Here is a 49206-nt window from a genome sequence, read left to right on the forward strand (position 1 = left end):
AAAAAAGTATTTAATTGTCACTTGTATATCTAAAATGATTAGAAGTATTTGCATTTTCAATTCATCCCCCGTCTAAAGACCCAAGTGTATGGGGGCTTTCTTGAAAAATTATCGTAACCGCCAGCTAATTTTTTTATAGGTGTTGCATTGCTTTTTATTGTGTTGTTACTATTCACAATAGTACAAAAAAAAACCTACAAATAAATTGTAGGCTTTGATGAAAAATAATGTAACTTATTTGAATTAATTAAGAGTTCAATATTTTTTCCTGGTGACCAATACTTTCCTGGTGGATGTTTTTGAATAATTTAACTATAAATTCTTCTGTCAATCCTTTTTTTCCACCTTCCAAAATCATTTTCTCCTGGATTTCGTTCCAACGGTTGTTTTGCAGTACTGCAACGTTAGCGTCCTTTTTTACTTGACCAATCTCGTCAGCAACTTTCATACGTTTCCCTAACAATTCTAATAAGTTAGCATCCAAAACATCGATATTTGCTCTCAATTTTGTCATCTTATTTGTAAATTCATCCGTATCACCGCTTACTTTTCTCACTTTCAAATCTTTGAAAATTTGTTTCAGTGCGTCTGGTGTAACTTGTTGAGCTGCATCACTCCAAGCATTATCCGGGTCATTGTGTGTTTCGATGATCATACCGTCATAATTCAAATCCAATGCTTCCTGAGTTACTTCAAGAATCATATCACGGTTTCCTGTAATATGAGATGGATCAATAATTAAAGGTAAATCAGGAAATTTATTTTGCAACTCAATAGCAATTTGCCATTCTGGAATATTTCTGTATTTCGTTTTCTCATAAGTAGAAAAACCTCTGTGAATAACTCCTAAATTCTTAATTCCAGCAGCATGCAAACGCTCAACTCCTCCAAGCCATAAAGCCATATCCGGATTTACTGGGTTTTTAACCAATACGATTTTATCTGTTCCTTTTAATGTATCTGCAATCTCCTGAACCGCAAATGGATTTGCAGTTGTACGAGCACCTACCCATAACACATCAATATCATGCTCTAAAGCCAATTTACAGTGCGCTGCAGTTGCAACTTCAGTTCCCATTAGCAAACCTGTTTCTGCTTTTGCTTTTTGCAACCATTTCAATCCTATTTCTCCAACACCTTCAAATCCTCCCGGACGGGTTCTTGGTTTCCAAATTCCTGCTCTAAAAACACTTACATCTGAATCTTTCAATTCATGTGCAATTTTCAATACTTGTTCTTCTGTTTCAGCACTACAAGGTCCTGCGATCACAAATGGATGAGTCAAATTGAATTCGTTCAGCCAATTTCTCATTTCTTTCTTGTTTTCCATTTTTTCTAATTATTAATTTTTTATTATTTTATTCTGTGTTGTTCTTTTTAACTGTAAACTGCTATTCCAGCTGATTTACTTTTTTACATTTATTCCGTTTAATATCTCCTTTATTTTATTCACACTCTGCATTTCATTATAAATTGCATCATAATCTTCCTTTTCTAATAACTCCTTAAACTTTGATAAATTAGAAATATATTCATCCAGTGTCTTTACTACCTGCTTCCTGTTTTGTTTAAAAATAGGCGTCCACATTGCAGGGGAACTTTTGGCCAAACGAACTGTACTTTCAAAACCGGAACCTGCCATGTCAAAAATATCCTGCTCGTCTTTCTCTTTATTAATCACCGTTTTCCCAAGCATAAATGCGCTGATATGAGACAAATGCGAGACATAAGCGATGTGTTTGTCATGTGATTTCGGATCCATATAACGAATTCTCATTCCCATAGCAGTAAAAAGTTGCAACGCTTTTTCCTGTAATTTGAAAGTCGTTTTCTCCACCTCACAAATAATATTTGTCTTCCCTTTAAACAATCCTTTTATCGCTGCAGAAGGCCCAGAAAACTCTGTTCCTGCTATAGGATGCGTTGCTATAAAATTCCTTCTTTTAGGATGATTGGCAACCGCTTCACAAATAGGTGTTTTTGTTGAACCAACTTCAAAGACAATCGTATTATCACCAATAACGTCCAATACCTTTGGCAAAACAGTCAACGCAACATCTACCGGAACAGAAACGATTACGAAATCGGAGTCTGCTAAATCTTCAAAAGTAGCACCCCCATCAACAACTCCTAAAGCAATTGCTTCCTGCAAATGACTTTCATTGGTGTCAATTCCATAAATTTTGGCTTCCGGATGCAGTGTTTTAATGTCCAATACCATCGAACCACCTATCAATCCTATTCCTATTACGTGTATATTCATTTCTTGTTTTTTTGTAGCTACTCCTGCTATTGGTTTCAATCTTTTATAAAGTTCTCCAATGCTATCAGCGCTAGGGCATCTCGTTTTTCTTAAACTCTTCAGTTTCCTTTAAACGTATATTTTTTTCTTAAGCGTTAGTGCGAAGCTCTAAATCATCGCCCTGCGTTACGCAAATCTATCAATTGCTTCCTGCACGATTTCCTCTTTTACACAGAGGGCAAATCGTATATACCCTTCTCCATTACTACCAAAAATTGTACCTGGCGTAATGAAAATCGATTTGTCATATAAAATTTCATCAATAAATTTCTCCGCCGATGCAATTCCCTCAGGCAATTTTGCCCAAACAAATAACCCAACACCTTCTTTATAAACTTTACATCCTAATTTCTCTGCCAGTTGTTCGGTAAGAATCCTGCGTTTTCTATAAATCGCATTCATCGATTCAAACCACGTCTTGTCACTTTTCAATGCTTCAATCGCTCCTTTTTGAATCCCGTAAAACATGCCGCTGTCCATGTTGCTTTTCACTTTCAAAACTGCATCAATACAAGCTGCATTTCCTAAAACCATTCCAACTCTCCAGCCTGCCATGTTGAAAGTCTTACTCAAAGAATTCAATTCTAAAGCCACCTCTTTAGCTCCTTCCACCTGCAACAAACTCATTGGATTGTCATTCAAGACAAAACTATACGGATTGTCATTCACTATTAATATCTTATGCTTTTTAGCAAAAGCCACCAACTTTTCAAATAACTCCAAACTTCCTCTGGCTCCCGTTGGCATATGAGGATAACCAATCCACATAAGTTTCACTTTAGACAAATCTAATTTTTCCAATGCTTCAAAATCCGGTTCCCAGTTATTCACTTCTTTTAAGTCGTAGTAAACTGGAACTGCTCCCACTAAATTAGTTACCGAAGTATACGTTGGATAACCTGGATTTGGAATCAAAACATGATCACCTTCATTCAGGAAAGCCAGTGAAATATGCATAATCCCTTCTTTAGAACCCATCAGAGGCAAAATCTCAGTAATCGGATCCACCACAACATTGAAGTTGTTTTTATAAAAATCGGCCATGCCTTTTCGCAATTCCGGCACGCCTTGATAACTTTGATATTGATGTGCATTTTCCTCCTGCATTGCCAGAACTACTGCATCAATCACCGCTTGCGAAGGTTGCAAATCCGGGCTCCCAATACCCATATTGATAATTGGTTTCCCTTCAGAAGCCAGTTGCCTTACTTCTCTCAATTTCGAGGAGAAATAGTATTCTTCAATTATATCCAGTCGTTTTGCTGTCGTAATCATGGTTTTGTGTTTTTATATTCTCCTAAAACTTTAAAGTATTCTGCCATAATGGTCAGTAATGCTTTTGCCTTAGCATAATCTTCGTACTTTTCGAACGTAACATCCACAAAAAAAGAATATTTCCAGGGAGTCTCTATTTTCGGTAACGATTGTATTTTGGTTAAATTCAATTTACAATCACTCATTACATTCAGAACTGCAGCTAAACTTCCGCGTTTGTGATCCAATTCAAATTTGATCGAAGCTCTGTTTATTTCATTCTCTTCTACAAATGAATTCTCCTTTTTAATAATAACAAATCGCGTCATGTTATTATTTATGGTCTGAATTTCCGGAGCCAAAATTTCTAATTCATACATTTCTGAAGCCGTTTTACTCGCAATTGCCGCAATTCCCTTCAACTGATTTTGATGAATTCTTCTGGCTGTTTCAGCAGTATCTTTATCTTCAACTAATTTGATGTTTGGATATTTTTTCAAAAACTCCATACATTGCAATAATGCCATTGGATGCGAATGCACCTCTAGAATATCATCCATTACCTGACCTTTCAAAGCCATTAAATTTTGATGGATATCCAGATAATGTTCTCCAATAATGTGCAGGTTATTTTTATCAATCAAGGCATAATTCGGAATAATTGGACCTGCAATAGAATTCTCTATAGCCATAACTGCCTGGTCTGATTTCCCGGACAATAGACTATCTACCAATTCTTCAAAGGACAGACACTCATCTACCTCAACATTTTGATAGTAATAATCTTGTGCCACCTGATGATGGAAAGAGCCTTTTATACCTTGTATTGCAATCTTAGTTCTCATTATGAGTTATTGTTTATTATATTGAAAATGAAACCACTTTACTTGTTTTTATAGCTCGGGTCGCATACATATTGATTCGTCACCTATCCTTTTTTTGTTATGCTTATTTCACATATACTCAAAAAAAAATCCTGATTTTCATCAGGATTGTATATTAGTTTTATTTGTTTTTTGTTTTTCAAATAACCATAGCACAATCCCTTACTTCCTAAAGAAGAAATAATAAGTGTTGCTAAAGTAAAAACGGTTATTAGACATTGTATTCTCTGTTTTTTAATAATTTCTATGCAAATGTATAACTTATTTCAAGTCAAGCAAAAAAAATATTTAGTTTTATGTAACAAAAAAAGAATTCTTTGTTAAAAGTACTTTATATTGCAAAATACGTAAAAAAAGCACTCCTAAACTGCTGGTAATTACCAATTTCAGAACTCATTTTTAGACTGTTCCAGTATAAAAATGGAATTTATGCCGCCAAATTGGCCGAAAGCCATTTTTTCCCCTCCGCAATTCGGGTCACTACCATCGCCGAAACCAGGTCGCCATTAGCGTTCAACAGCGTCGCCATAGGGTCTACAAGGGTCCCCACAATCATCGCAGCGGGTAAAGCCTGCTCCATAGGAAATCCATAAACCGTTATCGCCAGAATTTCACCGATATAACCCCCATTTGGTATTCCGCCTTCGACAACCGAAACGATTACCGTTATTCCGATCGCAGTAAGCAATGTATATGGATCCGTAAAATCTTTTCCGAACATTGCGAAAATAACCGCAATCTTTATGATGGATGACATACTCGAACCGTCTTTATGCAGCGGCGCGCCCAAAGGAATAACTACATTCCTGATATGACTCGGAATATTCATTTGTTCTGCTCCTTCCAAATTGGCAGGAATCGTCGCAATACTGCTGCAAGTTCCCAAGGCAGTTAACGAGGGGGTAATATTATTTTTCCAGAACACATTCACTCCCTTTCTTCCTCCGGCAATAAAAGCGTATAAACTAAAAAATACGACAAAGTAAAAAGCACAAACGGCATAGTAAAGCCCCAAAGGTTTTGCATAAGCACCAAATAATTGCGGTCCAAAAATCCCAACCTGATAGGCAAAATAAGCACCCAAACCAATTGGAGCCGTTTTCATAATCAGGTGCAGCAATTGCTTCATCACTTCATTTCCTGAATTCAGAAACCGAGTAAAATCTTTCCCTTTTTCACCCGAATGCAAACTGGCAAATCCTATCAAAAAGGAAAATATAATGAGGGCTAACATGTTTTTACGAGACAACAATTCAAAGAAGTCACCTGCAGTAAGCAATTGTGTGATTTGAGAACCTGCGGAACTTTCGGAAACCGATTCTAAAGGAATTTTTGAAATGATAATATCCTGCTGAATTGGAAATAACAATACGCCAACAATCATCAAAACTGCTGAAATCAATACGGTGCTTAAGAATACGCCCATAACGATGCCAAACAACTTTCCAAGTTTTTCTGTCTTTTCCAAACTGGCAATCGAAGAGGAAATGGTAAAAAATATCAAAGGAATGATCGCCGTAAATAATAAATTCAGAAATATATCCCCCAATGGCTTAATGATCTCAACTCCTTTCCCAAAAACCAAACCCAATATACTTCCTGCAAGAATTCCACCTAGCAGTAATAAAATACTTTTATAGTTTTTCAAGAAACTGCCCGACTGCGTGTTTTTTAAATCCATATACATAAAGTTTATGGTAAATATATAAATCTAAAAGAGAATATCGTACCGCTTTGAAAAACTTTGACTAAGACCTTTTCACGTAATGAACTGTAAAAAACAATAAAGCAATGATTATTCTGTTTACTTTTGCAACAAATAAAATTCCATGTCAATAGAAGTTACTAACATATCCAAAAGCTACGGTGCCCAAAAAGCGCTGGACAACGTTTCATTTTCCATTAACAAAGGAGAAATTGTTGGTTTCTTAGGTCCAAATGGTGCCGGGAAATCGACTTTAATGAAAATATTGACAACATACATTAATGCCGATGAAGGTACTGCAATCGTAAATGGACATAATGTAAACACCCAACAAAAAGCGGTACAACTTTCTATTGGCTATTTACCGGAACACAATCCATTGTATTTGGATTTGTATGTACGAGAATATTTGGCTTTTAATGCTGCTGTCTATAAAGTAGCCAAATCACGCATTGAAGAAGTAATTCAATTAACTGGCTTAAGTTCTGAAAGCCATAAAAAAATAGCACAACTATCCAAAGGATACCGTCAACGAGTTGGTCTTGCCAATGCATTGTTACACAATCCAGATGTTTTAATTCTCGATGAACCGACAACAGGTTTGGACCCTAATCAATTAATCGAGATTCGTAATGTTATTAAAAACGCAGGAAAAGACAAAACCGTTTTTCTATCTACGCACATTATGCAGGAAGTTGAAGCCATTTGCGATCGTGTAATCATCATCAATAATGGTAAAATTGTTGCCGATAAAAAACTGGACACCTTAATTTCTGAAGATAAAGAACAAGTCATTGAAGTAGAATTTGACTATAAAATAGAAGAACAATTAATTGCCAAACTCGAAAATCTTACTTCCTACATAAATACTCACGACATGATTTGGCTATTGACTTTCAAAGCAGACAAAGACATGCGACCAGCAGTTTTTGATTTTGCAAATGCAAATGGACTGAAAACCTTACAACTGAATCAGAAGAACAAGAATCTGGAAGCGGTCTTTAGAGAGATCACCAAGTAAATTTCAGATTGCAAAAAATAGCGATCCACGACGCTATAGCTATAAAAAAAGCTTCCGGACTTTTGAAAGTCCGGAAGCTTTTTTTTGTATCGTAATTTTTCTAGAAAACCTTACTGGCGATCTGTCTGATGTTTTCTGATTTCCCCATAGAATAATAGTGCAAAACAGGAACTCCGGCAGCTTTCAATTCTAATGATTGTTGAATTGCCCATTCGATTCCTACTTGTCTGATTTCCGCATTATTCTTGCATAGCGCAACGGCATGAATCAAATCTTCCGGCAAATCGATTCGGAAAATTTGTGGCAATACCTGTAAATGTCTTTGCACTGCAATGGGTTTAATCCCCGGGATAATAGGAACCATAATCCCCATTTCTCTTGCTTTAGCAACAAACTCGAAATACTTTGCATTGTCAAAAAACATTTGAGTTACCACATAATCTGCACCTGCCTCTACTTTCTCTTTCAGCCTTTTCAAATCGGAGATTAAAGAAGGAGATTCCAAATGCTTCTCTGGATAACCTGCAACTCCAATGCAAAAATTAGCTTTGTTGTCAATATCCATTACATCATGCAAGTACTTTCCGCAATTTAACTGGTTAATTTGTTTCACTAAATCAACCGCAAAATCATTCCCGCCTTCTTTTGGTACGAAAGACTGTTCGTCTTTCATTGCATCACCACGCAATGCCATTACATTATCAATTCCTAAATAGTGACAATCCACTAATAAATACTCCGTTTCTTCTTTGGTAAAACCTCCGCAAAGAACGTGAGGCACCGTATCTACGTTGTACTTGTGTTTTATAGAAGCACAAATTCCGAGAGTTCCCGGACGCATTCTGGTTAGTTTTTTTTCTAATAAACCATTGCCTTTATTAACATAAATATATTCCTCGCGAGAAGTGGTTACGTCTATAAAAGGAGGTTTGAACTCCATCAACGGATCAATATTATCGTATAATTCCTGAATGCTTTTCCCTTTTTGAGGCGGAATAATTTCGAAAGAGAATAATGTTTCTCCTTTTGAATCTTCAATATGTTGTGTTACTTTCATTATAAAATTATATATTATTAATTCTGAGTCATGAATTGAAAATCTAAAATACCTTGCCTGTTGGCTATCGCCCGGGCTCAGAATTTATAATCAACAATCATAAATCAATTAATCCGCTATATTCGGATTCAACCATTTCATAGCCACTTCGGTCGGGATGCTTCTACGTTTAGCATAGTCAATTACCTGGTCTTCTTTTATTTTTCCAAGTCCAAAATACTTGCTTTCCGGGTTTCCAAAATAATATCCAGAAACGGAAGAAGCAGGCCACATTGCCATACTTTCGGTTAAAGTCACTCCAATTTCCTCTGCTACATTTAGCAATTTCCAAATTGTTGGTTTTTCTAAATGGTCTGGACAGGCCGGATAACCGGGTGCCGGACGAATTCCTTTGTAATCCTCAGCAATCATTGCCTCAGTACTCAAAGCCTCGTCGGATGAATAACCCCAAATCTCTTTACGGATTTTTTCGTGTAAATATTCTGCAAAAGCCTCTGCAAAACGATCTGCCAGTGCTTTGACCATTATCGAATTGTAATCGTCTAAATCTTTTTCGAATTCGGCTGCCCATTCATCTACACCAAAACCGGTAGTTACACAAAAAGCCCCCATATAATCCGTTTTACCACTGTCTTTCGGAGCAATAAAATCGGACAAAGCGATGTTTGGAGCGCCTTTAGTTTTTTGCGATTGCTGACGTAAAGTCAAGAATTTATCTAAAACTTTTCCACTTTCATCACGCAATTCGATGTCATCATCGTTTACCTGATTCGCTGGAAAAATCCCGTAAATTCCTTTAGCGGTCAATTTCTTTTCTTTCAAAATAACTTCCAACATTTCTTTGGCATCTGCAAAAACAGATGTCGCTTGTTCGCCTACGACAGTGTCAGTAAGAATCGCCGGATATTTTCCGAACAATTCCCATGTTCTAAAAAATGGTGTCCAGTCAATATAAGGCACCAAAACATCCAAATCCACTTCGATGGTTTTAGTTCCAATAAAATTAGGCTTTATCGGGTTGTAATTTTCCCAATCCAGTTTCAGCTTATTGACACGAGCTTGCTCAATTGTCAAGAAATTTTTGTCTCGTGAACGATTCAGAAATGTCTCTCTAAAAGCATCATATTCTGCTCTAATGTCACTTGCATATATTTTTTTCTCACTATTCAACAAATTCCCCGCAACCGTTACGGCTCTTGAAGCATCATTTACGTGAATAACAGTTTCCCTATATTGTGGCGCAATTTTCACGGCAGTGTGCGCACGTGAGGTCGTTGCTCCACCAATCATCACAGGAATTTTTATGTTTCTTTTGTCCAATTCTTTAGCCAAATACACCATTTCATCAAGTGAAGGTGTTATTAATCCGCTTAGCCCAATGATATCAACGTTGTGCTCTATAGCTGCAGCGATGATTTTCTCCGGAGCAACCATAACGCCCAAATCAATGATTTCATAATTGTTACAAGCCAAAACAACCGAAACAATATTTTTCCCAATATCGTGTACGTCACCTTTTACAGTTGCCATTAATATACGCCCTGCAAAACTCGAAACGCCGTCCTTCTCCGCCTCAATAAATGGCAATAAATAAGCTACTGCTTTCTTCATTACACGGGCTGACTTTACCACTTGTGGCAAAAACATCTTACCCGAACCAAATAAATCCCCAACGACATTCATTCCGGCCATTAAGTTGATTTCGATTACTTCGATAGGTTTTGTTGCTGCCTGTCGCGCTTCCTCTACATCAATTTCTATAAATTCATCAACTCCTTTTACTAACGAATGTGTTAATCGTTCCTGAATAGTTCCTGAACGCCATTCCTGAACTGTTTTCTCCGTACTCTTGGCATCCCCTTTTACATTTTCAGCAAAATCCAATAATCTTTCCGTTGCATCATCACGCCTGTTCAGAATTACATCTTCAACATGTTCCAGTAGGTCTTTTGGAATTTCGTCGTAGATTGAAAGCATTTCCGGATTCACGATTCCCATGGTCATACCATTTTGAATCGCATGGTATAAAAATACCGAGTGCATGGCTTCACGAACGGTATCATTTCCTCTAAACGAAAAGGAAACATTACTCACCCCACCGCTAATATGCGCATGAGGAAGATTTTCTCTAACCCATTTCGTTCCTCTAAAGAAATCCAGTGCGTTCAGGCGATGCTCTTCCATTCCTGTTGCTACCGGAAATATATTCAGGTCAAAAATGATGTCTTGCGCAGGAAAACCAACTTTGTTTACCAAAATGTCATACGAACGCTGGCAGATTTCTACTCGACGCTCAAAATTATCAGCTTGTCCGGTTTCATCAAAGGCCATAATAATTGCCGCAGCTCCGTACCGCTTGATTAATTTGGCGTGATGAATAAATTGTTCTTCCCCCTCTTTTAACGAAATCGAGTTCACAACACTTTTTCCTTGTACTACTTTCAGACCTGCTTCGATAATATCCCATTTTGAGCTGTCAATCATAATTGGAACTCTGGAAATATCAGGTTCAGCAGCAATTAAATTTAGGAACTTTGTCATAGCATATTCGCCATCCAGCATCCCCTCATCCATATTAATATCGATGATTTGCGCGCCACCTTCTACTTGCTCTTTTGCAATACTTAGTGCTTCTTCGTATTTTTCTTCCTTAATTAATCGAAGGAATTTTCTAGATCCTGTAACATTGGTTCTTTCACCAATATTCACAAAAACGCTGTCCGGCGTAATGATTAAAGGCTCTAATCCCGATAATACAAGGTTTTTTCTAGTTTCTTGTGCCATTTTTTATTTTTTTTTGCCGCAATTAATTATAATAAACTGACGGCTATAATTCAGACGCAATAAATCGCGCCTCGCTTTTACATTGTTGCTGTTGATACTCTAGGTTTATACTCCTTTGCGATATCAGCAATCAACTTGATGTGTTCTGGCGTTGTTCCACAACAACCGCCTATGATATTTACTAAATTATCGTCTAAATATTCTTTGATGAATGCTTGTGTCTGTTCTGGTGTTTCATCATACTCTCCGAATGCATTTGGCAATCCCGCGTTAGGATGCGCCGATATATTGAAAGAAGTATTGTGCGACAAAGTTTGCAGATACGGTTTGAGCAAATCGGCTCCTAAAGCACAATTAAAACCAACACTCAACAATGGAATGTGCGAAACCGAAACCAAAAAAGCTTCAACGGTCTGACCCGAAAGTGTTCTTCCTGATGCATCGGTAATTGTTCCTGAAACCATGATTGGAATATCGATATTGCGCTCGTCTTTGACTTCTTCGATAGCAAAAAGTGCCGCTTTGGCATTTAAAGTATCGAAAATGGTTTCTACTAAAAGCACATCACTTCCTCCATCAATCAAAGCTTCCACCTGTTGTTTGTAGGCAATGCGTAAATCATCAAAAGTAACGGCTCTGTATCCTGGATCGTTTACATCGGGTGACATGCTTGCCGTTCTGTTTGTTGGTCCTATCGAACCAGCTACAAAACGAGGTTTGTCTGGATTTTTTGCTGTGAATTCATCCGCCACTTCACGGGCAATTCTGGCCGATTCGTAGTTGAGTTCGTACACTATGTCTTCGAGATGGTAATCCGCCATTCCGATGGTCGTTCCGGAAAAAGTATTGGTTTCAACAATATCTGCTCCCGCTTCAAAATAGGCTGCGTGAACTGCACGAATGGCTTGCGGTTGCGTTAGTGATAATAAATCGTTGTTCCCTTTTAACGAATGTGGAAAGTCTTTGAAACGTTCTCCACGAAAATCTTCTTCCGAAAAATTGTAGCGTTGTAACATGGTTCCCATAGCTCCATCGAGTACGAGTATGTTTTTTTTAATGGCTTCTTGAATACTTGACATTTTATTTTTTTATTATTGTGCTTTAATGGTTAAAACAAAACCATAAAAACACTATTTTTTATACTTTAGCCCCTGACTACACTGAAAATTATTTTACTTTTTTCTTTAAAAAAATAAAATACAGTAGCAGAAATCGGGAATAATGACGGCAAAAATTGCGCCAATCATTTGCTCTAAAAAATATCGTTATGTTGTCAAGAAAAGGTTTGAGAAATACTATGGAAGTATTCTTATGTTATCTATCTTAGACACTGAATAGCTCAGTATAAAGTAGAATGTAGCACCTTCTTTAAAGATAAAGGGTTGCTAAGGTTTCATCGGGTCTTTCCCTCCGCCTTTCGTGATAACTTTCAATAAATATAGGAACACTGCAAAGTAAAGACATAGCGTTAATAATTGCAAGTATTAACGCTATATTTTTTTATTAGTTTTATACTATGGCTTTTACCACAGCTTTTGGAGCCTCTTTACGGGTTCCGTCAAATCCGTCAACACCAGAAACTGTAGTATATTTCAATACATATTTTTTACCTGGATTGATAATTTGGTACGCTGCCTGACACATTAAAGTCGCTTCATGGAATCCACAAAGAATCAATTTTAATTTTCCTGGGTAGGTATTTACATCACCAATGGCAAAAATCCCCGGAATGTTAGTTTGGTAATCCAATGCGTTATTTACCTTGATTGCATTTTTTTCAATATCTAATCCCCAGTCTCCAATAGGTCCCAATTTTGGAGTTAATCCAAAAAGCGGAATGAAATAATCCGTAGGAATGGTTCTGTGCGCTCCATTTTCCTCAATATCAATTGATTCTAAATGCTCGGCACCATTCAATCCAATTACTTCTGCTGGCGTAATCATTCTTATTTTTCCTAAATCTTTCAATTCCTGTACTTTTTCTACAGAATCTAAAGCTCCTCTAAATTCATTTCTTCTGTGAATCAAAGTCACCTCAGAAGCTACATTAGATAAGAAAATACTCCAGTCTAAAGCAGAATCACCACCACCGGCAATAACAACTCTTTTGTCTCTGAATTTTTCTGGATTCTTGATAAAATATTTTATCCCTTTATCTTCGTAAAATTCGATGTCTTCGATAAGTGGTTTTCTTGGCTCAAAACTTCCTAATCCACCAGCAATAGCGACAACCGAAGCATGAAATTTCTTTCCTTTATTTGAGGTTACAATAAAACTTCCGTCTTCTTGTTTTGCTATTGTTTCTGCGCGTTCGCCAAGGGTAAAACCCGGCTCAAATTGTTTGATTTGCTCCATCAAATTATCAACTAAATCACCCGCTAATACTTCGGGAAAACCCGGAATATCATAAATAGGTTTTTTGGGATACAATTCTGAAAGTTGTCCGCCCGCTTGTGGCAGTGCATCTAAAATATGACATTTTAGCTTTAACAATCCTGCTTCAAAAACTGCAAATAAACCTGTTGGTCCGGCTCCTATAATTAATATGTCTGTTTTAACCATTTTTCTATTCTTTATATGTGTAATTATGCTAAACTATTTTACTGTAAAGTAACGTCTGATTTTTACTGTTTTAAATGATAAATATCATTTGTTACTGAGTGGCTCTTTTATTCTTTGTTTTTTAACGCTTCGGTAATTTCATTCATCTTTTGAACTTTTTCTTCGAAATTTCCTTTTAGCGTTTTACGATATTCATTTAGGTTTTCGACCATTTTATTGATATCATCCGGGATAATTTCTTCGAAAAATTCTCGTAATCTTTTGGCCGTTGTAGGTGATTTACCATTGGTTGAAATCGCAATTTTCACATTTCCTTTCGTTACAATTCCTCCCAAATAATAATCACATAATGGTGGTGTATCGGCAATATTGCAAATCAAATATCTTTTTCGGGATAAATCAAATACCCTTTTATTTACTTTCGGATCATCGGTACAGGCAATAACCATATGCCGTTTCTTCAACATTTTTTTCTTGAACTTCGCTTGGGTCAGTTGCACCGAAGGATGCTTTTCAACCAGCGCTTCCAGTTCCGGCAAAAACGTTGGCGCAACCACCTCAACAGTTGCATTTGGACTCGATTTTAGCATAAACGATAACTTTTCCAAACCCACATTTCCTCCGCCCACAATAAGCACATTGAGGTTGTGTAATTTTAAAAATATTGGATATAATTCGTTCCTTTCCATTTTTATCGTATTTCAGATGCTATAAACTCTTCGTAAAACCCTTTTAACTTACTGCTTTCTTTTACCACTTCTCCAATAACAATTATCGCCGGTGAACTTAATTTGTGCTGCGTCACAACTTCCTGGATAGTGTTAATCGTTCCAACACCAACTTTTTCCTGCGCAGTAGTTCCATTTTGAATAATCGCAACGGGAGTTTCTCCTTTGGATTCTTTTTGGAATAAAGCAACAATTTGTGCTAATTTACTCATCCCCATCAAAATCACAACAGTGGCAGATGATTGTGCTGCAAGTGCTACATCAGTGGACAAATTTCTGTCCGAAGTTGTACCTGTAATTACCCAAAAACTTTCCGAAACACCTCTTTTTGTCAAAGAAATTCCCTGATAAGCGGGAACCGCAATTGCCGATGAAATTCCAGGAACTACAAATGTAGGGATTCCAAAACTTTCTGCATATTCTATTTCTTCGCTTCCACGACCAAAAATAAATGGATCTCCACCTTTCAAACGCACCACCTTTCCATAGGTCAGGGCATTGTCTACAATCAACTGATTGATTTGGTCTTGCGAATATTCGTGTGCTCCAATTCTTTTACCCACAAATATTTTTATGGCATTTTTCGGAGCGTGATTCATTATTTCTTCATTGGCCAGCGCATCATACAAAACCACGTTCGCTTCAGCAAGTGCTTTTACTCCTTTGAGAGTAAGCAGATCCGGATCACCAGGACCAGCACCTACTAAAGTTACTTTAGGTTGTATTGTATTATGCATTAGCGATATCTTTTGCTCTGTAGTTTTCAATATTTTCAAAAAACGAAACTGCTTCCTGAATGTATTTTTGTGCAAATTCCGCAGAAGGCTCATTGTCCTTGATTTGATATACTAAACCTTTGAAAGACGAATTCAAATTAATTTTACTGGTTTCGATAAAAACAGTATCAAACAAATCGATAATTCCTGCATGGTGATTCGTTTTTTGGTTTTCAGCGAGCAATAACGCTTTAGCACCATTTACAAAACCAGCATACGCTAAATAAATAGCATCCGCCCATTTTTCATCTTCGAAAGCTTCCTGTGCGAAAGTCAATTTGTCTTTGGCTTCCAATATTAATGTAGCCACTAAATCAATTACTACACCTGCACATTCTCCTACTCCAACTGCTTTTACATAGTTATCGGCATTTCCCCAATCTATAAAATCAGCTTCGGTAAGATTAGTCAAATCAGCCAATGGTTTCAAAAATTCGTAGAAATATTTCTCTCCCTTAGCATCATAATACTCCAGGAATGATTGTCCGTTTGCATTGGCATCAAAATCATTTAAGATAAAACGCAACGCATCTGGTCCTCTTCTACTTGGAATTTTGATTACTTTATCAGAAAATCTTCCTGCTCCATTTCCTAAGTTTCCTCCACCCAATAGCACTTGAAGTGCTGGTGCTACTAATTTTCCAGAATTGATAGACATTCCCTGAAAACCAATTTGCGCCATATTGTGTTGTCCACAAGCATTCATACAACCACTAATTTTAATCGTGATTTCCTGATTATTGCGGTATTGCGGATATTCTTTCTCTAAAACTCTTTCTAGTTCTACTGCAATTCCGGTACTGCTTGCAATTCCTAAATTACAAGTATCTGTTCCCGGACAAGCCGTTATATCTGCAGTGCCATCGTATCCCAATGCTACAAAATCAAGCTTCGCTAATTCCTGGTAGAAAAAGGCTAAATCTTCTTCTTTTACGTGACGAATAACAATGTTTTGTCTCAAAGAAAAACGCAATTCATTCGCTGCATAATTTTTAATCAAATCCGCTAATAATCTCGCTTTATCAGTATAAAAATCTCCCAAAAGTACTTTAATCCCAATAGCTACATACCCTGCTTGTTTCTGTGGAATCACATTCGATTTTTTCCAAGCTTCAAAAGCAGCAGTATCTTCGATAACCACTTTTGGCGCTACCAATAAAGGAGCTGGAATTCCACCGTCAAAAGCGGTAGTATCTATTTCAACAGTTTGGTAGGATAATGCTTTTTTCTCTTCTTCAACCAATCGTAAAAACTCGTCTCTTCCTAAATCTTTTATTAAGAATTTCATACGTGCTTTCAAACGTTTAGCTCTTTCTCCATAACGGTCAAATATTCTTAAAACCCCTTCAGTTGTTGGAATAATCTGATTTACCGGAATAAATTCCGATAACAATTCAGCATGACTTGGCTGAGAACCTAATCCCCCGCCCAACATTACTTTAAATCCTCTTTCTCCATTTACAATTTTTGGAATAAATCCTAAATCATGCAAATAACTCAAAGCAGTATCCTTATCCGAAGATGAAAATGACATTTTGAATTTACGTCCCATTTCCTGACAAACTGGATTTCTCAATAAAAATTGAAACATCGCATAAGCATAAGGCGAAACATCAAAAGGTTCATCCGCATCGATTCCGGCTGTTTCACTAGCGGTAATATTTCTTACGGTGTTCCCACAAGCTTCCCGAAGTGTAACATCATCTTTTTCCAGTTCTGCCCAAAGTTGTGGCGTTTTGTCCAGACTTACATAGTGAATCTGGATATCCTGACGCGTTGTAATGTGCAAACGTCCTGTTGAATATTCATCAGAAACTTTAGTTATACGCAACAATTGTTCGCTGGTCACTTTACCAAAAGGCAATTTGATACGAATCATTTGTACGCCTTCCTGACGTTGGCCGTAAACTCCTCTAGCCAAACGCAGGCTACGGAAACGCTCGTCATCAATTTTCCCATCACGGAATAAAGCAATTTTTCTCTCTAAATCGATAATGTCTTTTTGGACAATCGGATCTTCTATTTCGGTTCTAAAACTTTGCATCTGTAGTTATGTTTTTTAGCAAAAGCCTGGTTTAGTTAATAAAACCAACTCCTGCAGTTGTATTGGTTGCGGCATCAATTAAAATAAAAGCTCCATTTGATTTGTTGTCGTTATAGGCATCAAAATACAAAGCTTTACTCAACTTAATATTTACTTCACCTATTTCATTAATTGCCAACTGAGTTGCCGGAGTCGAACCCGAATAATCTGTTGCAATCACATTTTTCACACTTTCAATTTTCGCCAAAACCCTATTGGTATTGTGCTGTATAAAATATTTTGTTCCCGGAACTAACTTTTTGCTGTCCATCCAACAAACGGTAGTATTGATATCTTTTTCGATCTTAGGAAGCTCATTTGATTTTACAATCATATCTCCTCTTGTCACATTAATATCATTTTCCAATTCAATTGTAATAGAGGAACCGGCAGTAGCTTCGTCATATTGTTTGTCAAAAAAATGAATAGTACTCACTTTAGATTCTGTCAAAGAAGGAAGAACCGTTACCGCATCTCCAACTTTAATACTATCTCCGTATAATTTCCCTGCGTATCCTCTAAAATCATGGTACTCTTCCGTTTTTGGCCTGATTACCGTTTGAACCGGGAAACGGGCCTGTCCTTTTTCGTAAACGTCTTTTGGCTCTAAAGCTTCCAAATGTTCCAATACCGTTTGTCCGGTATACCAAGGCATGTTTTCTGATTTATCAACCACGTTCCCGCCGTTGATAGCACTTAACGGAATATAACTAACGGTTTGTTCCTTGAAAGTGCTTTTTGCATTCAATGCTTGAAAATCAGCTTTGATTTTGTTGTACACTTCTTCCGAATAATCAACCAAATCCATTTTATTTACAGCAACAATAACTTCTTTTACTCTCAATAAATTATTGATAAAAAAGTGTCTGTACGTTTGCTCAATAACGCCTTTACGAGCATCTATCAAAATAATTGAAACTTGTGAAGTTGAAGCTCCGGTAACCATGTTTCTTGTATATTCTACGTGACCCGGAGTATCGGCAATGATGTAACTTTTTTTCGCAGTAGAAAAATAAATGTGAGCCACATCAATAGTGATTCCCTGTTCTCTTTCAGCAACCAAACCATCGGTAGCCAATGAAAAATCCAGGTAATCGTATCCTTTTTGCTTGCTGCTTTTTTCTATTGCTTCAATCTTATCTGTAGTCAACGATTTTGTATCGTATAATAATCTTCCGATTAATGTACTTTTTCCGTCATCTACACTTCCTGCTGTTGCTATTTTTAAAACTTCCATCAGTTTTTTTTATTTTAAATGTTTTGAAATAATTATTTTAAATCTTGACCGATCCTAAAAGACAAACCGACAAGCAATTACAAATTTTAAGTTTAGAAAAAAATTAAAACTTACAATTTAAAATAATTCTAAAAGTAACCTTGTTGTTTTCTTTTTTCCATCGCAGCTTCAGAACGCTTGTCATCAATTCTGGCTCCTCTTTCAGAGATAGTAGAAGATCTGATTTCACCAACTACTTCCTGAATAGTTGCTGCATAAGAATCTACAGCAGCAGTACAACTCATATCTCCAACAGTTCTAAAACGAACAATCCTTTCTTCGATCGCTTCATCTTCTTCTTGAAATACAAACGGAGAATGTGACCAAATCATACCATCTCTCAAGAATACTTTACGTTTATGAGAAAAGTAAATAGATGGAATTTCAATTTGCTCTTCTTCAATATAACTCCAAACATCAAGTTCTGTCCAGTTTGAAATTGGAAAAACACGAACGTTCTGACCATTTTCAATTTTTCCGTTCAAAATATCAAACAATTCAGGGCGTTGATTCTTCTCATCCCATTGACCGAAATCATCACGAACAGAAAAAATACGCTCTTTGGCTCTTGCTTTTTCTTCATCTCTTCGCGCACCACCGATACAAGCATCAAACTTGAATTCTTCAATAGCATCCAAAAGTGTTATCGTCTGCAAACTGTTTCTGCTGGAATATTTCCCGGTTTCTTCTACTACTTTCCCCTGGTCAATAGCATCCTGAACATTACGAACGATTAGTTCCAATCCTAATTCAGCAACTAATCTGTCTCTAAATTCAATCGTTTCCGGAAAATTATGTCCTGTATCCACGTGTAATAATGGGAAAGGAATTTTTGCAGGAAAAAAAGCTTTTTGTGCCAGACGCACCAATGTTATTGAATCTTTTCCACCAGAGAAAAGCAAAACTGGCTTGTCAAATTGAGAAATAACTTCTCTGAAAATGTATATCGCTTCGCTTTCTAAAGCGTTTGTTTTTAATACTGAACTCATTATTCTTTGTTTATTTGATTGTTGATTATTCGGTTACTCGTTAAAACGATTAACCAAATAAACAGTTAAACTATTATTTTTGGTGCAAACCACATTCTTTATGACTCGATTCCCATGACCATCTTCCCGCTCTTATATCTTCGCCAGGAGCAATTGCTCGCGTACAAGGAGCACAACCTATACTTACAAATCCTTTTTTGTGCAATGTGTTTTGAGGCACATTATTATCGTCAATATATTGCTGAACTTCTTCTAACGTCCATTTCAATAATGGATTGAATTTTATCAGCTTAAAATTAGCATCGTATTCAAAAGCTGCCAGATCATTTCTGTTTTCTGACTGCTCGGCACGCAAACCGGTAATCCAAATTTCATTTCCTTCTAAAGCCTTAGTCAACGGAGCCACTTTTCGAATAAAACAACATTCTTTTCTATTCTCAACCGATTCGTAAAAACTGTTTGGACCTTTTTTATTTAGTAATTCCTCTACAGCAGTTGCTTCTGGAAAATACGTTTTAATGTCGATTTTATACCTTTTCAATGTCTTATGAAAAACATCATACGTTTCTTGAAATAATCTTCCGGTATCCAATGTAAAAATGGTAATCGGTAAATCATTTTTTGCAATTAAAGCTGTTATCACTTGGTCTTCCTGTCCAAAAGAAGTAGAAAAAACAACTTTACCTTTGTATTCATTAGCCAAAAAAGCTAATGTTTGCTCAATGGAAAAATCCTTTGTTTTATCCAATAATGCCTGTACTATTTCTTTGCTCATAATTCCGTTTCTCTTTTATAATAATTTTGACAAGGTTCTTAAACTCAAAATGATAATTAAAATACCTACCAAAATCATCATAGGTTGTCTTTTAATTTTATTGACTAAAATAGCTGCAATTGGAGCAGCAATCACACCGCCTAAAATTAAACCGATAATCACCTGCCATCCTTGTATTCCTCCAAAAAGCATAAATGTAACACCACTGGCAAAAGCAACCGCAAACTCAGCTGCATTTACAGAACCAATAGTATATCGAGGGTGTCTGCCGTTTCCAAGTAAAGTTGAAGTCACAATCGGCCCCCATCCACCACCACCTACAGCATCCATAAAACCTCCAAAAGAAGCCAAAATACCTAATTTTTTAGTTTTCTTTTTAATGATATTCTTTTTTAATGCCTTTCTAATAATGATACATGCCAAAACAATCATATAAACAGCAATAAAAGGCTTAATCATATCTCCATCAATCACATCTGCCAACAAATAAGCCCCGGCTATCGAACCCAAAACCCCTGGAATAAGCAAGTGTCGCACTAATTTTTTATTGATATTTCCAAATTTATGATGAGAAATAGCAGATACTCCGGTAGTAAACATTTCAGCAACGTGAACTCCTGTACTACTAACTGCCGGCGGAATCCCATAGGCTAATAAAAAAGAAGTAGATGTTGCTCCATAACCCATTCCTAAAGTTCCATCCACTAATTGAGCAAAAATTCCAATTAAGAAAAAGATTAAAAATTCCTGATTAAATCCACCTATAAAACCATCCCAGGAAAATTCGGAATAATGATTATAGATCAATGTTGATAACAATCCCACTAACAAAACAACAGGAATTATAACCCACAAACGCTGGGCGAAAGTTGTCTCCGGTTTTATTGCAACATTGTTTTCTTTCAATTCTTTGTCCATGTTTTTCTAATTCAGCTATTTTGTGTATTTTTAAATCTACTACCCTATCGGGATACTAGATTAAAGTGCAAAAATAAGACTTTTTGCTTAATTACAAAACTTATTTAAAAAAAATATTTGTTAAAATGCAATATCAGCTAATGAATTGTTTTCCAATATCATAAGTGTGTTGTCGCGAAGTTCCATCATTAGCTTACGAACCGCACAGGTGGCCTCATCCGTACAGTCATCACAGCGCTCATAAAAATTATGACTCGCACAGGGCAGTAACGCAATCGGACCTTCCAGAATGCGATAAACATGGGCCATATTTATCTCTTTTGGGTCTTTTATCAAATAATACCCGCCACCTTTTCCTTTTTTAGCACCTAAAAAACCAGAATGACGCAATAACAATAATATGCTTTCTAAAAATTTTATCGAAATATTTTCACTCTTTGCTATTTCAGCAATTTGCACCGGCGTTTGATCTTTCTGGCGTGCCAGAAAAGTTAAAGCCTTTATTCCGTATTTTGTTTTCTTTGAAAGCATTTTTAAAAAATATAAGATTGGATAGTACCGATTTTTGATTTCAGATTTCAAAGCAATCTGAAATCTACATGTCTTTTATTGTAACAACAAAAATATACTTTTTGATTTAAGAATAGTGAATGAAGATTAACGATTTTTGATCCGTGTTAAATCCGCTGTCAAAAATCGCTAATCTGGCACTCAAAAATCTATCTTAGGGCTTGCTCTAAATCAGCAATTACATCTTTCACTGTTTCTAAACCAACAGAAACACGTACCAGACCATCCGTAATGCTAACCGCTAAACGCTCTTCAACAGATAATTTACTGTGTGTTGTAGAGGCTGGATGTGTTACAATTGTTCTGGTATCACCCAAATTTGCCGAAAGCGAACACAATTGAATTTTATCTAAAAATGCTCTTCCGGCTTCAATCCCGCCTTTGATTTCAAAAGCAACGATATTCCCACCTAATAGCATTTGTTTTTTGGCAATCTCATACTGCGGATGTGATTTCAAGAACGGATATTTCACGCTATTTACATTGGGATTATTTTCCAAAAACTCAGCTACTTTCATAGCATTTTCGCAGTGTTTTTCCACACGAACTGCCAATGTCTCTAAACTTTTAGATAAAACCCAAGCATTAAACGGTGACATTGCTGGCCCTGTATTTCTGGAGAATAAATAAATCTGACGAATCAAATCTTCGCTTCCTACAGTAACTCCGCCTAAAACACGTCCTTGCCCGTCAATTAACTTTGTTGCCGAATGTACCACTAAATGCGCTCCAAATTTAATTGGGTTTTGAATATAAGGTGTTGCAAAGCAGTTATCGATAATCAATATCAGATTGTGCTCTTTTGCAATATCCCCCAGTAGCTGCAAATCAATAATATCTACCGCAGGATTCGTAGGGGATTCTGCGTAAAGGATTTTAGTATTTGGTTTAATAAAGTCGGCAATTGTTTCCGGCTTATTAATATCAAAATACGAAGTTTCAATATTCCACTTTGGAAAATAGGTCGTAAACAAGGCGTGAGTAGAACCAAAAACGCTCCCTGCAGATACAATATGATCTCCTGAATTAAGTAAAGCTGCAAATGTAGAATATACCGCTGCCATTCCTGTAGCAAAAGCATAACCGGCTTCGGCGCCTTCCATCTTGCAAATTTTTTCTACAAACTCCGTTGTGTTTGGATTGCTGAAACGGCTATAAATATTTCTGTCTTTTTCTTCTGTAAAAGAAGCACGCATGTCTTCGGCATCTTCAAATACAAAACTGGATGATAAATACAAAGGCACAGAATGCTCTAAATATTGTGACCTTTCTATTTGTGTACGTATCGCCTGGGTTTCGAAACCAAATTCTTGTTCGTTCATTTTCAATTTTTGTTTAAAGCGTAAAGTTCCTGGCCTATTCTTCCGATCCCTTTATACTAACTATAATGATTTATTATTTAAAACTACTTTATATTTTATTGTAGCGGTTGGCTCAACCGTTTTGGCAACCGAGCAATATTTTTCAAATGAAAGTTGCGCAGCTCTTGCTGCTTTTTCTTCATTAATAGGCCCTTCTAAAAAGAAAATAACATCAATTTCTTTAAATGGTTTCGCCTCTCCCACCGGCACACGAAGCCCTTCAACCTCAGCTTTAAAAGAAGTAATTTCCTGACGCTGTTTCTTTAGAATGGAAATCATATCGATTGCACTGCAACCAGCAACACCCATCAATACCAATTCCATTGGGCTTGCACCCATATTATCTCCCCCAAACTCCGGTCGACTGTCTACATTAACAACATGCCCACGCTCGTTTTTTAATTCGAAGTGGTAATTATCGTTTATTCTTTCTAATTGTATTTTCATTTTAATTTTATTTAATTTTTCAATCGTATTATCTAAGCTTCGAGTGGACTGCACTCTTACCTCTTACCCTTTATCTGATAATCTCAAAATATCGCCAAAAACCCCTCTTGCAGTAACTGCCGAACCTGCGCCTGCGCCTTGAATTACAATTGGTCTGTCACCATAGGATTCTGTGTAAATTTCGAAAAAAGAGTCCGACCCTTTCAATCCGCCCAAAGCCGTATCCGAAGGGACAGAAACTAACTTCACCTCCAGATTTCCTTTGTCATTTTGCAAATCTCCTGACAATTCACCTATATATCGTAAAACATGATTTGGTTTTTGCTCCTTTTTAATTTTAGTATAAATAGGATCAAATTCCTTTAATTTATTCAGAAAATCTGATACATCGCCCTCACGCAAATGTTCTGGAATTAAATTTTGAATGCTAATTTCTTCAAATTCATTCTGCAGATCCAGTTCTCTTGCTAAAATCAATAATTTTCTGCCGACGTCATTCCCACATAAATCTTCTCTTGGATCCGGCTCGGTATAACCATTATCAATAGCTTCCTTTAATATTTCACTAAATGGTGCGTCTTTTGCAGAAAAATTATTGAACAAATAACTCAATGTTCCTGAAAAAACACCTTTGATCTTTGTAATATTTTCTCCTGAAAGGTGCAATAGTTTTATCGTATCTATCAGTGGCAATCCCGCTCCTACATTGGTTTCATACAAATAACTCTTTTGATTATCGGCCAATACTTTACGCAATTTTTTATAAAAACTATAACTTAATGTATTCGCAACTTTATTGGAAGAAATCAGATCGAAACCATTCTCTATCAAAGGAATATAATTCTCTACAAATGCAGCACTTGCCGTGTTATCAATAGCAATTAAATTCTCTAAGTGATGCTCATTAGCGTAAGCGATAACATCATCAATTGTATAGGAAAACCCATTATTCTGGATTTCATTTTTCCAATTTGGAGTGACGCTGTTTTTATTTAAAAGCACATTCTTAGAATTTGCAATTGCAAAAACATTTAGTTTTATATCTTTCCTTTTCTCAATAGCGGCAGCTGATTCCAGTATTTGATTAATCAACGTTCCTCCTACTAATCCATGTCCAAAAATGGCAATATTAATTTTCTTGGAAACTCCAAAAATCTCTCCGTGTATAACATTTAACGCCTTGTGAAGTTGCGATTTTTTCACAACCAAACTCACGTTTTTACCCGTAACGGTATTATTGAAAAGTATTGGAACAATTTTATTTTTTATCAATGCCGTGTAAGGCTTATGGAACGTACTCAAATCCTGACCAATGATAGAAATCACCGAAACATTATCCGTTACCGTGATTTTATTCACATCTTTTGAATAGAAGTCGTTCTCGAATTCTTTCTCTAATTCAATCATTGCTTTAGTAGCTTTATCAGCAGCAACAACCAATCCGATTCCTCTTTCTGAGGAACCTTGAGAGATGATACTAACACTAATATCATTATCACCCATCACTCTAAAAATACGAGCATCAACACCTGTTTTTCCGAGCAATCCCCTTCCTTCAAGATTCACCAGTGAAACATTTTCAAGAACTGAAAGCGTTTTGATTCCTGCCGCATTCGAATTAGAAGTGATTAATGTTCCTTTATTTTCATGGTTGAATGTATTTAAAATACGAAGCGGAATATTTTTTTCCAATAAAGGAATAATAGTTTTGGCATGAAGAATCGTTGCTCCGAAATTTGCCAGCTCATTCGCCTCGTTAAAAGTCAGATGGTCTATTTTTTTCGCATCAGGAACTAAATCAGGATTGGCGGTATAAATTCCGTCAACATGCGTATAATTCTGAAGTTCTTCCGCATCAATATAATTAGCAATCAGTGAAGCGGTGTAATTACTACCGTTTCTTCCTAGAGTTGTGGTATCATTTTTAGTGTTTGAACCTATAAAACCAGTAACAATATTTACTGTTGTTCCGTTATTTTGTTTGAAATAGTTGATTACATTTTTCTTCGAAATTTGCTCCAAAGGTTGCGCATCACCAAATTTAGAATCCGTTTTAATTAATTCTCTTGCATCCGTAAAACGAGCATTTACTCCATTTTTAATCAAAATAGCGGTCAGCAATTTTGCAGAAAGCAACTCTCCTTTTGAAAGGACCTGATCCTTAATTTTATTACTGTAATCCCCGATTAAACTTACTCCTTCAAAAAGTTTTTCCAAAACATTAAATTCTTCCGACAGGTTTACGTCTTGACAATCGTCTTGTTGGTATTTTTTGAAATCTTCAAATAACGGTTTATAATCACCATTCTTTGAGGCTACTCCTAAAATTTCTTCCAACTCGTCTGTAGCATTTCCTCTTGCCGAAACTACTATAGCAATTTTTTCTCCCTGTCTTACTTTATCGGTAATAATAGCGACTACTTTGTTTAACCCTTCGCCATTCGATAAAGATTTACCTCCAAATTTCAATATTTTCATTGTGTATGTTTTTATAGTGTATTGCCACCAAAAATGGTTGCAAGCAAATTGTCTAGTTGTTTGTATTCTATCAAAAATGCATCGTGTCCATGAATGGAAACAATTTCTTGATACGTGACATTATTTTTATATTTTTTTAATTCCTGATACGTCGCTCTATTTTCACTAACTGTAAAAAACAAATCTGAATCGATTCCAATGATATGAATATCAGCTTCAATTTTAGATGCAATTTCTTCAAATGAGCCTCTATTTCTGGTTATATCAATGGTTTTAAGCAATTGATTCATCATTTTATACGATGAAAGCTGAAAGCGTTTCTGGAGTTTTTCACCATGATGACACAACCAGCTCTCTATATTAAAAATAGCTAATTCTTCATTAGTGGTTCTCTGAAATTTTGCCGTAAAAGATTCCGGAGTTCTATAGCAAAGCATCGCATGAATCCTGGCATCTTCAATAGGTTTTGAAGAATTATTCAAAATTTGCTCCTGTAAAAAGCAATTGGCTATCAACCAGTCGGTAGATTTCCAATCGGTTGCAATAGGAATTAAATGCTGCGTGATTTTTGGTTCCAAAGCCGCTATTTCCCATGCAATTCCACCACCTACTGATCCGCCAATAATAGCAAATAGTTTTTTGATTTGAAGGAAGTGAACGCCTTGAATAAAAATTTTGGCAATATCTCTGGCATTAAAATCCAGATAATTTTCAGTGACGGTGTCATCGAAACCATTTCCAGGAACATTAAAAGCCAGTATGGTATATTGAGTTGTATCTATAGTTTTATTTTCACCGATTAAATCATTCCACCAACCATTCTCTCCCACAACTTGGGAATTTCCAGTCAATGCATGATTTACCAAAACTATTGGAGCCGTATGTAAAGCCGGACCAAAAACTTGAAAACTTAAGTTTAAGGCAGCATAAAAAGCCCCACTTTCGGTGGTGAAATTATATAATGTAATAGGTGTTGGTTTATTTTCCAATTTCAAATCTTTTATGATTTTTGATTTGTGCTGGAAATATTAAAAAGAAAGCTAGAAGTAAACTAGAAGAATTTCTTTGTGTTATCTTTCCTTTAGATTCTGAAACAAATTCAGAACAAAGGTAGAATGCAGCACCTTCTTCGATTTACCGAAGGGTTGCTAAGGCTTCATCGGGTCTAATCCCTCTGCCTTTCTTTATAACATTTCAATACGTTTTTGAACTTAAAGGCACAAATTAACTACTATTTTTTTTAACAACCAAATTTTTATGTGAATTGATTCCAATTGTTTCGCAGAAAAACACTTCGGAGAAATGAATCTGCAATTGTCTTTTCGACGAAGAAAGAACCCCATTAAGTGGATTCTATTCTTCGCCGAAACAACAACTTAGAGCACAATATCAAGGCATCAAGACGGATATTGGAATTCGGTTTTTTAAATAAAAAGTTCCTCATTTTCTTTTGAATACATTAGAAAAAGCAAAGAATTAGGCACTAATTTTTGCGCCAGAGGATCGTTTTTCGCTATTTCAAATCGCGGATGAATCAATTCGTTTTTTGAATCCTCACTGTTTTCTATTCTGTTCCTGAAACTAAATTTTTTTAGCAACCGAAAGGTCCTTGGGAAATATTTTATTGTTCTCATAATTTTTAGGTATTAGATATTATTTTTCTTTTTGATTGATGCTACTTCCGAAACAAATTCAGAATAAATGAAAAAACCCTTTTAGATACGTATCCAAAAGGGTTTTAAGTTGTGTGATAAACTTATACTTTTGGAATCAACAGACATCAAGACACATAAAGGCATTGGCACAAATCATGTTTTTGACCTTTGAATTATTTGCTTTCTGTTGTTTTATCGTTTTCATTTTATTCTTGTTTTTTAGGTTTAAAAAATTACAATCGATGCATTTCAAAAAAAAAGCCTCCCGTTATCCGGGAGGCTTTTTGCTATATAAATTTTAATTTAAATTTAAGCAATAAACGACCCGCAGGATTCTTCCTGAATGGCTTTTGACATATTGCACACATTAAATCTCATCTTTGTTTTTTTTTCTTGTAGCAAATATGCTAATTGTTTTTGACTTTTCCAAATAAAATTTTTAAAAATCACAAAACAATTGCACCAGTGCTCCTAATGCAATTGTTCCTAAGGACTTAACGAACCAAAAAGCAATAAATCTATACTAATTGCGATTTTTTTATGCTTTCGAAAACAGCGTTCAAATCCGCTTTCAAATCTTCAATATCTTCTAAACCAACAGAAAGTCGGATTAAATCTTTGGAAACTCCGGTTGCAATCTGTTCCTGCTCAGACAATTGTTGATGTGTGGTACTTGCGGGATGGATAATCAACGATTTTGTATCACCAATATTCGCCAGAAGGGAGAACAATTTAGTTTCGTCGGCTACTTTTTTAGCAGCTTCAAATCCTCCTTTTAACCCAAAAGTAACCACACCACTTTGCCCTTTTGGCAAATATTGCTGTCCTAATCGATAGTATTTACTCGATTTCAATCCTGGATAATTTACCCATGCCACCTCTTGCTGACTTTCTAACCATTGGGCTAAAGCCAACGCGTTCTCGCTGTGTCTCTGAATACGGATAGGCAACGTTTCTAATCCTTGAATAATCTGGAAGGCATTGAATGGACTCAAAGCAGCGCCATAATCCCGCAAACCTTCGATACGAACTTTAGCAATGAAAGCTGCATTTCCCAGTGCTTCGTGATAGACTAATCCGTGATAACCTGCAGAAGGCTCTGTAAATTCAGGGAATTTCCCATTTGTCCAGTCAAAATTTCCTGCATCAATAATAACACCTCCAAGAGAAGTGCCGTTACCTGTTATGTACTTTGTCAAAGAATGAATAACAATATCGGCTCCATATTGAATTGGATTCAGTAAATACGGAGATGCAACCGTATTATCAACAATAAAAGGCACTTTGAATGCCTTTGCTTCAGCCGAAATAGCTTCCAGATCCAGTACATCTAACTTTGGATTCCCCAAAGATTCCACAAAAAATGCTCTGGTATTTTCTTTAACCGCACTTTTAAAATTAACCGGATCGGATGGATCTACAAATGTGGTTGTGATACCTAATCTTGGTAAGGTAACTTTTAATAGATTATAGGTTCCCCCATACAAACTGTTCGAAGCTACAATGTGATCTCCAGCTTTGAGCAATACCAATAATGTTGTGGCAATTGCAGCTGTTCCAGATGCGGTAACTACTGCTCCGATCCCTCCTTCTAAAGTTGCCAATCGCTGTTCCAGAATGTCATTTGTCGGATTGTTTAATCTGGTATAGATGAATCCGGGTTCCGCAAGACCAAAAAGATTAGCGGCGTGTTCTGAGTTATTGAAAACGTAAGAACTGGTTTGATAAATAGGAACTGCTCTGGTTCCTGCGTTTTTTGTTACGTCGTGTCCTGCGTGTAATGCATTTGTTGCAAATTTTTGTGTGCTCATAATTTTTAGATTTTACGATTAGTATTATTTATTTGGTTATTAATTTTAGCGTGCGATACCTGTTGCTTATTTTACTTTATTTCGTGTTTTCGTATTGTTCCCTTAAAAAAAAAGTCCTTTTGGATGGCTTACCAAAAGGACTTATAGTTCAACTATAACAAAGATTAAATCTTTCACTTTTGGCAATAGCAAATTGGGATGCACCTAAGCATCATACCACACATCATCCTATTATTTGCTACTGTTCTACGCATCCTATTTACTGACTTACTTCAGCTTTTTTTTTAATTATATAAAATCGAATTTATTTTCTATTTATTTTTCATCTGTCAAAAATGGAACTGGGATAAAACAAAAAACCTCCGCGGTTAGCAGAGGTCTTAATTGTTATATTTTTAAAATTTAAAACTATACAATAGCGAACCCTGCGGAAGTCTCCGGCATCATGCAACACATATTGATAGTAACTGATTTCATTTTTTCTTTATTTGATAACGCAAAGTTGCAAAGTATTTTTGAATCCACCAAATAAAAGTCAACATTTTTAATATACCCCATGGGACTTGTAGGATATGTTAAATTCTCTCTAATTAAATTAAAAAAAACCAAAGATTAATTTGCAATTCAAAATGGTTTCATACATTTGCACCCAAATACAAGAGGAAAAATTTGAACTGATTGCAACCTCTTCATAATGAAACGAATTCATTATGGATACTGAGAATTTTTCAGTAGAAAAAATGCTAAAGCAGAAACTCTTCTTTAGTACTTTTCAGCAATTATTTTTTTCTCGCTTAATTTTTAAACTAATAATTATTATGGCCTATTTATTTACGTCAGAATCTGTAAGCGAAGGACATCCAGACAAAATTGCAGATCAAATTTCAGATGCATTAATTGATAATTTTTTAGCATTTGATGCTGACTCAAAAGTAGCTTGCGAAACTTTAGTAACTACTGGTCAGGTAATTTTGGCTGGTGAAGTAAAATCAAACACCTATTTAGACGTACAACAAATCGCTCGTGACGTAATCAAGAAAATTGGTTATACAAAAAGCGAATACATGTTTGAAGCCAATTCTTGTGGAATTCTTTCTGCTATTCATGAACAATCCGCTGATATCAATCAAGGGGTTGACAGAGCAAATCCTGAAGATCAAGGAGCCGGTGATCAAGGAATGATGTTTGGTTATGCTACTAATGAAACGGAAAATTACATGCCGTTGGCACTTGATTTATCACATAAATTATTGCAGGAATTAGCTATTTTAAGACGTGAAAATAACGAAATTACTTATTTGCGTCCTGATGCAAAATCACAAGTAACTTTAGAATACAGCGATGACAATAAGCCAACTCGTATCGAAGCTATTGTAATTTCAACACAACATGATGATTTTGATGAGGAAGCAACAATGCTTGCAAAAATCAAGAAAGACATTATTGAAATATTGATCCCAAGGATTATTGCAAAAAATCCAACACATGCTCACCTATTCAACGATACAATCCAATACCATATCAATCCAACCGGAAAATTCGTAATTGGAGGACCTCACGGAGATACCGGACTTACCGGAAGAAAAATCATTGTGGATACTTATGGTGGAAAAGGGGCTCACGGTGGTGGTGCATTCTCTGGAAAAGACCCAAGTAAAGTAGACCGAAGTGCAGCCTATGCTACACGTCATATCGCTAAAAACTTAGTTGCAGCAGGTCTTGCAGATGAAATTTTAGTACAGGTTTCTTATGCAATTGGTGTTGCAAAACCAATGGGTATTTTTATCGACACCTATGGAACATCAAAAGTAAACTTAACCAATGGTGAAATTGCTAAAAAAGTAGAAGCTATTTTTGATATGCGTCCTTACTTTATTGAACAACGTTTGAAATTAAGAAATCCTATTTATAGCGAAACCGCTGCTTACGGACACATGGGACGTACGCCAGAAACCGTAACTAAAACTTTTTCTGCTCCAGGCGGAAACGAAAAAACGGTTACTGTTGAATTGTTTACTTGGGAAAAATTAGATTTTGTGGACCAAGTGAAGACGGCTTTCGGACTGTAATTATCCGGAATTATTCTATATACAAAACCATTCGACAAGTGCGAATGGTTTTTTTTATGCTTTTAGACATTTGCAAAGAACTAAACCTAATTCTTTTTTGTAATTTGCCTGCATTATGAAAAACCTTATTACAGTATTTTTTTTCACCTTATCCTGGATTGCAACCGGACAAAATCAAAAACTACTTGCCACAAAGATTAATTACGTAACTATTGCTGCGGATCAATTTTTAGGATACGATCAATTTGGTTTTTATTACACCATCAAAAACAATGTCTTTTCTAAAACGAAAGACAGCGAAGCTATAGAGTATAAAAACATTTCTCTGGGCAAAATCACGAAAGTAGATTTGCAAAACCCTTTGAAAATTATTTTATTCTATGAAAACTTCAATACCGTTATCCTACTTGACAATCAACTAAGCGAAATTCAAAATATTAACTTTTCACAACACACAATCCCAATTGTTGCGAACGCCATCGGAATAGCTTCTCAAAATCAATTGTGGGTTTACAATAGTTTGAATCAGCAAATTGGACTATACGATTATTTAAAAAATAACTACAAAGCCATTTCTACCTCATTCCCGGAAAGCATTAAATACTATCAGTCTGATTTTAATACTTTTTACTGGATCGACGAAAAAAACAATTGGTTCTCCTGTGACATTTTTGGAAAAATAACAAGGAAGACAAAAACACCCGATTTTGATGCGATAGAAATCATTAATAACAATCAATTCCTTATTTCAAAGAACGCAATTCTTACTATTGAAGACCTCGAAAAGAACCAAAAATTTGAAATTGAAATTTTAGAAAAAACGTTTAAAAAATTCTGCTACAAAGACCAAATTTTATCTATTTTTACATCAGAAGGAATTACAAATTATAAAATCACAATACCGTAATGCACATAGCAGTAGCAGGAAACATCGGATCAGGAAAAACAACTTTGACACAATTACTGGCCAAACACTTTAAATGGGAACCCCATTATGAGGATGTTGTCGATAACCCATATCTGGATGATTTCTATCATCAAATGGAGCGTTGGTCTTTTAATTTACAAATTTATTTCTTGAACAGTCGTTTTCGTCAAGTAATGCAAATTCGTGAAAGCGGAAAAAAAATTATTCAAGACAGAACGATTTATGAAGATGCCCACATTTTCGCACCCAACCTTTATTCAATGGGTCTAATGACCAATCGTGATTTTCAGAATTATTCTACTCTTTTTGAATTAATGGAATCATTGGTAAAACCACCCGATTTGCTAATTTACCTGAGAAGTTCCATCCCAAATCTAGTGGGACAAATTCACAAACGCGGTCGCGAATACGAAAACTCCATTTCTATTGACTATTTAAGTCGTCTGAATGAGCGTTATGAAGCATGGGTTCATACGTACAACAAAGGAAAACTATTAATAATAGACGTAGACAATATTAATTTTGTTGACAATCCGGAGGATTTAGGAACTATTTTAAATAGGATTAATGCAGAACTGAATGGACTATTTTAGAACACTGCAAAAAGTATAAAATTAAAAATGCCTCACAACAACCGTGAGGCATTTTTAATTTTTATACCTTTGCAAATCAATACATTGCTTTACAAAGAAAGCGCAAATGCATTTTATTTTGATTCCCCTTAATTTATCATACATAAAGCACTAATCAATTGGTTTTTCTGATTATTAATTAAAATCTAAAAATCATGAAACTCAAAAATTTTAAAACTAAAACTGTTTGTTTTTTACTGGTCATTGCTCTTGTACTGCAAAGCTGCAGCGTTTATAAAAAAACGCCTGTAACTTTAGAACAGGCTGCAACTGCAAATCGAAAAGTTTTAGTCATTAAGTCTGACAATACAAAACTCAAATTTACCAGGATTGAACAAATTGAGGGCATTTATTATGGCCGCATAAAAACCAGAGCCGGAATTGAAAAAATACCGCTCACTGAAAGTGATTTAAAAACAATACGTGTTCTGGATAAAACAGCAACAACAGTCGGAAATGTTGCCATTGTTGTCGGTTCCTTAGGGATTGTTCTTTTAGTTGTTGCAGCTGTCGAACTTTCTACCTTGGGTGATGGTTGGGGAGAATGGGATTATTGAATATTCAGGAAATACGACACAAAGAATATAAAATAGTAAATGCCCGGCAAATTGCCGGGCATTTACTATTTTACCAACAAAATCAATTATTTTGACGCATCGATTTTTGCCTGAACTTCTGCATCGGTTCCTTCAAAATTCTGAATATCAACTTTCCCGTTTACGGTTGTTTTAATCGTTGCTTTAACTTTTCCGTCAACCGAAGTTTTTTCAATGGAAACTTCTTTAGAAACTGCGCCAGTTGATGCTACAGCAGCATTCATATGCACGCACGTTTTACTAGTACATCCTTTTGCTATACACTCTTCTTTTGACATTGAAGCACACATTTCACTGTTGGCGCAACAAGACGCCATATTGGAAATCGTATGACTGCCACTGCCTAAAATAGGTGCAATTACAAGACCAATCAAACACGTTAATTTAATCAAAATGTTCATTGATGGCCCAGAGGTATCTTTGAACGGATCACCAACGGTATCTCCGGTAACAGCTGCTTTGTGCGCATCGGAACCTTTATAGGTCATTTCGCCATTTATCAGAACTCCTGCTTCAAAAGATTTTTTGGCATTGTCCCAGGCACCTCCCGCATTGTTTTGAAAAACTGCCCAAAGCACACCAGAAACGGTAACTCCAGCCATATAACCTCCCAGCATTTCTGCAATTAATTGATTATTGTCGCCATAAACTACTTTTCCAAGCAGCACTATGGCAATTGGAAAACCGATAGTCAAAATTCCCGGTAGCATCATTTCGCGTAAAGCCGCTTTAGTTGAAATATCAACACATTTAGCATATTCTGGTTTTCCGGTTCCTTCCATAATTCCGGGAATTTCCCTGAACTGGCGACGTACCTCGTACACCATATCCATCGCTGCTTTTCCAACAGAATTCATGGCTAAGGCAGAGAAAACCACAGGTATCATTCCTCCTACAAATAGCATAGCTAAAACAGGTGCCTTGAAAATATTGATTCCATCAATTCCTGTAAAAGTAACATACGCCGCAAACAAAGCTAATGATGTCAATGCAGCAGACGCGATTGCAAAACCTTTTCCTGTTGCAGCAGTTGTGTTTCCGACAGAATCTAAAATATCAGTTCTGGTACGCACTTCTTTTGGGAGTTCACTCATTTCTGCAATTCCACCTGCGTTATCAGATATAGGTCCGAAAGCATCGATTGCCAGTTGCATTGCAGTTGTTGCCATCATCGCCGAGGCAGCCAAAGCCACACCATAAAATCCTGCAAAAGCATACGAAGTCCAAATTGCAGCAGCAAATAATAAAACAGTTGGGAACGTAGAAATCATTCCTGTCGCCAATCCTGCAATAACGTTTGTTCCTGCTCCAGTACTGGATTTTTGCACGATTGCCATAACTGGTTTTGTACCCAAACCGGTATAATACTCTGTTACCGAAGAAATAACGGCTCCCACTACCAACCCGACAATAGTTGCATAGAACACTCTCATGGATGAAATATCTTTAGTTCCTTCGCCAAAGAAATCCATTTTCATGGTCTCTGGCAACATGTATTGCACCAAGAAGAAACATGCTATAGCCGTTAAGACAATAGAAACCCAATTACCTATATTTAACGCTTTCTGAACCTGAGCTTCTTTGGCATTATCATCTGTGATTTTTACCAACATTGTTCCGATTATAGAAAATAAAATTCCAAAACCGGCAATCGCCATTGGCAATAATATTGGTCCGATTCCGCCAAAAGCATCTTGAATATTTCCTCCCATGTCTTTGATAACATAGTTCCCCAAAACCATCGCAGCCAAAACGGTCGCTACATAAGAACCAAATAAATCAGCTCCCATTCCTGCAACGTCTCCCACATTATCTCCCACGTTATCGGCAATAGTTGCCGGATTACGAGGATCATCCTCTGGGATTCCTGCCTCTACTTTACCCACTAAATCTGCTCCAACATCGGCAGCTTTTGTATAAATTCCACCACCAACTCTTGCAAAAAGTGCAATAGATTCCGCTCCAAGAGAAAACCCTGCTAATGTCTCCAAAACAATGGTCATGTCTTCTGTTGAAGTCCAGGTTCCATTCATGAAAAAGTGGAAAAAGAAAATAAAGAATGTAGTTAAACCTAAAACCGCTAAACCCGCAACACCTAATCCCATTACCGTTCCACCACCAAAAGAAACTTTTAATGCCTGCGGTAAACTGGTACGTGCGGCCTGCGTTGTTCTAACATTTGTTTTTGTTGCTATTTTCATTCCCATATTCCCCGCTAATGCAGAGAAAAAAGCTCCGAAAACAAAAGCAACTACTATTAATATATGTGTTGTAGGAACCACAAATGAAACCGCTGCTAAAACGATACTTGCGCCAACAACGAAGAAGGCTAATAATCTATACTCTGCCTTGAGGAAGGCTAATGCGCCTTCGTAGATATAATCTGAAATCTCTTTCATTTTACCATCTCCCGCATCTTGTTTTAACACCCAAGCTCTTTTAACCCACATGAACAGAAGTCCTACAATTGCCATAACTATCGGCAAGTAAATCATTATTGTATTCATAAATTTCTTTTGGTTTTTGGTTAGTATTGTTAATGTAACAAAACGAATTTAAACAAAAAAGCAATACTCCTAACGGAATATTGCTTTTTTTGTAAAAATTATGGGCTAAAATTATTTAATACTAAATAATCCCTCTGGTTTGTTTTCTATTTGATTAAAACGATCGGTACATTCTTTAATGATTGCAAACGCTTCATTTACATCTCCCCAACCTTCAACATCAACTATTTTATTTTCAAGGTCTTTATACACTTGAAAGAAGTGTTCAATTTCTTTTAATAGGTGTGGATTAATATCCGATAAGTTTTCTAATGAATTCCAGATTGGATCTGAAACCGGTACACAGATAACTTTTTCATCTGGACCCTTATCATCCGCCATGTGAAAAACACCGATAGGTTTTACTTCCATTACACATCCAGGAAAAGTTGGTTCATTTACTAAAACCAAAACGTCTAAAGGATCCCCGTCTAATGCTAATGTTTCAGGAATAAATCCGTAATCAGCCGGGTACATCATTGACGAGAATAACATTCTGTCAAAACGCATTCTTTTTATTTCGAAATCATATTCGTATTTATTTCTACTTCCTCTTGGTATTTCGATTAAGACATCGAAAGTTGTTAATTTGTCTGCAGTCATTTTAGTTTTTCGTTTCTATATTTATGGTTGCAAAAATAAGTAAAGAATCCCTTTCAACAATGAAAAATTTAGGTTATCTGTTGATTAAATTTTAACAAACAGCACTTTAGTAAACCACCGTTCTATTTCTTTTGTTCAAATAATGATGCCATAAAAGGTAGGTGGCAACGGAACGATAGGGACTCCATTTTATAGTATGGACTTCCATTTCTTCTTTATTGTGAATATCCAGCAATTCTTTTATGGTGTTTACTACAGCAATATCACCCAGGGGAAGTAAATCTGGTTCCTGAAGGCAAAACATCAGGTAGATATCGATTGTCCAATTTCCTATCCCTTTGATCTTGATCAGTTCTTCTCGAACTTGCTGCGCCGGTTTGGCTGGCAAACTTTCCAAATCAATATCTTTATTGAGTATTGCCGTTGACAATGCTTTAATATAAGACGTTTTTTGACGGCTTACGCCAAGATTCCTGAATTCGTCGTCTGCTAAATCAAGAAGTGCAGCAGGTTCAAATGCCTTTTCTTTGGATTTTAATTTTAAAAAAGTGGCTTTGGCCGAATCTATAGATACCTGTTGTTCTAAAATCAACAATACTAAAGTCTCAAATCCCTGAGGCCTTTTAGGAATAGTTGGCATTCCGTATTTTTCAATAATCACTTTGAAAATGGCATCCTTCTCTAAAAGATAGTCTATGGCATGTTGCATAATCTGATGTTTTTTAACCCAGATGGAAACGGCCTCTTTTTATTGCTTTTTTCAAAACCAAAAAGATATCGTAAACAGCTGGACACACGGAAACGAACTCACAAAGAACAAAGCTCCTGATTCCTGTTATCGCCACAATGACAATTTAGGCGTTCCCTTTTATTAAAAATTAAATCCAAATGACCCTTTTACTGAAAAACGATGTGTATCAGGCGTATTGAGATAACTACCTCGCCAGGCGAAATCGATGCGGAATACTTTGAAAATATTCCCAATTCCAGCACTGTATTCCCAATACCCTTTTTCGGGTGCGTTGTAAGCCAAACCAGAAGCATTTATGGCTCTGTTCTCCTCTGAAATAGTACCGTAGACACCTTTTACCGATACGATTTCTCTCCAGTTGAGTTTTCGCATAAATGGGATTCTGGAGAAAAATCGGCCATTGAAATTGTGATTCCACTGCAAAGTAGCATACTGATCGGATAAAAACTCATAAAAATTAAGATTGCTAAAAGTATTCTCAAGGGTAAAAAAGGTTTGATTTCCCGGAATAACACTCATCAGTCCCAAAGGAACGGTTCCAAAGGTTTTCCCCACTTCCATAATTATATTCGTACGCCCCAATGGCCCAATAATTATCGGTTGTTTGTAATACAATTGTATTTTATCGTATTTGAAATCACTATTCAGCAATCCTTTAAAACCATGACTGTAATTTACAAAAAAGCGGCTGTATGGACTGTCAACATTTTCTCTTTCTACGGCAAATCCAATCGTTTTTCTCTTTGGTGTGTATTCAACCTGGAAGTTAACTTCGGATTGTTTAACGTCACTTTTTGTCGTACCACTGGCTATATCTGTATAATAATCCAGACTAAATGTTGGAGAAGCCGACTCCAGGGTGCGATACGAAATCCCGGTTTGAAATATTAAATTTTTAACAGGCTCTATTTCCACCGCAATATTACTCAGGTTGATATTGGTCAATTTCCCATTACTTCCTGATGAAAACACAGAGGACGAAGCAAAGCTTCTGCCCAGAATATCATAGGTCGTCGTTAAACTGGCACCAATCTGCTCAATGTCACGCCTGTTACCTCCAGACAAAATAATTCTCTTTTTCTTATCGACCATCCACTTACCGGAAAATCCATACTTGAATTTTTCGTCCTTAAAACCATACGCCGTATAGCCTTGCAAACGCCAGGTATCGTTCGTTCCAAAATACGTCCTTCCTCCTGCACGCAATCGCGCACCCTCGACCTCATTGTATCCAAATGTGGAGAAAAGAGGACCGTAATCAAAATTTCCAAATTGCAAAAATCCGCTAGCCAGAACTTGAACAGTACTGTATATTTGCTTGAATTTTCGAACCGTTTGAAGCGTATCCAGCATTTTATAAACACCCAGTTCATCCTTAGTTAAGTTCTCGAATCGATTCTCATTCCAATACTCATCGGATCTGTTGTAAACCTCAGCGTCCATATAATTAACCTCTTCTTTATAGAAAGCAAGTGGTTTCTCTTTATTGAATTGATGATTCCTGTAGAAAGTGGTTCGCTTACCGTAAACCCCTTTTGACTTTTCTTTTTTGTTTAAAGCAAAATCAGACATCAAATAATCTCGGGTTAATAAGAAAACAGAATCGTTGACCACTTCAAATTCCTGCTCCAAATAAATATCTTTTACCCAGTTGATATTGGCGCTTTTGGTAACTGCCATATTAATTTTCTTAATGGCAAATGTTGAATCATTGACCCAAAAATCACCTTTGAAAGTTAATTCGTTTTTGCGTCGCGGGTAAAATACAATATTAAAGCACCATTTTTTATCAATGAAAGCACTGTCTTTCAATACATAATTATACACATCAATACCCGTTCTGGACAAAGGGCTCGTGAAACTTTTATCAAAAAAAGTTAAGTAATTATTATAGATATCATAATTGGAATACAAATCCTTTACAAACGTCAAAATCTGTTGGTTCCCATTAAAACCAGAAGTCTTATTGGCTTTTATTTTCTCTTTTACTTTCTTTAATTTGTTATCCCCGTAAACATCATTAAGCGATTCATTTACAAAAATGGGCAAGTACGTTTTACCGGTAATTTTTGAGGTATCCATTTGGTTGAAAATAAACTCCATCCCCTTAAAAAGTTTACTTTTCATAAAAGCACTATCGATAGAATTCATGTCAAATTCTATTTTCTCATACTTTTCCATTTGATATTGGTCAAATAAATACAACCCATTTTGACGTTTCCTTTCCCAAATTTTCCTCAGAATATCAAGTGCAGGATTGTTTTTTTTTGAAGTTTTACCTGTAAAAACAACTACTTCACTAAGGCTCTCGGCTTCGTTGAGCTGAATTTTAAAATTATAATTCACCGATTTATCTAAGGTAATTTCCTTTTCAGAAAACCCTACCGAGGATATTACTAAAGTAGTATAGTTTTTTTCGGATTCAAGGTAAAACCGACCGTCTTCATTGGTAACAATGCCTTCACTCGAGTTCTTGAAAACCACATTAGCAAAGGGAATCGGCTGATTTGATTTGTCTATCACAACACCACTTACTTTTGTTTGTGCAAAAACAACATTCACCGAAACAAATAAAAAACATAAGAGAAACAAAAAATTCTTTTTCATAGTCATTCAAAAAAAAAACTTCATCAAATAATAATTGATGAAGTTTCAAATATAGTTAATTAGACCGCTAGATTATTCGATAATTAAAGGGCTGGTTGTTAAATTTAACCTAAAATCGAATACCCTGTACAACCTATTTTTTATACAGTACTTTTTTAACCGCTTTTACTACATCTCCCGCATTAGGCAACCATTCTTTAAGCAATACCGGAGAATAAGGCGCAGGAGTGTCAGCCGTTGTGATACGTTGGATTGGCGCATCAAGGAAATCAAAAGCACGCTCTTGAACTAAATACGTTATCTCAGAAGAAACACTTGCAAAAGGCCAGGCCTCTTCAAGAATAACTAATCTGTTTGTTTTTCGTACCGAAGTCAATATTGTTTCAAAATCCAAAGGACGAACGGTTCTTAAATCGATAATTTCACATGAAATTCCTTCTTTTGCTAATTCATCTGCAGCAATAAAAGCTTCTTTGATGATTTTTCCAAAAGATACAATCGTTACATCAGTCCCTTCACGCTTAATATCAGCAACACCAATTGGAATCGTATATTCTCCTTCAGGAACTTCTCCTTTATCACCATACATTTGTTCTGACTCCATGAAAATCACAGGATCATTATCACGAATAGCTGATTTCAATAATCCTTTTGCATCATAAACCGTAGATGGAACTATTACTTTAAGACCCGGAGTATTCGCAAACCAGTTTTCAAGTGCTTGCGAGTGCGTTGCTCCCAATTGCCCAGCAGAAGCTGTTGGACCACGAAAAACGATAGGTACATTAAATTGTCCACCTGTCATCTGACGCATTTTGGCAGCATTATTTATAATTTGGTCAATCCCTACTAAACAGAAATTGAACGTCATATATTCAACAATTGGTCTACATCCATTCATTGCTGAACCTACTGCAATACCTGTAAAACCAAGTTCCGCAATCGGAGTGTCAATAACTCTTTTTTCGCCAAATTCAGCTAGCATTCCTTTAGATGCTTTGTAGGCACCATTATATTCTGCAACTTCCTCACCCATTAAGTATATGGACTCATCGCGACGCATTTCTTCACTCATTGCTTCGCAAATGGCCTCTCTAAATTGTATAGTTCTCATAGTTGTATGTTGTATATGTGTAATTTTCGAAAAGCAAAAATAAATATTTAAAACCACTTAAAGGCATAAATAACTTTAAAATAATCAGGAGCTGTCTTTGGCTAGAGGCTTTATCTTCCTGTAATTAAAGGAACCACGGCCAGGACACCGCTGCTATCGCACCTACGAAATCGATATAGTGTCGAGAATTTACACATCTCAGCCAGCTTCTCCTCTCCTTACCCCTCTTAAACCAGAATTCGAAAGCAACAATTTGGTTTCTTTTTGTTGGATTTTTTTCACTGATACAGCCCATAAAATACACAATTCACCTCTTTTCAAAAATTCATATTCTTCTATTAAGAAAGCACAAAAGCATAAAGCATCGCCATATAACGCGAAAAAATACCTATTAATAGGTAGATAAAAACTTATAAAAAAAATTAGATTTGTTAATTCGAAGTCATTTTGATAGCGGTTAACTTCCTTTAAGCAATACTGTTTCCATTAGTTTAAAGCTCCAATTAATTGAAAACAAAATTATTCTTGAAGAAATTTTGATATTTAAAGAAAAAATCACGAAGAATAAATCTTTATAAATAAATTTGAATTCAAAAGACCTGCAGAGTAATGATTTAGCGATAAAACAGCAAAATACGATACCATGAAAAACCCTCTTACCATTCTTGTCCTTGAAGATGAAATGATTGTCGCCGAGAATATCGCCGCAATTATAGAAAACATCGGAGATTTTTCAGTGCAGATAACAAACAACCTAGAGGAGGCTATCCAAATTGTTTCAGAGAAAAACGTCAGCCTTATTGTTAGTGATATAAACCTGACAGACAATCTCAACGGTATTGAAATAGTGAAATGTCTGCAACAAAAATATTGGATTCCTGTGATATATCTAACCGCATATTCCAACGAAGATTATATAGACTCCGCTTTGGAGACAGAGCCGATCTCCTATCTAATTAAACCATTCACCACAAGACAATTAGAAGTCGCTGTCAATATAGCGATGAAAGTTATTGACGTCAGATCTACTTCGCCAAATTATACAAAACCCTCCGACAGAGAAATAGAAATATTGACACTGCTGTCAACAGGATTAAATAGTAAAGCTATTGCTAATTCATTGTATCTTAGCGAACATACAATTAAAACGCACAGAAAGAATTTAATGAGGAAATACAATATGAAATCTTCCTCAGAATTAATTGCACTGGCATCAAAACTGAAATGGGTATAAATTTGAGATTATGAGATTAGAAAATGGTAAAGCCTTCATGAAAAAAATAGGCGGTGATGAAAGTTTAGAACTGGAACAACGCATATTCAATATATCTTCATTTTCCATTTCGGTATTTGCACTAGTAGGCACTATCGCCAACTATGTTATCGGGCTCAACTTTACCGTTATAGCGTTAAGTTTTATAGGATTTATAATCACATTCACGCTTTTTTACCTTTCCCGTTTTAAAAACAGATATTCCACTCAGCTGATTGCTTATTACCTAATTTCAACTGGCCTAATTCTAGGCAGCATGTTTTTCTTTAACGCTGGTGTAAATGGAACCGTAACCTACCTTATCTTAATGTTTCTTAATGTCTTTGTACTTATTGTTTCCGAAAAAAAACAAAATCTTATCTACCTGTTTTTTTACATACTACTAATTTCATTAATCGGATTAAATTATGCTTTCCCCCACTTAATAATCGCATACAACAGTCCCGAAGAAGCTTTTGCCGATCACGCCATTACAATGCTGTACGCCATGTTTTTCACAACCTATATCATAGCAACATTTAGAAAAAAAATGGCTGAAGACCGTCAGGTAATTATTTCCAAAAGTACCGAGTTAGAAACTTTATATGAAGAAATATCAAGTCAAAAAACAGCATTACACACTACGGCCGAAGAATTAAAAATAGCGCTCGAAAAAACAAACGAAAGAAACAAATACATAGAAACACTGATTAAGGAGTTAAGTCACCGTGTAAAAAACAACCTGCAACTGGTAATCAGTTTATTAGACATGCAATCCATGAATATTTCGGACCCTAAATCAAAAGAGGCTATAAATGATGCTAAAAGCAGGCTTTTGTCTATGTTATTGGCCCATCAAAAACTATACAACATAGAAAATGCGGTGTCCATTTACATTCCGGATTACATTAATCAACTAACCGAAATGATACAATCTACCTACAGAGAATCCTATGACGAATGTTTTGAAATTGATTGCATCCCTATTCGACATGAAGTAGAAAAAGTAATTTCTCTAGGATTGATAATCAACGAAATAATTACCAATTCGTTTAAACATGCGTTTAAGGAAACTGAAAATCCTTTGATAAAAATAACCATAAGCCAAATTAATCAAAACAATATTTTAACCATTTCTGATAATGGATCAGGGTTCGAAAAGAAAGAGAATTGCACCGGAATGGGACTATCTATTGTAAAGGCACTCACAAAACAGCTAAAGGGCAACTTTAAAATTAATAAAACAATAGATTCGAAATTTGGAACCACTTCAATTTTGGAATGGCCAATATAAATTTTAATTTAAAAATATTTTAAGTCCCATAAATGTAAAATAGCTTCAAAATAATCAGGAGCCGTTTCCGGTTATATGCCGTATCTCCCTGTGACTAAAGGACCCACAAAAAGGATACAGCTGCCTTTCAAATTACGAAATCGTAATAGTATTGAAAAATATTATGCATGCATACTATATTATTCGAATTATTATTTTAAATTTGTCGAAGCTTTTTAGAAAAATCAAAATTTATAATTATGAAAATATTAGTTTGCATCAGTCACGTTCCTGATACTACTTCAAAAATCAACTTTGTTAATGGGGACTCTGAATTTGACACAAATGGTGTACAATACGTAATCAATCCAAATGATGAATTTGGTTTAACACGTGCTATCTGGTTTCAAGAACAACAAGGCGCAACGGTTACTGTTGTCAATGTTGGAGGACCAGAAACAGAACCTACTTTAAGAAAAGCATTGGCAATAGGCGCAAATGAGGCCATTCGTGTCAATGCAAATCCTACAGACGGATTTTTTGTTGCCAGACAACTTGCCGAAGTAATTAAAAATGGCGCATACGATGTCATTATCGCTGGAAAAGAATCTCTTGATTATAATGGCGGAATGGTTCCGGGAATGATCGCCGGAATTTTAGGCTACAATTTTCTAAATTCCTGCACAAGTATTACTGTTGACGGAACTAATGTAAAAGCAATTCGTGAGATTGACGGGGGAAAAGAAACAGTAAGTACTGCTCTTCCTTTAATCATTGGCGGACAAAAAGGATTAGTGGAAGAAAAAGACCTGCGTATTCCAAACATGAGAGGTATTATGACGGCAAGAACTAAACTTCTAACCATCCTTGAACCCGTTGAAGCTCCAGTAAATACAAAAGCGGTAAAGTTTGAAAAACCAGCTGCTAAATCGGCGGTAAAATTAATTGCACCAGAGAATTTAGATGAATTAATCAATCTGTTACACAACGAAGCGAAAGTAATATAATTTTAAGTTATGAATTTTAAATTGTGAATTTCAACCTCACAATTAAATCTAAATTTATAATTCAACATTTAAAATAATTGAAAATATGTCAATATTAATATATGCAGAATACGCAGAAGGAAAATTCAAGAAAGTAGCTTTCGAATTAGCTTCTTATGCAAAAAAAGTAGCTGAATCATTAGGAACAACTGTTACAGCGGTAACCGTAAATGCAGGAGATGTTTCAGAATTATCAAAATATGGAGTAGATAAAGTACTGAAAGTAAACAACGATAAATTATCCGGATTTACTGCCAAAGCGTATGCCGATGTAATCAAACAGGCAGCTCAAAAAGAAAACGTTAAATTAGTTTTACTTTCATCAACTACAGACAGCATTTACCTTTCCTCACTTGTAGCTGTGGCTTTAGAAGCAGGATTTGCTTCGAATGTTGTTGGATTGCCGGTAAGTACTGCGCCTTTCCAAGTAAAAAGAAATGCTTTTTCAAACAAAGCTTTTAACATTACAGAAATTGCTACCGATATAAAAGTGCTTGGCCTTGCTAAAAACTCCTATGGTATTTTTGAAAATAATGCTACTCTAACCCAAGAGGACTTCAATCCAACAATTGGAGATAACGATTTTGGAGTAAAGGTAGAATCAGTGGAAAAAGTTTCTGGAAAAGTTTCTATCGCCGATGCAGATATTGTGGTTTCTGCAGGACGCGGATTGAAAGGTCCAGAAAACTGGGGAATGATTGAAGAACTAGCTTCGGTACTTGGTGCTGCAACTGCTTGTTCAAAACCCGTTTCTGATTTAGGATGGAGACCTCACGGAGAACACGTAGGACAAACCGGAAAGCCTGTTGCTACAAATCTTTATATTGCTATAGGAATTTCAGGAGCAATTCAGCACATTGCAGGAATCAACTCTTCTAAAGTAAAAGTGGTTATCAATAGCGATCCCGAAGCGCCATTCTTCAAAGTAGCCGACTACGGAATTGTAGGAGATGCTTTTGAAATTGTCCCAAAATTAATTGAAAAACTAAAAGCATTTAAGGCGCAACAGTCTTAATTCAATAAATCTCTCCAAATTGCTGCCTAAAAATTAAGATATTTGTATCTTTGCTCTTAGGCGGCAATTTTTTTGAATAAAAAATACGCTTAATTTTTTATTAAAAAAATAAGTACATCGTACTTTTTCCATTTTAACAACTATGAGCTTAGTTAAATTATCCATAAAAGGGATTTCATACAGTCAAACCCAAAACGGAGCGTATGCTTTGATTTTGAATGAAGTTGACGGTGAAAGAAAATTACCTATTGTCATAGGCGCTTTTGAAGCCCAATCTATTGCTATTGCTTTAGAAAAAGAAATCAAACCTCCTCGCCCTTTGACACACGATTTATTCAAAAATTTTGCTGAGCGTTTTGATATCATTGTAAAACAAGTCATTATTCACAAACTGGTAGATGGTGTTTTTTACTCCAGTATCATTTGTGAAAGAGATAAAATTGAAGAGATCATAGACGCCAGAACTTCCGATGCCATTGCTTTAGCGTTGCGATTCAATGCGCCAATTTATACTTATAAAAATATCCTTGATAAAGCTGGAATTTACCTGAAAGCAAATCCTCTGGAAGCTAATAAAGATTCACAGGAAATTGATGATGTGCTTTCAAATCCGGATACATTTGGTCGTGAAGAAGAAAGCAATCAATCCGGACATACGTATTCTAAACACAGCCTACAGGAATTGAACGAGTTGCTGGATCAAGCTGTCGAACATGAAGATTACGAAAAAGCAGCTAAGATTAGAGACGAAATTTCGAAAAGAGAAATATAAAAAAACAGTGCGCTTTAGGGCATACCCTCCTGCAGCGTAAAGCACAAAGCAAATGAAGCAATATTTAGATTTAGTGCAACACGTTATGGAAAACGGTTGCCAAAAAGGAGATCGCACCGGAACCGGAACAAAAAGTGTATTTGGATATCAAATGCGTTTTGATTTAAGTGAGGGTTTTCCGATGGTTACCACTAAAAAACTCCATCTGAAATCTATTATTTACGAATTACTTTGGTTTCTCAAAGGCGATACAAACATTAAGTATCTTCAAGAAAACGGAGTGAAAATTTGGGATGCCTGGGCAGATAGCCATGGCGATCTGGGACCCGTTTACGGCCATCAATGGCGCAACTGGAACAGCGAAGAAATTGACCAGATTACAGAACTGATTACAGAACTGAAAACCAACCCCAACAGTCGCAGGATGCTTGTTTCAGCTTGGAATCCTTCTGTACTGCCCGATACGAAAAAATCTTTCGAGGAAAATGTAGCCAACAATAAGGCGGCTTTACCCCCTTGTCATGCCTTCTTTCAATTTTATGTTTCCGACGGAAAATTATCTTGTCAATTATACCAACGAAGCGCTGATATTTTCTTAGGTGTTCCCTTTAATATCGCTTCCTACGCTTTGCTTACCATGATGATTGCACAAGTTTGTGAATTAGAACCAGGCGAATTTATTCACACTTTTGGCGATGCACATATTTACAACAATCATTTTGAACAACTGCAATTGCAATTATCCCGTGAGCCAAAACCATTGCCAAAAATGATTTTAAATCCTCAGATAAAAAATATTTTCGATTTTGATTTTGATGATTTCACACTGGAAGGTTATGAACCGCACGCTCTAATAAAAGGAAGCGTTGCAGTATAACTCCACAAATGACGTTTGAAATTCAAATTCCCGATAAAAGAAATAAAAAATCCGCTTCACAGCGGATTTTTATATTTGATTAGACAGACAATACGCTGTTTTCAGTACCAGCAAAATCATTCCATACAAATGAATCCGCTTCCGGTTCATTTACGAACTCACCATCTATAACATATTTAAACTCATAAGACGCATCTTTGTTCAAGTCATAAGTAGCTTTAAAGGTTCCGTTTTTTAATTTACTCAAAGCACCTTCGGCTAAATTCCAATTGTTGAAATCACCAACCACAGATGCTGATGTTGCTTGCTTTGCTTCTACTGAAAATGTAACTTTACAAACTGGTTTTGTTTTTACAAATTGTTTCTTTATTGACATAACTATTTCATTTTTAGAATTATGAGACAAAGAAAATAAATTCAAACGAACTTTCGACAAAGCACATGAAGATTTAATAGAATGACATAAACAATGTTAATTTTTCAATAAATCCCTAATTATCTGAGTATTAATTTTTATATCCTAAATAAGAAAACGTTTTCTTACTAAATAATCTCCAGTCAAAATAGTGCCTTTACAAAATAAAATTTATCTTTATAAACAAAATTTAACCTATGGAAAAAGAACAACACGAACAATACGAATATGCTAGAAGAAGGATTAAGCAAAAAAAAACGCTGTATTTCCATTTTGTCTTATTTCTTTTAGGTAGTTTATTTCTATTTATATCTACTAATTTTCTCGAAATTGGAATAAATTCAGATTGGTCCATTTGGGTAATTACAATATGGCTTTTTATTTTCATTCTGCACTTTATAAAAGTGTACATTACGGATCGTTTTATGAATAAAAATTGGGAAAGAGAACAGATAGATCGACTTGTTTCACTTCAGCAAAAAAAAATAGAACAATTACAAACAAAAATTAACGAAGAATCCTCTATATAAAAATTAAGAGAAATATGATAGTAATGATTGCGGCTGTTGCCGAAAATAATGCGCTTGGAAAAAACAATGAATTAGTATGGCATCTTCCAAATGATTTCAAAAGATTTAAAACACTTACTTCGGGACATTATATCATAATGGGACGCAAAACTTTTGAGAGCTTTCCAAAGCCATTACCCAATCGCACTCACATTGTGATATCCCGACAGCAAGAATACCTCCCTGAGGGCTGTATCATTGTAGATAGCATAGAAAAAGCATTAGAGATTTGTCCGACGAATCAAACTACCTATATTATCGGAGGTGGAGAAATTTATAATTTAGGACTTCCTTTTTCTGATAAGATTGAAATCACAAGAGTTCATCACAGTTTTGAGGCGGATGCTTTTTTTCCGGAAATTAATTTGGAAGAATGGGAAATAACCGCATCTGAATTTAATAAAAAAGATGAAAAACATCTTTACGATTACACGTATCAGACCTATCTCAGAAAATAAAAAAACATCCCGTACTGGGTACGAGTGGTCGGAAGATTTTTCTTCCGACTTTTTTTTGTTTTATATTTTCAAAATAATTCATTTTTATTTATATATTTTAACAAGATTTTTCTTGTTTATTTTATGGAGTTTTTGTATATTTATTGCTATAAATCAGTAATTTATGGCGAATTTTAAAGATCACAAAGTATCCGTAAATGAGCTGCTAGGTTTTATTCCTGAAGCGCTCTTATCACATCTCTCCACT

The 49206-nt window shown here is 35.8% G+C and carries 42 protein-coding genes and 2 riboswitches; of the genes, 13 read left to right on the top strand and 29 right to left on the bottom strand.

Features of this window, described 5'->3' with window-relative positions; genetic code table 11:
* Window positions 1-247 precede the first annotated feature (247 nt).
* The 5 genes from ACNQGN_RS16370 to ACNQGN_RS16390 all read right to left on the bottom strand — a co-directional run bounded on the left by ACNQGN_RS16370 (window position 248) and on the right by ACNQGN_RS16390 (window position 6121).
* A complete protein-coding gene (locus tag ACNQGN_RS16370; protein WP_417988909.1) occupies window positions 248-1330 on the bottom strand; it encodes a chorismate mutase in 1083 nt (360 codons plus the stop codon).
* Window positions 1331-1405: 75 nt separating this feature from the next.
* Window positions 1406-2263, bottom strand: coding sequence for a prephenate dehydrogenase (locus tag ACNQGN_RS16375; RefSeq protein WP_417988910.1), 858 nt, complete (start codon window positions 2261-2263; stop codon window positions 1406-1408).
* A 165-nt stretch (window positions 2264-2428) separates the two neighbouring features.
* Complete coding sequence (locus ACNQGN_RS16380) at window positions 2429-3577, bottom strand: pyridoxal phosphate-dependent aminotransferase (protein ID WP_417988911.1); 1149 nt, start codon at window positions 3575-3577, stop codon at window positions 2429-2431.
* A complete protein-coding gene (locus tag ACNQGN_RS16385) occupies window positions 3574-4401 on the bottom strand; it encodes a prephenate dehydratase (RefSeq protein WP_417988912.1) in 828 nt (275 codons plus the stop codon). The genes ACNQGN_RS16380 and ACNQGN_RS16385 overlap by 4 nt, the downstream gene beginning before the upstream one ends.
* 466 nt (window positions 4402-4867) lie before the next feature.
* Window positions 4868-6121 (bottom strand): dicarboxylate/amino acid:cation symporter, encoded by a 1254-nt coding sequence (locus tag ACNQGN_RS16390; protein WP_417988913.1) that lies wholly within the window; start codon window positions 6119-6121, stop codon window positions 4868-4870.
* A 148-nt stretch (window positions 6122-6269) separates the two neighbouring features.
* On the opposite strand from ACNQGN_RS16390, the gene gldA reads away from it, so the two are divergent.
* On the top strand, window positions 6270-7166 hold the full coding sequence (gene gldA / locus ACNQGN_RS16395; RefSeq protein WP_417988914.1) for a gliding motility-associated ABC transporter ATP-binding subunit GldA: 897 nt from the start codon (window positions 6270-6272) through the stop codon (window positions 7164-7166).
* A gap of 100 nt (window positions 7167-7266) precedes the next feature.
* On the opposite strand, the gene metF is transcribed toward gldA, so the two are convergent.
* The 18 genes from metF to ACNQGN_RS16485 form a co-directional block, all read right to left on the bottom strand.
* A complete protein-coding gene (metF, locus tag ACNQGN_RS16400; protein ID WP_417988915.1) occupies window positions 7267-8223 on the bottom strand; it encodes a methylenetetrahydrofolate reductase [NAD(P)H] in 957 nt (318 codons plus the stop codon).
* A gap of 108 nt (window positions 8224-8331) precedes the next feature.
* Window positions 8332-11007 (bottom strand): methionine synthase, encoded by a 2676-nt coding sequence (metH, locus tag ACNQGN_RS16405; protein ID WP_417988916.1) that lies wholly within the window; start codon window positions 11005-11007, stop codon window positions 8332-8334.
* 77 nt (window positions 11008-11084) lie between these two features.
* Window positions 11085-12086, bottom strand: a complete 1002-nt coding sequence (locus tag ACNQGN_RS16410) for a homocysteine S-methyltransferase family protein (protein ID WP_417988917.1) — start codon at window positions 12084-12086, stop codon at window positions 11085-11087.
* 232 nt (window positions 12087-12318) lie between these two features.
* Window positions 12319-12436, bottom strand: a riboswitch (SAM riboswitch).
* An 80-nt stretch (window positions 12437-12516) separates the two neighbouring features.
* The gene (locus ACNQGN_RS16415; protein ID WP_417988918.1) at window positions 12517-13569 is read right to left on the bottom strand and encodes an NAD(P)/FAD-dependent oxidoreductase; all 1053 of its coding nucleotides are present in this window, start codon (window positions 13567-13569) and stop codon (window positions 12517-12519) included.
* Between the two features lie 107 nt (window positions 13570-13676).
* Entirely contained in the window at window positions 13677-14258 is a 582-nt protein-coding gene (locus tag ACNQGN_RS16420; protein WP_417988919.1) for a precorrin-2 dehydrogenase/sirohydrochlorin ferrochelatase family protein, read from the bottom strand.
* 2 nt (window positions 14259-14260) lie between these two features.
* Entirely contained in the window at window positions 14261-15034 is a 774-nt protein-coding gene (cobA, locus tag ACNQGN_RS16425; RefSeq protein ID WP_417988920.1) for a uroporphyrinogen-III C-methyltransferase, read from the bottom strand.
* Window positions 15027-17117 (bottom strand): nitrite reductase, encoded by a 2091-nt coding sequence (locus tag ACNQGN_RS16430; RefSeq protein ID WP_417988921.1) that lies wholly within the window; start codon window positions 17115-17117, stop codon window positions 15027-15029. Before ACNQGN_RS16430 ends, cobA begins: the two co-directional genes overlap by 8 nt.
* 31 nt (window positions 17118-17148) lie before the next feature.
* Window positions 17149-18393: a sulfate adenylyltransferase subunit 1 gene (locus ACNQGN_RS16435; RefSeq protein ID WP_417988922.1), complete on the bottom strand. Its 1245-nt coding sequence runs from the start codon at window positions 18391-18393 to the stop codon at window positions 17149-17151.
* Between the two features lie 128 nt (window positions 18394-18521).
* Window positions 18522-19421: a sulfate adenylyltransferase subunit CysD gene (cysD, locus tag ACNQGN_RS16440; protein WP_417988923.1), complete on the bottom strand. Its 900-nt coding sequence runs from the start codon at window positions 19419-19421 to the stop codon at window positions 18522-18524.
* Window positions 19422-19494: 73 nt separating this feature from the next.
* Window positions 19495-20196, bottom strand: coding sequence for a phosphoadenylyl-sulfate reductase (locus tag ACNQGN_RS16445; protein ID WP_417988924.1), 702 nt, complete (start codon window positions 20194-20196; stop codon window positions 19495-19497).
* Between the two features lie 15 nt (window positions 20197-20211).
* Window positions 20212-21114: a sulfite exporter TauE/SafE family protein gene (locus ACNQGN_RS16450; RefSeq protein ID WP_417988925.1), complete on the bottom strand. Its 903-nt coding sequence runs from the start codon at window positions 21112-21114 to the stop codon at window positions 20212-20214.
* Window positions 21115-21234: 120 nt separating this feature from the next.
* Window positions 21235-21645 (bottom strand): RrF2 family transcriptional regulator, encoded by a 411-nt coding sequence (locus tag ACNQGN_RS16455; protein WP_417988926.1) that lies wholly within the window; start codon window positions 21643-21645, stop codon window positions 21235-21237.
* Window positions 21646-21833: 188 nt separating this feature from the next.
* On the bottom strand, window positions 21834-23006 hold the full coding sequence (locus tag ACNQGN_RS16460) for a trans-sulfuration enzyme family protein (protein ID WP_417988927.1): 1173 nt from the start codon (window positions 23004-23006) through the stop codon (window positions 21834-21836).
* Window positions 23007-23066: 60 nt separating this feature from the next.
* A complete protein-coding gene (locus tag ACNQGN_RS16465; protein ID WP_417988928.1) occupies window positions 23067-23492 on the bottom strand; it encodes an OsmC family protein in 426 nt (141 codons plus the stop codon).
* A gap of 63 nt (window positions 23493-23555) precedes the next feature.
* Entirely contained in the window at window positions 23556-25970 is a 2415-nt protein-coding gene (gene thrA / locus ACNQGN_RS16470; protein WP_417988929.1) for a bifunctional aspartate kinase/homoserine dehydrogenase I, read from the bottom strand.
* A gap of 11 nt (window positions 25971-25981) precedes the next feature.
* Window positions 25982-26959: an alpha/beta fold hydrolase gene (locus ACNQGN_RS16475; RefSeq protein ID WP_417988930.1), complete on the bottom strand. Its 978-nt coding sequence runs from the start codon at window positions 26957-26959 to the stop codon at window positions 25982-25984.
* Window positions 26960-27037: 78 nt separating this feature from the next.
* Window positions 27038-27163, bottom strand: a riboswitch (SAM riboswitch).
* Between the two features lie 231 nt (window positions 27164-27394).
* Window positions 27395-27604: a hypothetical protein gene (locus ACNQGN_RS16480; RefSeq protein WP_417988931.1), complete on the bottom strand. Its 210-nt coding sequence runs from the start codon at window positions 27602-27604 to the stop codon at window positions 27395-27397.
* Window positions 27605-28143: 539 nt separating this feature from the next.
* Complete coding sequence (locus tag ACNQGN_RS16485) at window positions 28144-29436, bottom strand: O-acetylhomoserine aminocarboxypropyltransferase/cysteine synthase family protein (RefSeq protein WP_417988932.1); 1293 nt, start codon at window positions 29434-29436, stop codon at window positions 28144-28146.
* Window positions 29437-30254: 818 nt separating this feature from the next.
* Between ACNQGN_RS16485 and metK the strand changes: the two genes are divergently transcribed.
* The 4 genes from metK to ACNQGN_RS16505 all read left to right on the top strand — a co-directional run bounded on the left by metK (window position 30255) and on the right by ACNQGN_RS16505 (window position 33622).
* The gene (gene metK, locus ACNQGN_RS16490; protein ID WP_417988933.1) at window positions 30255-31505 is read left to right on the top strand and encodes a methionine adenosyltransferase; all 1251 of its coding nucleotides are present in this window, start codon (window positions 30255-30257) and stop codon (window positions 31503-31505) included.
* Window positions 31506-31620: 115 nt separating this feature from the next.
* Window positions 31621-32412 (top strand): hypothetical protein, encoded by a 792-nt coding sequence (locus ACNQGN_RS16495; RefSeq protein ID WP_417988934.1) that lies wholly within the window; start codon window positions 31621-31623, stop codon window positions 32410-32412.
* Window positions 32412-33026: a deoxynucleoside kinase gene (locus tag ACNQGN_RS16500; protein WP_417988935.1), complete on the top strand. Its 615-nt coding sequence runs from the start codon at window positions 32412-32414 to the stop codon at window positions 33024-33026. Before ACNQGN_RS16495 ends, ACNQGN_RS16500 begins: the two co-directional genes overlap by 1 nt.
* Before the next feature lie 194 nt (window positions 33027-33220).
* The gene (locus tag ACNQGN_RS16505) at window positions 33221-33622 is read left to right on the top strand and encodes a hypothetical protein (protein ID WP_417988936.1); all 402 of its coding nucleotides are present in this window, start codon (window positions 33221-33223) and stop codon (window positions 33620-33622) included.
* Window positions 33623-33708: 86 nt separating this feature from the next.
* Here the strand turns inward: ACNQGN_RS16505 and ACNQGN_RS16510 are convergent, their stop codons facing one another.
* The 5 genes from ACNQGN_RS16510 to ACNQGN_RS16530 form a co-directional block, all read right to left on the bottom strand.
* The gene (locus ACNQGN_RS16510) at window positions 33709-36168 is read right to left on the bottom strand and encodes a sodium-translocating pyrophosphatase (RefSeq protein WP_417988937.1); all 2460 of its coding nucleotides are present in this window, start codon (window positions 36166-36168) and stop codon (window positions 33709-33711) included.
* A gap of 111 nt (window positions 36169-36279) precedes the next feature.
* Complete coding sequence (locus ACNQGN_RS16515) at window positions 36280-36810, bottom strand: inorganic diphosphatase (protein WP_417988938.1); 531 nt, start codon at window positions 36808-36810, stop codon at window positions 36280-36282.
* 106 nt (window positions 36811-36916) lie between these two features.
* Window positions 36917-37519: a DNA-3-methyladenine glycosylase family protein gene (locus ACNQGN_RS16520; protein WP_417988939.1), complete on the bottom strand. Its 603-nt coding sequence runs from the start codon at window positions 37517-37519 to the stop codon at window positions 36917-36919.
* Between the two features lie 162 nt (window positions 37520-37681).
* Window positions 37682-40168, bottom strand: a complete 2487-nt coding sequence (locus ACNQGN_RS16525; protein ID WP_417988940.1) for a DUF5686 and carboxypeptidase-like regulatory domain-containing protein — start codon at window positions 40166-40168, stop codon at window positions 37682-37684.
* 133 nt (window positions 40169-40301) lie between these two features.
* Window positions 40302-41282, bottom strand: a complete 981-nt coding sequence (locus ACNQGN_RS16530; protein WP_417988941.1) for a pyruvate dehydrogenase complex E1 component subunit beta — start codon at window positions 41280-41282, stop codon at window positions 40302-40304.
* Window positions 41283-41925: 643 nt separating this feature from the next.
* Here ACNQGN_RS16530 and ACNQGN_RS16535 point away from each other — a divergent pair.
* From ACNQGN_RS16535 to ACNQGN_RS16560, 6 genes are all read left to right on the top strand, one after another.
* Window positions 41926-42516: a DNA-binding response regulator gene (locus ACNQGN_RS16535; protein ID WP_417988942.1), complete on the top strand. Its 591-nt coding sequence runs from the start codon at window positions 41926-41928 to the stop codon at window positions 42514-42516.
* A gap of 10 nt (window positions 42517-42526) precedes the next feature.
* Complete coding sequence (locus ACNQGN_RS16540; protein ID WP_417988943.1) at window positions 42527-43828, top strand: sensor histidine kinase; 1302 nt, start codon at window positions 42527-42529, stop codon at window positions 43826-43828.
* A gap of 239 nt (window positions 43829-44067) precedes the next feature.
* Window positions 44068-44814, top strand: a complete 747-nt coding sequence (locus ACNQGN_RS16545) for an electron transfer flavoprotein subunit beta/FixA family protein (protein ID WP_417988944.1) — start codon at window positions 44068-44070, stop codon at window positions 44812-44814.
* Between the two features lie 85 nt (window positions 44815-44899).
* Window positions 44900-45868 (top strand): electron transfer flavoprotein subunit alpha/FixB family protein, encoded by a 969-nt coding sequence (locus ACNQGN_RS16550; RefSeq protein ID WP_417988945.1) that lies wholly within the window; start codon window positions 44900-44902, stop codon window positions 45866-45868.
* 142 nt (window positions 45869-46010) lie between these two features.
* Complete coding sequence (locus ACNQGN_RS16555; protein ID WP_417988946.1) at window positions 46011-46640, top strand: bifunctional nuclease domain-containing protein; 630 nt, start codon at window positions 46011-46013, stop codon at window positions 46638-46640.
* A gap of 52 nt (window positions 46641-46692) precedes the next feature.
* Window positions 46693-47517: a thymidylate synthase gene (locus ACNQGN_RS16560; protein WP_417988947.1), complete on the top strand. Its 825-nt coding sequence runs from the start codon at window positions 46693-46695 to the stop codon at window positions 47515-47517.
* 79 nt (window positions 47518-47596) lie between these two features.
* Here ACNQGN_RS16560 and ACNQGN_RS16565 read toward each other — a convergent pair whose 3' ends face one another.
* On the bottom strand, window positions 47597-47893 hold the full coding sequence (locus ACNQGN_RS16565; protein ID WP_417988948.1) for an isoamylase early set domain-containing protein: 297 nt from the start codon (window positions 47891-47893) through the stop codon (window positions 47597-47599).
* 236 nt (window positions 47894-48129) lie between these two features.
* Between ACNQGN_RS16565 and ACNQGN_RS16570 the strand changes: the two genes are divergently transcribed.
* Window positions 48130-48462 (top strand): 2TM domain-containing protein, encoded by a 333-nt coding sequence (locus ACNQGN_RS16570; protein ID WP_417988949.1) that lies wholly within the window; start codon window positions 48130-48132, stop codon window positions 48460-48462.
* Window positions 48463-48476: 14 nt separating this feature from the next.
* On the top strand, window positions 48477-48959 hold the full coding sequence (locus ACNQGN_RS16575; protein WP_417988950.1) for a dihydrofolate reductase: 483 nt from the start codon (window positions 48477-48479) through the stop codon (window positions 48957-48959).
* Window positions 48960-49206: the final 247 nt, after the last annotated feature.

It is taken from the genome of Flavobacterium rhamnosi, assembly GCF_048286515.1.
Taxonomy (GTDB): Bacteria; Bacteroidota; Bacteroidia; order Flavobacteriales; family Flavobacteriaceae; genus Flavobacterium.

Bases quoted from the DNA above. Each gene is read 5' to 3' on its own strand.
- thrA (WP_417988929.1), bottom strand. From the start codon at position 25,970: ATGAAAATATTGAAATTTGGAGGTAAATCTTTATCGAATGGCGAAGGG.
- ACNQGN_RS16520 (WP_417988939.1), bottom strand. From the start codon at position 37,519: ATGCAACATGCCATAGACTATCTTTTAGAGAAGGATGCCATTTTCAAA.
- cysD (WP_417988923.1), bottom strand. From the start codon at position 19,421: ATGAGTTCAGTATTAAAAACAAACGCTTTAGAAAGCGAAGCGATATAC.
- ACNQGN_RS16410 (WP_417988917.1), bottom strand. From the start codon at position 12,086: ATGTCAAGTATTCAAGAAGCCATTAAAAAAAACATACTCGTACTCGAT.
- metH (WP_417988916.1), bottom strand. From the start codon at position 11,007: ATGGCACAAGAAACTAGAAAAAACCTTGTATTATCGGGATTAGAGCCT.
- ACNQGN_RS16540 (WP_417988943.1), top strand. From the start codon at position 42,527: ATGAGATTAGAAAATGGTAAAGCCTTCATGAAAAAAATAGGCGGTGAT.
- ACNQGN_RS16495 (WP_417988934.1), top strand. From the start codon at position 31,621: ATGAAAAACCTTATTACAGTATTTTTTTTCACCTTATCCTGGATTGCA.
- ACNQGN_RS16455 (WP_417988926.1), bottom strand. From the start codon at position 21,645: ATGCTTTCAAAGAAAACAAAATACGGAATAAAGGCTTTAACTTTTCTG.
- metF (WP_417988915.1), bottom strand. From the start codon at position 8,223: ATGAAAGTAACACAACATATTGAAGATTCAAAAGGAGAAACATTATTC.
- metK (WP_417988933.1), top strand. From the start codon at position 30,255: ATGGCCTATTTATTTACGTCAGAATCTGTAAGCGAAGGACATCCAGAC.
- ACNQGN_RS16390 (WP_417988913.1), bottom strand. From the start codon at position 6,121: ATGGATTTAAAAAACACGCAGTCGGGCAGTTTCTTGAAAAACTATAAA.
- ACNQGN_RS16510 (WP_417988937.1), bottom strand. From the start codon at position 36,168: ATGAATACAATAATGATTTACTTGCCGATAGTTATGGCAATTGTAGGA.
- ACNQGN_RS16500 (WP_417988935.1), top strand. From the start codon at position 32,412: ATGCACATAGCAGTAGCAGGAAACATCGGATCAGGAAAAACAACTTTG.
- ACNQGN_RS16555 (WP_417988946.1), top strand. From the start codon at position 46,011: ATGAGCTTAGTTAAATTATCCATAAAAGGGATTTCATACAGTCAAACC.
- ACNQGN_RS16460 (WP_417988927.1), bottom strand. From the start codon at position 23,006: ATGAACGAACAAGAATTTGGTTTCGAAACCCAGGCGATACGTACACAA.
- ACNQGN_RS16375 (WP_417988910.1), bottom strand. From the start codon at position 2,263: ATGAATATACACGTAATAGGAATAGGATTGATAGGTGGTTCGATGGTA.
- ACNQGN_RS16465 (WP_417988928.1), bottom strand. From the start codon at position 23,492: ATGAAAATACAATTAGAAAGAATAAACGATAATTACCACTTCGAATTA.
- ACNQGN_RS16530 (WP_417988941.1), bottom strand. From the start codon at position 41,282: ATGAGAACTATACAATTTAGAGAGGCCATTTGCGAAGCAATGAGTGAA.
- ACNQGN_RS16525 (WP_417988940.1), bottom strand. From the start codon at position 40,168: ATGAAAAAGAATTTTTTGTTTCTCTTATGTTTTTTATTTGTTTCGGTG.
- ACNQGN_RS16480 (WP_417988931.1), bottom strand. From the start codon at position 27,604: ATGAGAACAATAAAATATTTCCCAAGGACCTTTCGGTTGCTAAAAAAA.
- ACNQGN_RS16570 (WP_417988949.1), top strand. From the start codon at position 48,130: ATGGAAAAAGAACAACACGAACAATACGAATATGCTAGAAGAAGGATT.
- ACNQGN_RS16565 (WP_417988948.1), bottom strand. From the start codon at position 47,893: ATGTCAATAAAGAAACAATTTGTAAAAACAAAACCAGTTTGTAAAGTT.
- ACNQGN_RS16560 (WP_417988947.1), top strand. From the start codon at position 46,693: ATGAAGCAATATTTAGATTTAGTGCAACACGTTATGGAAAACGGTTGC.
- ACNQGN_RS16505 (WP_417988936.1), top strand. From the start codon at position 33,221: ATGAAACTCAAAAATTTTAAAACTAAAACTGTTTGTTTTTTACTGGTC.
- ACNQGN_RS16445 (WP_417988924.1), bottom strand. From the start codon at position 20,196: ATGAGCAAAGAAATAGTACAGGCATTATTGGATAAAACAAAGGATTTT.
- ACNQGN_RS16435 (WP_417988922.1), bottom strand. From the start codon at position 18,393: ATGGAAGTTTTAAAAATAGCAACAGCAGGAAGTGTAGATGACGGAAAA.
- ACNQGN_RS16370 (WP_417988909.1), bottom strand. From the start codon at position 1,330: ATGGAAAACAAGAAAGAAATGAGAAATTGGCTGAACGAATTCAATTTG.
- ACNQGN_RS16575 (WP_417988950.1), top strand. From the start codon at position 48,477: ATGATAGTAATGATTGCGGCTGTTGCCGAAAATAATGCGCTTGGAAAA.
- ACNQGN_RS16380 (WP_417988911.1), bottom strand. From the start codon at position 3,577: ATGATTACGACAGCAAAACGACTGGATATAATTGAAGAATACTATTTC.
- ACNQGN_RS16420 (WP_417988919.1), bottom strand. From the start codon at position 14,258: ATGGAAAGGAACGAATTATATCCAATATTTTTAAAATTACACAACCTC.
- ACNQGN_RS16385 (WP_417988912.1), bottom strand. From the start codon at position 4,401: ATGAGAACTAAGATTGCAATACAAGGTATAAAAGGCTCTTTCCATCAT.
- ACNQGN_RS16515 (WP_417988938.1), bottom strand. From the start codon at position 36,810: ATGACTGCAGACAAATTAACAACTTTCGATGTCTTAATCGAAATACCA.
- ACNQGN_RS16415 (WP_417988918.1), bottom strand. From the start codon at position 13,569: ATGGTTAAAACAGACATATTAATTATAGGAGCCGGACCAACAGGTTTA.
- ACNQGN_RS16450 (WP_417988925.1), bottom strand. From the start codon at position 21,114: ATGGACAAAGAATTGAAAGAAAACAATGTTGCAATAAAACCGGAGACA.
- ACNQGN_RS16545 (WP_417988944.1), top strand. From the start codon at position 44,068: ATGAAAATATTAGTTTGCATCAGTCACGTTCCTGATACTACTTCAAAA.
- gldA (WP_417988914.1), top strand. From the start codon at position 6,270: ATGTCAATAGAAGTTACTAACATATCCAAAAGCTACGGTGCCCAAAAA.
- ACNQGN_RS16430 (WP_417988921.1), bottom strand. From the start codon at position 17,117: ATGCAAAGTTTTAGAACCGAAATAGAAGATCCGATTGTCCAAAAAGAC.
- cobA (WP_417988920.1), bottom strand. From the start codon at position 15,034: ATGCATAATACAATACAACCTAAAGTAACTTTAGTAGGTGCTGGTCCT.
- ACNQGN_RS16550 (WP_417988945.1), top strand. From the start codon at position 44,900: ATGTCAATATTAATATATGCAGAATACGCAGAAGGAAAATTCAAGAAA.
- ACNQGN_RS16485 (WP_417988932.1), bottom strand. From the start codon at position 29,436: ATGAGCACACAAAAATTTGCAACAAATGCATTACACGCAGGACACGAC.
- ACNQGN_RS16535 (WP_417988942.1), top strand. From the start codon at position 41,926: ATGAAAAACCCTCTTACCATTCTTGTCCTTGAAGATGAAATGATTGTC.